Source organism: Microcoleus sp. D3_18_C2 (assembly GCF_036702395.1).
Lineage (GTDB): Bacteria > Cyanobacteriota > Cyanobacteriia > Cyanobacteriales > Microcoleaceae > Microcoleus.
The window spans coordinates 1-48,001 of the sequence record NZ_JAUBTG010000012.1 but is presented as its reverse complement, the minus strand read 5'-3'; the positions used below and the strand labels follow the sequence as shown (position 1 = coordinate 48,001).

Genomic DNA, 48,001 nt, shown 5'->3' with positions numbered 1-48,001 from the left:
AGATCCGCCGTTGCAGGTGTGCCACCAAAGATGCCTGTTGCGGGGTCAAATGTTAACCAAGTCGGTAAAGCGGTTCCGTCTTCCTTTGTTGCTGTGTAAGTTAACGGATCTTTTTCAGCATCGGTAAATGTACCCGCTGGTACTGTATAACTAAATGCTGTGTTCACCGTAACTGATCGATCGGTAATTGCACTAGCTACGACAGGAGCAGTATTTTTAGTGAAGGTAACTTGGTTATCTGTACTGGTACTGGCTGCTATGTTAGGATTCCCAGCTATATCCGTAACCGCATTGGCATTAATACTAGCAATCACAGTACCCGCTTGGGTCATACCACTAATTGCCACATTGTAAGTTGTACCACCTCCTGTCACCTCGGTGGTAGTGGCTCCGGCTGTACCACTGAGAGTAACTTTCGTCTTATCAAACCCCGTCACCGGTTCACTAAATTGAACGGTGTAGTTAATCAGGGTATTTTCCGTCGGGTCGGCTTGACTACTTCCTTGGTTAATCGTGACAGTGGGGGCGATACCATCAATAACTAAGGCTTTACTCCCTCCCAGGGATAGGGCTGAACCCAAGGTGGGGAGGGTTAATATAGCATTAAGTCCCCCAATATCTTGAATCGTGCCGCCATTGAGGGTGAGGGCATTTATGGTCAGAGATTCTAGGTCAAGGGACTCGTCTCCCCCTTGGACAATATAGTTAAAAGTGAGGGTTTTACCGCCGGTACCACTGCTGTAGGTAGCATATTGGTCGGTAGTTCCGGTTTCCAGTTGCAGTTGAGGTTTGCCCACGACAGTAACAGGGACATCAAATTCCGCGGTAATGCTAATGGTTTGGCCAATACCATAGAGACCATCTAGGGTAGTGGAGGTGACACGGGTGATGGTTGGAGAGCGATCGCGCAGGAAAATGTCACGAGAGCTGTTAGTGTCCCCTGTCACCAGGTTGGAGGCATCAGACTCAAACACCACATAACGCCCATCGGCTGAGATACTGGGATTAAAGGAGTTGCTATTTCCCTCAGCAGCAGCGGAGTCAAGGGAGAGGCGGGTGGTGATGTTCGTCTGTGTATCTCGCAGGAAAATGTCAGCCCTGCTGTTAGTGTCCCCTGTCACCAGGTTGGAGGCAAAAGAGTAAAACACCACATAACGCCCATCGGGTGAGATACTGGGCTGATCGGAGCCGCCATTTCCCTCAGCAGCAGCGGAGTCAAGGGAGAGGCGGGTGGTGATGTTCGTCTGTGTATCTCGCAGGAAAATGTCATTCGTAAAGTTAGTGTCCCCTGCCACCAGGTTGGAGGCAAAAGACTGAAACACCACATAACGCCCATCGGGTGAGATACTGGGATTAGTGGAGTCGCCATTTCCCTGAGCAGCAGCGGAGTCAAGGGAGAGGCGGGTGGTGGTGTTCGTCTGTGTATCTCGCAGGAAAATGTCATTCCTAGAGTTAGTGTCCCCTGTCACCAGGTTGGAGGCATTAGACCCAAACACCACATAACGCCCATCGGCTGAGATACTGGGATTACCGGAGCCGTTATTTCCCTGAGCAGCAGCGGAGTCAAGGGAGAGGCGGGTGGTGATGTTCGTCTGTGTATCTCGCAGGAAAATGTCACCATTATTGTTAGTGTCCCCTGTCACCAGGTTGGAGGCAAAAGACCGAAACACCACATAACGCCCATCGGGTGAGATACTGGGATTAGTGGAGTCGCTATTTCCCTGAGCAGCAGCGGAGTCAAGGGAGAGGCGGGTGGTGATGTTCGTCAGTGTATCTCGCAGAAAAATGTCATTCCTAGAGTTAGTGTCCCCTGTCACCAGGTTGGAGGCATTAGACTCAAACACCACATAACGCCCATCGGCTGAGATTCTGGGATTAAGGGAGGAGCTATTTCCCTCAGCAGCAGCGGAGTCAAGGGAGAGGCGGGTGGTAATACCAAGGGTGTGGGCGTAGGAAGCCAGAACCTTTGCTGTGAAAGGGAGCTGTGGTGCTTCTGGGGAGGGGGGAATTTGGTGAGAGAGTTCCCAGGTCCCCCCCTTGGTGGCACTTCCGGTGGGGTTGGGGTTGGCCGCGATGTTTGCGCCTGTGAGTTGGTGTAATTTTTCGATAAATTCAGCCCCCGCGTCTCCCGCCGCAACGGAACACCCATAGAGGAGAATCTGGCTTGCTGTTAGTCCCCATTGTTGCAGTTGGTTCGCGTATAGGCTCAGAGTATCGAGACTCAGTTGGGTATTACCGAGATAGAGGATACCCGGAGCCCCGTGTGAAAGGATATGTATCGCTTCAATATCTTTTTGATTGGCTAAGGCGTTTGTAATTTGTGCGATGCCGCTCGAATTTTCATTTAAAATGAAAATTCGAGCGGCATCGATACCTTGGATCAGGCTTTGATAATTCTGTACAGAAGAGTCTACGAAAATAATTTGCTTGTTCATGTTTGGTACGTTCATAATTGCTGAAATCCTTTATATCTATCGTTTACATCCAAGTCGGGCCGGGCTTGAAACCCCCGCCTCAAAGCTCAAGTCCTCTTGCATAGGACTGAAGAATTTATTAGTCTTATTGCTCAAATCAATCGAGCTGTAAAATTGTTAGCCCGTTCCCCTTTTTCACGGGAAATAAACGTGGAAAACTGATTGTCTTCGCTCATGGCGCACAACATTCTCTCCACTAATCCCCCGACTGGGCTAGTCATAGCAGCGTGAAAGCGGGGATTTTGTCGTAGTAATGCAGCCAGTAAAGTAGAGCCTGAGCGGGGTAGTCCTGATATGAAGTGGGCTTTCACTGGCCTCGTGGGGGAATGGATTTCTATAACATTAGATGCAACCTAAATGTATCATACCACAGACATATCTTTTATAGCCTATCTTTATTTAACATTTCGCAACACAACATCCAGGTTTACGATATCTTTACAATCTAGACATCGTGGGTTGGCTTTCCCTATCTCTATCATTGCTTAGGGCCCCTGCCTCTGTCAGTCGGAAAAGTCGGATCATAAAGTCGGAAAAGTCGGATCTTTTCCATGTGGACATAATTTAGACCTCCCTCAGAGGCTGTGGGTATGAGGGTTTATTTGTTTTAGCGGAATTTTATTGGCTATTTTGCCAGACAGCATTAAGGTTGACGATATCTTGAGAATCTAGACATCGCCCTTGTTAATTACTTTGGAATTTTTGACCGCAGATGGTGGCGGATATACGGATGGACGCAGATGAATTTAGTTTAGTCTTGGACGCACGGGTGGTCAGAAACCGGGTTTTTGCGAAAATACTGCGTTACAGTCGGCAGATGCGGTAAAAAACCCGGTTTCTTTGGTTTTTGATGCGTACTGGGTGGATATACGCGGATGGACGCAGATTAGGATACAGTTTGTTTAGTTACTTCTACATAAATATGTTCTAACCGCACCGGATAACGAGCGATTGAATCAATAGAAATCCCGTCGAACAGCAAAATAATTTCTTTTAATTCTAAACGTTCCGGCAGCCAAAAAGCCAAATCGCTACCGTAGCGGCGGGGAATGAAACTGTATTGTTTAGCGCGGGCGATAACTTCAGCTTCTTCGTCGGTTTTTACCACGATAATTTCTTGAGCCGGAATCAGTTTTTGCAACTCTTCCAAACTGCCCTCAGCTACAATACTGCCATTCTTTAAAATTCCAATTCTCTGACACAGCCGCTCAGCTTCATCCAACAAGTGAGTTGTCAGCAAAATTGTAATTCCTTCCGACTGCAAGCGCTGAATTAATTCCCAAATTTCATAGCGAGCCTCAATATCTAAACCCGTTGTCGGTTCATCTAAAATTACTAATTTAGGCTGGTGTACCAAAGCCACCGCAATATTCAAGCGGCGCTGCATTCCTCCGCTCAAAGTTTCCACAGGGCTTGTAGCTCTATCTGTCAAATTAACTGCTTTCAAACAGTGTCTTACTTGATAGCGCCGCTGTTTGCGCTCTAAGCCGTAAATTTGAGCAAAAAAATTGAGGTTTTCTTCGCAGCTAAGGCTTTTGTAAAGCAAATTTTCTTGGGGCGCTACACCGATTAAGGATTTTGTAGCTTCGTAAACAGGCTCGCCATTGATGGAAACTTTGCCGCTGTCGGCATTTAGCAAATTGCATAAAATATTGATAGTTGTAGTTTTGCCCGCCCCGTTTGGCCCCAGCAAACCGTAAATTTCTCCTGCTTGAATGTGCAGTGTTAAATCTTTAAGCACTGAGCGCTCGCCGTAAGACTTATTTAGCTTTTCTATTTGCAGCACTGCTTTAATTCTCCGTATTATTTTATATATTTACGATTTTTTCGGAATTATTTAACCGCAGAGAGCGCAGAGGGCGCAGAGGAAGAGAAGAGAGAGATGAATAATTACGACATAATAATGAGATAGTTTTAAAGTCTTCTTTCTACTCTCAGCATCCTGCGGTAAGAAAGCCATCCACCTGCAATCATGGCAATAGAAAATATGAATAAATACCAAAAGTGTTCTGCAATATCAGCCAAATCTTTGCCGTCAGCCCACACGCCCATCAGCGCTTCGTTCATGTGATAAATTGGATTATACTGGGCGAGATCCAGCAGACTTTTGGGAAAGAGCGAAGTCGGTAAGAATGCGCCTCCTAAAATCAATAAAGGAACGCCGAAAGCGGCTACTAGGGAGTTGACATCTTCAGTGCGCCTCGCAAACTGGGTGCCGAGAATAAAGCCTACACCTACATAAGATACAATACTGAGCAGAATAATCGCACATCCTAACAGAATAGAGCCTTGAAATTGTGCTCCTAAAAAAGAGGCGATCGTATATACTAAAATTACCTGACCGATGCCGATGCAACTGTGAGCCAGGAAAATCCCTAAAAAGTAGGAAGTGCCGCTCAGCGGGGAAATAAACAAGCGTTTGAGGGTATGCTGTTCTCGCTCTGCTACTACTGTTGCTACGCTACCGCCGAGACAGCTAAAAAATAAAGCCGCTCCTACTAAGCTTGCAGGTGCAGCAGTTTCAAAGGCTTTTGCTGTGGTGAGATTAGCGCGTTCTTTTAAAATTAAAGCGTTAATTAGCAAGATAGAAACTGGAAATATACTCCACAAGACTAAGCTGCGCCGCCGCCTACCCAATTCAATTAAAATCCGCTGTGCTACTGCGAGGGTTTCGTACCAGTATTTCATTTTAAATTTGTTAGCATTGTCATGGTTTGTAATCAAAAATTAAAGTTAATAGTTTATGATACAGTCATTACATAAGCTTGTCAAATAACTGTTCAAAATGTACACCATTGAATTAACATCAGGCAAGGTCGGAGATGGCAATGCCCAAGGCGTGTCAACTTAAACTTTTCCTCCGCAAGTCCTCCCGCTCACCCGGCAGTCCGCCAGGGAATGAATTCCCTGTCTAATAGCTAAAGTCCTCTGAAAGAGGACTGAAGAACTCATTAGTCCTATGCAAGAGGACTTTAGTTTTGAGGCAGGGGTTTCAACAATAGCCGGACTATTTGTTGTACGTTAAGTTGACGCCAATGGGCAATGCCGTTTCCCTAGCCCCAAAATAATCGTCCTGGTGACGATGTAAGCATCGCCCGATTAATTGTAGGGAAACGGCACTGCCGTGTCCTGATTTCGGCTAAGGGGTAAAATCAACCGCATTAGATGATGAAATTACCCTTGCGAGTGGTCTGTTGATACAACCCATCGACAACATGGCTATTGAGGAGACGGCAGTGCCGTTTCCCTACCCCAAAATAATCAATAATTATTACTTAATCGTAAAGTTCTTACCTCTGTAGCATCCTTGAAAAGAAGTTAAACTGGTGCTGTTTCTCTGTTCCAATTTAGTCACGAGGGAAGAAGTATTGCTACTTTCAGCGGTAGCGCCCCACTTGTAGATAAAGTCGCCGAGATTGTTTCCGGTTTCTTCGTAGCTGTGCTCTTCAATTGGAATTCCCGAAACTCCTGAAACAGTTTGGTTGTGGTATCCGTTAAGGATGATTTTTTCGATAACTGCGCCCGGTTCTGCGGTAATGTTCCACTGCACGGGTTCGTAGGCTGAAAGTGCGAGAATTATGGGCTTGTTTCGGCGTTCTACTTTGACTTCGATCGCCCTTTTAGACAAATCTCGGTTCTTGTGATCCGCATTGGCTTCGTAAACGCCTATTAAATGAAGTTCTTTGTTTCCGCTTGACGAACCGATATAAGCTGAAAAATCGTCGGAACCTCCAAGCCCGCAGTTGGCGCCAGAACTAATTGGGGAAACAAAAGCTGTTTTTTCGGCTAGTTTCTGCTGCACTGCCGGTACTACCCACAATCCGGTTCCGATGCCTAAAGCACCTATCAAAGCGGCGGCGATACCGAAAGGAAGGGCATTTGTCAGGTTGCGAACAACTGGTTTGGCTGTTAGTTGAGATAGCGTTTGCTGCCAAGTTTCACCAGTTTGTCGATCGGCATTCCCGCCATCGAGACAAGCCAATAAACCTAAACTTTCCGGCTGTTCGAGCAGACTTTGAACTGTTTTCCCTTCACCGACGTAGAGATTTCTAGTTTCGGTGTCTAAAAGCAGCCAGTAGCGATCGCCCTCGCTGAGGTTGTACTCTTGTAGGGCAGGATCGACTAAATCGTGCTGCAAAAACACCAGCCAAGCCATATTATTGCCAGTGCCGACTGTTTTGCCGTCGCTGGATATAAGTTGGTCGATGTCGGGCTCCCAGCGCCAAGCTACCCAGCGACTATCTCCTCGATAGCCCAGGGATTTTTCTAGTTGCGGATGAGCGGTTATTTCTAAGCGTTGAACTAAGTTTGACACTAGATTTCCTCCTCAAGTGCGTTAGCGAATCCCGCCCCTACGGGGGCTACGCCAACGCAGAGGATCGGGTCTAGAGCAATTTTGTTCCAATTTATTAAAACAAATATTTTGCTCATGAAGAGCCTCCGAATAATCGGGTTAATTTTGTCTTGCTAATGTTATCAGCCGGCACTTTCCCAACCACACAGGCTTAACAAAAATATGCCTGTTGAATGGTTTAGCTTGAGAACTTGGAGCTGGGGAGCACCCGCCTGGTAATAATTTTAACCTGTGCTGATAACTAATCCTGTTACGGATTAAAGCTAGCTATCTATCACTGCTTCTACCTGGTTGTCCAGTTTTAAAAGAGTGCTTAGCCGATAGCGTCTACAAGTTCTTAGCTTAACTTTTATTTGGCTACTCTGCTACAAAATATGCCGATCGCACCTAACATCAATATTATGCAGGCAAATAAATATTCCGGCTTTCTCGTGGCTGAAATATCCCTGAAAAAGAGAACGTTTCCGAGAAACCCGGTTTCTGTGATGAAAGTTCTGACCGAAAGCATTCAGGATACCCGCCACGTGATTCATCCGTCCAGAAATAAAAAACCTGTATCCGATGAAACTTGCCGAACGTATTTATCTCGCGCAAGTCAATCAAAAATCAAAAATCAAAAATCAAAAATCGATTGACACTTCGCCTATTACTAGCGGGGGCCATCAATCGCATCTCTAGTCGGCGCAACACCTCCAGGGCCAAAGGAACTCGGCGGCACTCTCGGAAGATTGAGATTGCGATTGGGAACTAAATCGCTGTTGCTGTCGCCAGCATTTCCACCCGTGGGAGACGCACTATTATTGGGGCTGGTACTCGGTGAACTTCCCGGATTGAGATTATTGGGATTGGTATTCGGCGAAGTTCCCAGATTGGGATTATTGGGAGTGGTACTCGGTGAACTTCCCGGATTGAGATTATTGGGATTGGTGGTTGGCGAAGTTCCCGGAGTCAGATTATTGGGAGTACCTGCGGGCGAAGTTCCCGGATTGACATTGTTGGGATTGTTGGGATTTGCCGTGCCAGTAGGAGTAGTTATCGGGGTGCCGACAGCATCTCTGGTGATGGCGTTGGGGTTCGGGGGAGGAGGCGGAGTGCTTGCATTGGGGTTATTTGCAGGAGCATTGCCCGCAACCGGATTCGTGTTTTGGGGAGCAGCGTTACTGCCACACAAACTGACTAAATCAAAAGTTGTGCCGCCTGGAGTTTCGATGAAGCAAACCGGCACATTTACTTGGGGGTTTGAGGCTCTGGGAAAATCGGCTGTTCCCGGCATGGGACGGCTAAAGGCAGCTTCAGCCATCAGTGGGGTCAAGGCAGCCGATAGAGCGGCGATTGTTCGCAATAATCTCATCAGCGTTTCCTCAAATGTATAATTTTATTTTCTCCAGTATTGCCCATAAATCGCCAAGTGTCGTCACTCTAAAAGCCGATCGATCTTTTTGACAACTGCTTCTTATGGGCCACCCCTGGCTGCAACATCTCGCGCCGACAGAAAGTACAGGTAGAAAAAGCCGATAAGCTAATCCGCCTTTAAATTGCCCGGTAAAATAAATTTTCACTCTTGTGGGGTGGGCATCCTGCCCGCCCTCAAAATACAATTTAAATGCACAACAGCTTAGTGCAACTGTCGCGCATCCGTTGCCCTTCTTCCTTGATATTTTTAGTAGCGAATTCGCGGGTCAACGTAAGCATTCAAAATATCAATTACAATGCTGGCAATTACAACTATTGCCGCAAAAAACACCACAATACCTTGAACAGTTGGATAATCCCGCAAGCTAATCGCTTCGTAAAGGCGATTTGCCAACCCCGGCCAAGAAAAAGTAACCTCTGTTAAAATAGCACCGCCCAACAGTGCAGCAAAAGTCAATCCTAAGACAGTAATCACCGGAATTAGTGCATTTTTCAGAGCGTGCGCCCATAAAATCTGGAATTCGGGAATGCCTCTAGCTCTAGCTGCTTCGACATAATCTGCTTGCAAAGTTTGCTTGAGATTCACTCTGACAATCCGCTCGAAAATGCCGCTCAAAAGAATCCCCAAGGTCAAACTCGGAAGTGCCAAATAATGCAAAGATGTGAGAAACTGACCAGGGTTAGCGCTCAGCAGACTGTCAATAGTGTATAGTCCTGTGTAGCCTTCGGGGGCGGGGAATGTGACAGGAAAGCGAGTTCCCAAGGGAAACCATCCCAACTGCACTGCGAAAATCAATTGCAAAACCATACCAGCCCAAAAAGCCGGCAGCGAGTAAGTGATAATGCCAAACAAACGGCCGAGAGCATCGAAAATAGTGTTAGGGCGGGATGCTGCTAAGGAACCGATACTGATGCCGACAATTAAAGCTATGGCCATGCTACAAACTGCTAATTCGACTGTAGCGGGGAAATAGTCTCCGATAATTTGCCACACGGTTTGTCCGCGAGTGGTGATGGATGTTCCCAAGTTCAGACTGAATAAGTCTTTCATGTAGTTGAGATATTGCTGCCACAGGGGTGCGTCGAGACCGAGTTGAGCTCGCATTGCTTCTTTGGCGGCTGCGGGAGCTCGTGAGCCGAGAATGGCATCTATGGGGTCGCCCGGAGTAGCCCGCAAGAGCAAAAATACTGCTGTGGTGATTGTCCACAACATTAGCGGTGCCAGAAGCAAGCGGAGAAAAATATAAGATTGTAGGGCTTTGGAACGAGACATAATATTTGGGAATTGCCAATTGGAAATTGGAAAGAGACAGTTGAGTGGATGTTACTTACATCTTGCACTATTCTCAAGAACAGGCAAGATGCCTGTTCCACAACAGATAAATTTTATTGTGGGCCGTTGCTCAGAGCAACGGCCTGAAAGGATGATTGAGAATGGTGCAATATCTCAGTTTTAGCGAAAAAGTCGATCGACTTTTTCGCAATTGGCGATTTTCCTATTCGCCCAGCAGTGATTCAAATGCAGCTTGCAAAGACTTGATATCGCCTACTCTGGCTACTAACAAGTTTTCGCTGCCGGCATCCTGCAGCCTGTGTCTCCAATACTGGATGCTATCAGAGTTGTTCATCCAGAAACTAATCACGGTGTCTACAACTCGATCGACATCCCAGCCTTGCTGAGGAGAAACTGTCTCTACGGATGCCACAAACGCATCGAGAGTGCACTTTCGGTTTGCCAAGTATTCTACACCGGACGGCTGCTGTTGTTGCAGCAATTCCTGCTGCTGGTTAAAAAATGTTAAAGTTGGAGATACGCCCAGGATTTCAAATGTATAGTTCATGTCATCCTCCAGAAGTATTATTTTGCCCAAATGTCGATCGTCCAAAAAAGCTAAAAACGCTTTACTTTGCTGGCGTTGATGAAATGCAGATGCTTCAATTATCCTCTTTGTAGTCGATCTGGATTTTGGCGGCTTATCTTATTAATAGCAAATTTTTTAACACCAGATTGTCACAGAATTTACATTTGTCCTGGGACTGTAGAAAAAATGAAAATAAAATTTTTATTAACCGGGCGTAAGGAAGAGAATTCCCACCCGCAAAAAGTGAGCTTATTTTAGATTAAAAAGTTTAGATTAAAAAATTGAATAATTGGCAATGACTGATGACAAGCAGGATGGGGAACACGGGCCTAAAGTTGCATTTTTTACGGCGTGTGACTTTTTTATCGGGAGTCTGCAGAGCGATCGCCACATTCAGACAAGTAGTGGCATGATTAATATTACAAGTTTTTAGAGTAGCGGTGGAAACCTCAGCCCCGTTTTGAGCAGTCGGCCACTGCACTTCACTATGTGTGTACAACGTTGTAACTTATATCGAGGGTGATTTTAACTGAGATATTGTACCATTCTCGCTTAACAAACCGAAAAGCCTGTTCCACAATAAAATTCCCTCTTTGAGAGAATAGGCCGAAAAGCCTGTTCATAAAAAGCTTATTGAGAATGGTGCAACATTTCAGTTTAAGCGACAAACGATACACAAACCCGGTAGGTGTCAGAATATTGATGTTATTGAAAAATCTGAGCAGTTGTGTGATGAAAAGCTCGCCCAAGATGTCACTAAGCCTAGTCTTGTTGATACCGCTGGTGGTACAAATCTCCGTAGCAGTCGGCGTGACTGGATGGCTTTCGTTTCGCAACGGCCAGAAAGCCGTCAATGACCTTGCTACTAGGTTAAGCTTGGAAGTCGCAGCCAGAACCAAAGAAAATTTCCGCAGTTTTGGGGATGTATCTCATTTATTTCTACAAATGAATACTGCTGCGATCGCCTCTGGCAACTTAGACCCGGAAGACTTGCCCAACTTAGAGCGCTATTTGTGGAACCAGACCAAGCTGAGCGATCGAAATACAACCATTTACTATGGCGACGAACAGGGCAGATTCGTCTTGCTCAAGCGAGAAGCAGAACACTTAGTATACATCAGAGACGAATCAACCGCTCCAAACCGCGAAATTTATCGCCTCGATAGCCAAGGAAATCGCACTGAGCTAATCCAAATCGTCCCCTATGACCCCCGTACTAGACCGTGGTACAAAGCTGCCAAACAGTCAGGAAAAGCCACTTGGTCTCCCATCTACCCCTTCGCAGCCTCGCCAGTTCTGGGGATTACGCCGGTGATGCCTATTTACAATGAAACAGGAAACCTGCAGGGGGTATTGGCTATTGACTTGACTCTTTCTCAAATCAGCGATTTTCTCAAAAGCATCAAAATTAGCCCGTCAGGACAAGTTTTTGCGATCGAACGCAGCGGGAAAATAGTCGCCAGTTCCACAGACGAATTGCCTTTTGTCACCGGCCAAGACGGACAGGAACGGCTGTTGGCGACTAGGAGCAAAAATTTGCTAATTCGATCGGCTTCCACATACTTACAACAACGATTTGGTAGTTTTGAACAAATTGACAGCAAAGGACAGTTTACCTTCGATATAGACGGCAAACGTCAATTCATTACCGTTGCTCCCCTGCAAGACGGCCGCGGCCTCGATTGGCTGATTGTAGTCGCAATCCCGGAAGCAGACTTTATGGAGCAAATTAACGCCAACACTCGCACAACTATCTTATTGTGCTTTTTTGCCTTGGTACTGGCGATCGTTCTCGGAATATTTACCTCTCGCTGGGTTGTCAAACCGATTACCCGATTGTTGCAAGCTTCCAAAGCTTTAACAAAAATGTCTGAGTCATCCGACTTCACTTCCGCAGAATTAAATGGCGAAGTCGAAGTTCAAGGAATCAAAGAAATCGATCTCCTAGCTCAGTCTTTCAATCAAATGGCTAGACAATTGCGATCGTCTTTTGTTGCCCTAGAACAAACCAACTCTAGTTTAGAACAGCGAGTAGCAGAGCGGACGGCAGAACTCGAAGCCGCCGAAGCAGAATTGCGGGCTTTGTTTGCAGCCATGAGCGAATTAATTATAGTTCTCGACGCCAGCGGTCGCTATTTAAAAATCGCCCCCACAAATCTTTCTCTGCTCTACAAACCCATCGAAGAATTAGTAGGCAAAACACTCACAGAGGTGTTTCCGCAAGCTACAGCCAACAATTTTATCAACCACATCCGAACAGCTTTAGATACTCAACAAACTGTCAGTATCGAGTACAATTTAACCATTGACGACCGCGAAGTTTGTTTTGCCGCCAGCATTTCACCCCTTTCCGAAGAATCCGTCATTGTGGTAGCTCGCGACATTACCGAACAGAAGCGAGCCGAATCGGCGCGACGCCACAGGCAAAAACAATTGCTCAAACAAAATACGGTTTTGGTAGAATTGGCAAGAAATAAAGCGCTGTATCGAGGCGATTTGCAAGTAGCTTTTAGGCAAATTACCGAAGCAGCTACTCATACCCTAGATGCAGAACGAGCCGGAGCTTGGTTGTACGATGAAAGCCGCTCGAAACTGCACTGTCTCGACCAATTTAGCCGCAGCAACCCGCAGCATTCCCAAGGTGCCGAACTCGCAGCAGCAGACTATCCAGCTTATTTTAAAGCTTTGGAAGAACACCGGACGATCGCAGCCGATGACGCTCTCTCAGATGTGAGAACCAGAGAATTTGTGGAATCTTACTTTTCACAAGTGGGTACTACATCAACCTTAGATGCGCCCGTGCGGCTGGGAGGACAAACAGTCGGAGTCATCTGTATCGAACAAGTGGGAACTCCTCGCAACTGGACAGTAGAAGAACAAAATTTTGCTGCTTCCCTCGCAGATTTGGTATCATTGGCGATCGAAGCCAGCGAGCGCGATCGTACACAAAGCGCTTTGCGTCAAGCAGAACAAAAATATCGTAGCATCTTTGAAAATGCCGTCGAAGGCATTTTTCAAAGAACCCCCGAAGGCCATTTCTTGAGCGTAAATCCAGCTTTAGCCCGCATCTATGGCTACGCCACTCCCGAAGAATTGACATCAAATCTCACCAACATCAAACAGCAAGCTTACGTCAATCCTCAGCAGGGCGACAAGTTTATGCGCGTGATGGAAGAATTCGGAGAAGTTTCGGGGTTTGAGTCACAAGTTTACCGCGTTGACGGCAAGGTAATTTGGATTTCCGAAAGCGCGCGTGCAGTGTGTGACGCCAACGGCCAGGTACTCTACTATGAAGGCAGCGTCGAGGATATTAGCGATCGAAAAGTCTTTGAATCCGCCTTGCAACTCGCCCTAGAAGCAGCCGAAGCAGCTTCCACCGCAAAAAGCGCATTTTTAGCAAACATGAGCCACGAACTGCGAACACCTCTGAATGCCATCATCGGCTACAGCGAAATGCTCCAAGAAGAAACCGCAGAATTGGGCTACGATGAACTCACCCCAGATTTAGACAAAATTCGCACTTCCGGCCGACACTTGCTATCGCTCATTAACGACATTCTCGACATTTCTAAAATCGAAGCCGGCCGCATGGATCTTTACTTAGAAACCTTCAACATCGCCGCCTTGATTGAAGAAGTAGCATCCACCGCCGCGCCGCTAATTGAAAAGAACGGCAACACTCTCAACTTGCACAAAATTACTAATATCGGCACGATGCACGGTGACATTACCAAAGTGCAGCAGATTTTATTAAATTTGCTGAGCAATGCCGCCAAATTCACTCAAAACGGTACAATTACCCTCACCGCCAGCCGAGAAAAAATCGCGGGCGACAGCAGCGAAGCAAAACAAGAAAACACTGCGGAACCTGCCACAATTTCTCAATCTTCAATTGCTAGTAAAGAATTTTTAGTTATTAATTGTACAGATACAGGAATTGGGATGACTCCAGAGCAGTTGCAGCACATTTTCCAACCCTTTACCCAAGCAGACGCTTCCACCACGCGCAAGTACGGCGGCACCGGTTTGGGACTAGCCATCAGCCAACGTTTTTGTCTAATGATGGGCGGCAATATTTCCGTAAAAAGTCAGGAGGGTGTTGGTTCTACTTTTACGATCTGGTTGCCAGTTAATCTGCAAAATTAGGATGGATGGCACACGCAGCATTCAATTTCAGAAAAAAAGAATGCTGGCGCACCTTACAAAAGAAGTTTCCCTAAAAAAAGGGGAATACAAACCAAGTAGGGAAACTAAAAGTAAACATAACCTTGTGTTTAGGTTTGATTTTTTACTTTTATCTTACTCATTACGGCTGTGTACTTGGGTTAGATTCTCCATTCACCACCCCCGTAGTATCTATCTGATCGGCGAAATCTTGTTTTCCAGTTTCAATAAACCATTTATACTGCTCAAGCGTTTCGGGACGAGCACTCTCCAAACACATTTTTCTCCAGCGGGATGCCTCTTTTGTATCTTTTTTTTCTTCCAGAACATCTTCTAGCAAGCAATAAGCCATCCCTCCACCGAGCTGTTTTCCTTCAATTGCTTGGTCAATAGCAACTGCTTGTCTGATTTCTTTTTCAGCCGCTTGATACTGTTTTTGTTTGAGCAGTATCCAGCCCAAGTTTAGATGTAGTTCATAATTGAGTTGAGCATCTTCTTTCCTCACCCGTTGTACTCCCATCCGCAGTAAAGTTTCAGCGGTAACTCTATCGTTTTTACTAATATAAACGCGACCTAAATTATTAAAGGCGCGAGCCTCCCCTAGATTTAACACTTTTTCATATTCCTTCCTCGCTAAATCTATAGCTCCTAAAGATTCGTAGATTTGTCCCAAGGCAATTGGAATCTCCCAATTATTGGGGTTTATTTTGGCCGCTTGCTCGTATTTGCCTTTGGCTTTTTCCAGTAAACCTCTTTCGTAGAGTTTTTTTCCTTCTCGATAGTTCCAGTCACCAATCCGAGGTAAAGAGTTATAGACTCCCACAGAAGCCAACAATAACATTGCGGTAATTCCCAAGGTTGCTTGACTGTGAAACTGGGGAGAAATATTGAGTTTTTGGAGCAGATTTTTAATCTTTTCTTGTCCTGTGTCCTGCAAGGTGTGGATTACCGTCAGAAGTAACCCTCCTTGTCCCAGCAGGCCAAAGGTCTCAGCGAAGCTGATTCCTCCCGTGGAAAAGAGTTGAACGAAGGTTGTCATATAGGCCCCTACCGCCGTCAATCCCGCGATTGTCAGCCCGTTGAACAACCAATCTAAGCGATTTGAGGGGGAAACTTCCTCCTCGGAAGTCGGTTCGAGGAACCACCACCAAGCTTCTGGGGAGGGGTGAAATGTAGCTCGCCATTCTGCTAATTTTGCTCCTCGGGCGATCGCATTGGCTTGTTGTTTCAGGAAGTTGTCTAATTCGAGTAGTTTAGCCAAACTTTCCACAGAAAGCTGGGTTTTCTCGCTGAGTGCTTCTTTGATGGCATCGCGAGTAACTAAAATATGGAGAATGGCTATTTCTGAGGGTTCAGACTTGGCCAATTTTAGGTGAGCGAGAGCATCCGTATATTGAGCTAAGGCAAATTCTAATTTCACGATCGGACTTGAATAATTAGTAGATTCCTGAAAAAAGTTTACCGCAAATTGCAGGTATATACTTTAAGAAAATTGTACCCCACAGTTGCAGCACATTTTCCAACCCTTTACCCAACCAGACGCTTCTACCACGCGCAAGTACGGCAGCACCGGTTTGGGACTAGCAATCAGCCAGCGTTTTTGCCTAATGATGGGTGGCAATATTTCCGTAAAAAGTCAGGAGGGTGTGGGTTCTACTTTTACCATCCGCTTACCTGTTAATCATTAACTAATATGGGTATTTTTGAGCTATACTTCTATTACCAAATCTCGTAGGGGCGGGTTCACCAACAATCTTTGGTTCACATCCAAAATATTCATAAACCCGCCCCCACCAAACCAATTAACCCTGATTGCAGAACAATTTTTTGAGTATCTGCGATGGGTGGGGGCGGGTTTTTTAGTTCTGGGAATTGATGATATAAATTTGGGTGAACCCGCCCCCACCAAACCAATTAACCCTGATTGCGGAACAATTTTTTGAGTATCTGCGATGGGTGAAGGCGGGTTTTTTAGTTCTGGCAATTGATGATATAAATTTGGGTGAACCGCTCCGACAAATCTTTGAATTTCCAATTACCAATTACCTAGTCCCCATTACCTTTGAATGCTTCTCGGATCGAGAGCATCCCGCAACCCATCCCCCAATAAATTAAACGCCAAAACAGTCAAAATAATCAGTATCGCCGGAGGCCAAACCAACCAAGGCTGCAATACTAAAATTGAAGCATTAGTAGAGAGGGATAGTAAATTTCCCCAAGAAGGATCTGGCTGTTGAATTCCCAAGCCAATTAAACTCAAAACCGACTCCGCCACAATAAAACCCGGAACCGCCAAAGTAGCAGAAATAATTACATAAGTAGCAGTTTGTGGCAACACGTGGCGAACAATAATATAAATTGGATTGGCGCCCATTGCCCGCGCCGCTTGCACAAATTCTCGTTGTTTAATTGACAGTACCTGACCGCGAATTACCCGCGCCAAACCCGCCCAATTGATAAATGAAGTAATCAGCACAATCAATATAAATCGCTGAGCACTTGTCAATCCCGGCGGCAACACTGCTGCTAGCGCTACTAATAAATAAAGACCAGGAATAGTCATTAATACTTCGGCAAAGCGCATTAAGATACTGTCAATCCAACTGCCGAAATAACCCGATATTCCTCCGATTAACAATCCCAATGGAAAAGAAATTGCTATGCCAACTAAACCGATGCTGAGGCTAATTCTGCTGCCGTGTACTAAGCGGCTGAATTGATCGCGCGCTTGTTCATCCGTGCCTAAAATGTTAATTTGACCTTCTCCTGTAGTGCCAAAAAGATGCCTATCTAATGGCAAAACTCCTAAAAAATTATAGGGAGAACCTTTGACAAACAAACCGACAGCCGATGGTTTTTGCCAGTCTACAATTACCTCGCGAGCGCCGGTATTCGCATCCACTGGGCCCTGAGTTGTCGGATAAACGTGGGGCCCGATAAATCGCCCGTCTTGGGTGGTTAAATAAATCTGAGTCGGCGGCAATAATGAACCGTCTAATTGAGAGTCGTAGGGGTCGTAAGGTGCCACAAATTCGGCAAAAAGTGCGACTGTGTAAAAAATTAACAGTAGCACGGCTCCTAACCGAGCTAGAGGATTTTTTCTAAGATTTTGCCACCAGTTCATAAGTTTTTAGGTTTGAGATTTTAAGTTGGTTAGTAATCAAGACTAAAGTGCTTAAAGTTATTTGTAGAGACTTTAGTTTTTTATTGATGAACTCAGCAGCCAAAAATTAATTACTGAATAATAAAAAAATTCATAACTGAATTACTTACTACAAGAATTAGACTACTTTTGTTCATCTGCGACCAAGATTATTCTAGTTTCATCTTCGGGTATTTTCCCCAATTCCTCGCCGCTAAAAGGATTGTAGAAAAACGAGCCTGTTTGGGGTGGCAATTTGGGATTGAGTACAATTTCTACTATACTTTTTACAACCCCAGTGAGCGGAATTGCCAGGATAACTCCCAACAATCCTCCCACTCTACCTCCTAACAGCAAAGCTGTGAAAATAATTACCGGGCTCAATCCGGTGAGATTGCCCATGATTCGGGGAGCTACTAAATTATCCTTGATTTGCTGGAGACCGATCGCGACTACCAACACTTGCAGCGCCAGCCACCAATCAATAAAGGCTACAATTATACTAACAGTGCCAATTCCCAAAGTTGCTCCAATAAACGGAATTATTTCCGTCAATCCTATAAACACGGCAAACAACAGAAAAAACGGAACTTGCAGCCACCAAAAAGCCAGAGTCAACGAGATGGCCATCAATAGTCCCAGCAATAACTGTCCCGATACAAATCGCTGGAGGTTTCGCTGCAAAGTCTCTGTTAAAACATAGCGAATGTCTGGGGAAAAAATACTGGTCAAACCCTGCCAAACTCTTTGCCCGTCTAGGAGCATATAAAAGGAAATCACCACAATAAAAATCAAGTCCAAAAACCAGTTAACAGTACCGACAACTAAGCCTAAACTCGTACCTGCGAGCGCCTGCACTTGTTCCTGCACTTTCGCTGATAACTGCTGCTCCAATATTTGCACGTTAAACGGCAAATTGCGCTCGGCACTCCAGGCTTGAAATTCAGCTAGCTGCAGTCGCCCCGACTCCAGCAAATCCGGGAACCTCACCCCCAACTGTCTCGCTTGGCTGAACACGGGCGGCACAATAGTTAAACCGATTACTATTACTACCACACCTGCTGTTAAATAAACCAGCCCCGCCGCTACTCCCCGAGGCAAAAATACTTGCAGTCTTTTTACTGCATAATTTAATAAAAATGCAATGAGTCCCGCTGTTACTAAAATGCTGACCAGTTCCCCAACATAACTGACAGCAGTCAGGGTAAACCATCCCGTCACTAGCATTAGTAGCCAAGTAATTAGAAACTGTTGGACGGGAGAAAAGACGCTATTCATTGTGATTTTTGTCAATTAAACTGGTACAATTTCCTGACCCGATTTGTCGGGTTCTACGAGAAACACATTAGAGTATAGATTAGCAATAATCAGTTCAAGATTAGACTAAATGCTCTCAGTATTGATAAGCTGGTGACGGCAAAACCGCTTCGGGACAGACAATGCCAGCCCGATCGACCCCACGATCGGGAATCACGCTAATATTCAGTATGCCCCAGAGACCGATCAAATTAAATGTCGATCGCACAAACTTTGAGCAAATTTAATTAAAATCGCCATTGTAGGGTGAAAGTGCGCCAGACTCACCCAAAAGGAGGAAGCGTTAATCCAGAGGCCCTCCGCTAAAATAAAGTAAATATTATCGTAATCTTTCTTTACAATATCAAAAGCACAGGCTCATACTGGCGAGAGGAACTACCGTGACTAATCAAGTTTTTTCAGAAGCCGAAGAAAAGCAACCCCTTTCCCCCGTGGAGAGCGGGCGCGAAAGGAACTCAGCAGTGGATGTAGCTGAAAGTGAAGTCTCAGACAAATCTCCCTGGCAATTCTCCGGTGAGGATGATGAACGAGAAGTGGCGCTGGAAGTTCCAGAAATTGAGGCGGAACAAGTTTGGGAACCAGAAGTAACTGAATTTGGGCCCAGCAAAGAAATCAGGTGGCCTGCCTTGTTGGCGGGCGCAGGGATTGGCGTGGCTGCAACGTTGCTAGCAGTAAAATTGACTGGGGGCAATCAGAGTTCGCCGCCTGCAGCTCCAATTCCCTCGGCAACTCAGCAGGCGATTGCTCCGACGGTGACAGTCGCGCCTGTGGAATCTGCCCAGGTGGGTGAAACTCTGCAAGCGACGGGCACCGTGGCAGCCTATGACTTGCTACCGGTGCTACCACAAGCCAACGGTTTGCAAATTAAGCAGGTGTTGGTGAATGAAGGGGATGTGGTAGAAAAAGGTCAGACGATGGCGGTTTTGGACGATTCGGTGCTACGATCGCAAATTGCCGAAGCGCTGGCGGGAGTACAATCGGCCAATTCTACGGTAGAACAAGCCCAAGCTCAGGTACAGCAAGCCGAGTCAGCCCAACAAGAAGCCCAAGCAGGCGTGGCTCAAGCCCAAGCAGGCGTTGAAAAAGCCATCGCTGACGCAGCGCAAGCCAAAACAGGCGTGGGGCAGGCAAGGGCTGGTGTGGAACAAGCTAAAGCCGGTGTCACTCAAGCTAAAGCTGGCATTGCCTCCGCTCAGGCTAAATTAGATCAGGCTCAAAGAGAAGTAAATCGCACCCAAGATTTGGCGGCTCAGGGAGTAATTAGTCAGCAAGATTTGGAAAGACGCAAGACAGAGCGACAGACTGCTGTTCAAGATTTGAACAAAGCTAAAGCTGACTTGAATACAGCTTTGCAAGAACAGAATAAAGCAGCGGAAGAAGTGCAATCTTCTATTGCTAGAGTAGCTACTGCGGAAGCTAATATCAGTACGGCTAGAGCGGCCCTCGCCAGCGCTCGTGCTAAAGTGAATACGGCCGGAGCGAGTGTCAGTAGTGCCAGAGCAAATGTGGGAAATAACGCAGCAACTGTCCGCAGTAATGATGCACAAGTCAAACAGTTACAAACTCAACTAGAACAAACAATTGTTCGAGCGCCGGATAGTGGCACTGTGGCTGAAAGAATTGGTCGAGTTGGCGATGTTTCTTCGGGAAATCAAAAACTATTTTCGATTATTCGCGACAACAAGCTGGAACTACAATTGAAAGTACCGGAAAGTCAGGTTTCGCAAGTGCGGCCGGGAACAGCAGTGCAAATTACTTCGGATTCTGACAAGCGGATTAAGTTGTCAGGAACTGTGCGAGAAATTTCGCCGGTAGTTGACCCGCAAAATCGGCAAGCTACGGTGAAGATTGATTTGCCGACAAGCGAGTTTTTGCGATCGGGAATGTTTTTGCGCGCATCCATTTCGACGACAACGGCTCAAGGTTTGAAAGTGCCTGCTAAAGCTATTGTACCGCAATCTGACGGCAGTTCTATGGTTTACAAACTTGTGGGCGAAAACAAGGTGCAGGCTCAACCGGTGGAACTTGGGGAAATTTCCGGGGGTGCGGTGGGCGATTTGACTGCTGCTAAGGTGGTGGTTAAAAAAGGTTTGAAGGCGGGCGATCGGGTGGTTGTTACTGGGACTGGTTTTCTGAAGGATGGCGCTGAGGTTAAGGTTGGTAAATAGTTATGGGTTAGGGTTATTTAGAGTTAGGGTTATTTAGAGATTATTGCCTTTTTTGACCGCAGATGAAGGCAGATAAACGCTGATGAACCCCGATAACCACTGCCAATATTTCGATTACGCACGTCTACGGGGATTGCATAATATAAAGCACAGTCAACAGTCAACAATCACGGACGGTGTAACCGGAATTCATATCAATTATGTCTTTGGCAAATATTAGCGTCTAACTGTCAGGGCATATCTGCTCGTAGCGGCAACCTCACGGTAAACGTTGCCCCTTGTCCCTCACCCGGACTTGTGGCGGTAACAGTACCGCCGTGGAGTTCTACTAAATGACGGACGATCGACAATCCTAGCCCTAATCCTGAGTCTCTGCGAGAGAAGCTACTATCCGCCTGACGGAAGCGATCGAACACATAGGGGAGAAAATCAGGGTCAATGCCTTTACCAGTATCGGTAACTTGGATTTGAGCCATGACATCAATGTAGTCTAATGCGATGTCAATTCTGCCTTCGGCTGGGGTGAATTTAATCGCGTTTGAAAGTAGATTCCACACCACTTGTTGTAAGCGAGTTGGATCGCCCAAAATCTTTGGTTGTAAAGGACTTAGCCTGGATTCAAGTTGAATATTTTTGGCTTCTGCTGCGAAACGAATTACCGCGATCGCATTTTCAACCAGTGGATTGAGCTCAATTTCAGAAGCATTAAGCCGAAATTGGCCGGTGGTAATCCGGGAAACGTCTAAGATGTCATCGATGAGTTGGTTTTGTGCTTTGGCGGCGCGCTCGATCGTTTTTAGCGCCTCCTGGGTTTTAGCCTCGTCAAATTTTTTCACGCGCAGCAATTGTGCCCAGCCAATCATCGCATTGAGCGGTGTCCGCAGTTCGTGAGAGAGGACGGACAAAAACTCATCTTTGACGCGGTTGGCCTCCTCAGCCGCCGCACGAGCCGATTGTTCTTGTATCCGAAGGCTGCGTTCAGTCTCTAACTGTTTTTGCTGCGTGATATCCTCGATCGCCAACAGGATCATCTGTGTATCGCCGATGGGAGGCATTTTGCGGCCATTGAGCAGCATTATCTTATGCCCGATCTGCTCAAAGTCATGCTCGACTTCAAAATCTTGAAACTGGGGATTTCCTGCCAGAATTGCTGTGAGGAGCGATCGCAACTGGGGAATATTCCACTGTCCATTACCCAGATCGAACAATGAGCGCTGCTCAGTTTGGCTCGGCATCACCTGAAACGTATCGTAGAAAGAACGATTGGCAGTTATTGCCCGCAGGTCGAGATCTAACACTAGCAATGGTTCCCGCACGGTTTCTACGATCGTTTCGGCGTAATTTTTCGCTTCCCTCAACTGCTGGGCGCTGAGTTTGAGCTCGTTGATATCCACCAACATCACCACAGCCCCATCAATCTTGTGGTCGATCGTCCGATAAGGTCGAATATGCAGATCGTACCAACGACCGTCTCGATCTTGAACCTCCTGAACTTTCAAATTCAGCGTGCGGATCACGTCTAAAATCCATTGCTCTAAGTCCGGTACTATCAACTTGTGAGTGATGTCGCTCAAAGACCTCCCAACATCGGTAGAAATCAAGTTGAAGATGCGTTCGATTGCGGGAGTAAACCGGCGGATTCGCAGGTCGCCTCCCAGCATCAGGATCGGAATATTGATGCTGGTCAAGAGATTTTCTAAATCGTTGCTTACCTGAGTTGATTCAACATTGCGCCGCTGCAATTCGTCATTAATTGTGTTGAGTTCTTCATTGGTTGCCTGAATTTCTTCTTTCGCCGTTTCGAGTTCCTCATTCATGCTTTGCAACTCTTCGTTGCTTGACAAAATCTCTTCGTTGGCGGCTCTCAAATCTTGATTAGCTGCTTGATGTTCTTGGACGATCGCTCCAAGATGTTCTTTTGTGGTTTTCAGTTCCTGTAGCAGCCTTGCAATCTCCTGACTTTCACAGGGTGAAGGATCGGAGTTGACTCTACTATCGTCAGTATCAGCAGCAGGCATTACAGATATCGGGGACTCCTCTTGAAATAACACTAAAAAATAGTCTTTTACCACAGCGCCGGCTTGGAATGGAATCACATTAATTCTGATCTGCCGAATGATCTGGCCCTCTTTAACTTGCAAGCCTGCCCGTGCGATCGGCTGCTTCTGCTGTGAGGCTTGTTGAATTGCAGTTCGCAGTTCCACACGCAATCCTTCTTTTGCCATTCTCAGCAGGCTAAAGCTCGCCCTACCGGGGGCCGGTTCTAGGTAGGCATTCGTCTGTCCTCGAAATTGCACAATCTCGCTGGCTGTGTTAATCACGACCCCGACAGGGGCATAGTGATTCAAAACAATGCGATCGGCCTGTTTCTCCATTTCGATTTCGTCCAGCTTTTCTGTCTGCAGCGGTGGAGGGTTGAGGGGTGTCAGAGGATAGTTGTTAGCATTTAAATCCATGCTGAGCCAATGCGACAACTGTTTTTTAGTATAAATTTTGTTCTTTTTGTCGAATAGCGCAAAGAATTCTGAAAAGTCTCCCACCGTTTCCGAAGTGCCTAACAGCAAAAAGCCTGCGGGCCGAAGCCCATAGTGGAACATTGGCAGCAGTTTTTTCTGCAACGGGGGTCCCAGATAGATCAGCACGTTCCGACAGGTAATCAAATCCATCCGGGAAAAGGGCGGATCGGCGATCAGGTTTTGTCTAGCAAAGACGCAGATTTCCCGCACGGGCTTAGCGATTTGGTATCCGCCCTCGACTTGGACAAAGAAGCGATTTAGGCGTTCAGGTGAAATATCCGCGACTTGGGCCTGGGTATAAAAGCCACTGCGGGCGATCGCGATCGCACTTTCGCTGATGTCTGTGGCATAAATCTGAATCGGCAGGTTAGTAGAGCGAGCTGCTAAAAACTCTAGCAAGCAAATGGCGATCGAGTAAGCTTCTTCACCCGTGGAACAGCCGGCAATCCAAATTCGGATCGGTGTTTTCGGCGATTTATCTTGGACAATTGCGGGAAAAACATTGCTGCTTAAGGCATCAAAGGTTTCGGGATCGCGGAAAAAGCTGGTGACATGAATTAAGACATCGTGATACAGCGCGGTTACTTCTGTCGGGGTGTTTTGGAGATATTCGGCATAATTTTCAATGCGTTCGAGCTTGTAGAGTAACATCCGCCGATGTATCCGCCGCTTCAAGGTGGTTTGCTTGTAGTTAGTAAAGTCAACTCCTGTAGCCGCCCGCAGCAAACTGTAGATCGTGGCGATCGCATCTTTATTTGCGATCGCATCTTCGCTGATAGTCGATTCTGTCGCAGGCCACTCTGCAATGTAGGGATGACGGCCGATCTCTGATATTTTCTGGGCAATTTTTTCCGGTGTCAAGATAAAGTCTACCTGACCCGTAGCCACCGCAGTATTCGGCATACTGCTGACTTGTGCCGATTCTTCACATTGGGCAAAAGTAATACCGCCGGCGGCCTTAATCGCTTTTAACCCTTGGGCACCATCGCTGTCGCCCCCGGACAAAATGACGCCGATGGCTTTGTTCCCCCGTTCTTCGGCCAGGGAAAACAGAAAAGTATCGACGGACATAAATACCCCGCGTCCTCTGCCGCGAGGCGTTAGCTTCAGCACCCCTCGATCGATGGTCATGCTGGAATTCGGGGGGATGACGTACACCTGATTCGGTGCTATCAGCATCCCATCTGTCACCTCATGCACAGGCATCAGGGTCGATCGAGCCAGAATCACACTCAACACACTTTCCTGACTCGGCAACATATGCTGAATTATTACAAACGCCATGCCGGTATCGATCGGCAAATGGCTCAGTAATTCCATAAAGGCTTCCAATCCACCTGCTGAGGCTCCTATTGCGACTACAGGAAATAAGTCGTTTTGATTGTTTTGCTGCTTGCGAGCTTTAATACCAGCTTTAGGTGGAGATTTCTTGGAATTCTTTTTTTCAGTCATTTTTTATACCCAATTTATGCTTTTTTAAGTAAGTATTATGGTAGATTTTTATTTTTATTATATATTATAAGAAATCATAAAAGTAAGAATTAGCTATCTACCTGCGGATATATTAAAGCGCACTCGGCGTGTGCGATCGAGCGATTTTCAAATTATTATTATTATTATTATTTAGAGCCATAATATCTCCATCAATGGGGACAATCGTGAGGGTTGAAATCCCTCAGAGATTGTATTAATTGTACTCTTGAAAGTTGAGCGGGAGTAAATTTACCACATTCTGCGATCGTAGCAATTCTCTGAATGTTTGCCAGAGAGTTTATTTCCCCTAAATCCGCCAACTCATCAATCAATTTTAAAGCAGAATCTTGTCCACCTTGATGAAGCAGTGGGGCTAGGGAGAATCTTCGGGGAAATGAAATAGTACAATTAAGTATAAAAAAATCTCCTACAAAGTCCAAATTAATCTCGTTTTTATACTAACTAATTCTCAAAAATCATGCAACAGTAGCGCTCCGGGCGCATCGCCCTAGAAAAGTTATCAAAAAAAGCGACTATCTCACAGATCCGCATCGGTGCATACAGTGTTTCAGGAAACAAACCAAAAACTCATAACTGTTGCAAGATTTTGGATAATTGGTATTAGGCAGGCTGTGGCAATTAATAGCGGGATAGCTTCGCTTCACGCAAATTCGCTAGCGCCCCGTCGATACTATCTCTGGATTATTTTTGTCACTACTTCCTCACTTCTTGCTGGGGCATTTTTAGCTTGTGAGTAATTTCCAGATTATAGTCGATTAGCGCTTGCCAATATTAATCAAATTCAGCAATTAATTTCTGAACTTCTTCTGGTGTTTTCTTCTGGTGTTGAAGTTGGAGGCTGTTAATTTGCAGACACACTCTAATAACTTAATTTTTTTAATTTTCCCAAAATCCGGCACTTTTTGCTAAAATCTTAAATAAAAGTAACAAAAATATATGGGAATTGGCTGAGGGAAATTAGGGAAATCCCAGCAGCGCTGCAAAATTGGGATTCTCAAGACAGGCTGCGGGCGGGTAAGGGCTTGTGAGAAAGGGCGATTCTGCGGTGGCGCTACGGATGTTGCTGAGAAAAGTGAAGGATGGGGAGTTTATGCTGCGATCGATCGTGGCGATGGGATTGCGGCAGAGTCAAACTGCGGAAGCTTGGGCGGCGCTGTTAAAAATGATGCAGTTCGATCGCGCGATCGGAATGTGCGATCCGAAGCCGCTAACTCTTTGTCAATGTTCGGAAGCGAGGCGATGACATTTTGCACCGCCACAGTATAATAGCTCGGTTGTGCGATCGCTGCCACTGTTTCATCAATAAATACGTGGTTTTTGATGTGTATAGTATCTAGCCAACGCTTTCATTCATAGCGCAATTTTTGTACAATTTCTGTAGCGAGGCTGAGTCGCTACTAAAGTTTTTTTTACGCCTTAATTTTAAGAGGTTAAAAGTGCGGGACAAACTTGATACAGCGGATTCCAGGTTTATAAAGTACACCCCAGAAACCGGGTTTCTTCTGGATTTCTCGCCAGAAACCGGTTTTATTCAAGAAACCCGGTTTCTCTGTACTTCACTTACCTGGAAAGTGCTGTATACTTAAGATCGCGAATTAAATAACTTACAATTTTAATTGTTATTGTGGGATGGGCCTAAGAGCCCGTCCTTTTTGGACGGGCTCTTAGGCCCATCCCACAAACTTGTGGAAGTTATTTAATTCTCATTCCTTACCTCCCTTGTTATTCCCAGCCTGTCTTTCACACCGACTCTTACCCCATCCTAATTCAGCATATAAGTACAAATCGTAATCCTACTATGGTCATTTTTAATTTGCTCCGAGGCGCGTTTTTGGTCATAGCAATTCAAGGCATGAATCGCATAGCTCAGCAAATTCATAAATACCTGATTCAACTTACCGACATAACATTCTATTTTTGGCAAATCTCTTGGGGACGAGGCGCACTCTACAGATAGAGTTTGTGCGTGCAGGAGTGTTCCCTCTTTCTTCTTCCTTCTCAATAAAAAATCCCGGTTTCTTTAAAAAACCGGGATTTTTCCTACCAACTAAGAGAGGAGTCAAAACTTCACAGGTAGCGGTTGCCGGAATTCTGCATTTCTCGCACAACCCTCTAAACCAAACTACGGCAAATTCTAGTTCCAGCTTCTTTAAAGCTGTCTCATTTCCTCTTCAAGCACCCGAACCAAATCTTGATTGCCACTGGATCTCGCTACTTCTATGCGGTGCATCAGTTGCTTGTGAATGTTAGCGCGGTGGGTTTCTGCTACTTTTTTTACGTTTTGACGATTTGTGTTCATGGTGGACGTTCCTTATATTAAATTTGGTGTACCTGCTACTTCTCTAATATAGCGCTAAATTCCAAAAAGTATCTAAATTTACAAAAAATTTACAGTTGTTGACCGATCGACCAAACTCCTGTATAAGATTGGTCATAAGTCAATAGCGATATCTTGACAATCAGAAGTCATTAGTCATTAGTCAGTAGTCATTAGTCATTAGGCTGATGCCCGATGCTTTTAGGCCCGATGCTTTTAGGCCCAACATTTACATTTAGTCAAGCGGTGCGCGGTACGCACTCAACATTTAGTCAAAACTCAAAACTTGCTTCAGCGCCTCTACCAACTGCTGAAGGTGTGCGAGCTCGTGAGTTGCCATCAGCGAAATCCGAATTCGACTCACGCTGACAGTCGGAGGCCGAATCGCTGGAGCAAAAATACCCATTTCCTTGAGTTTGCTGCCGACTGTTAAAGCGGAGGCTGCATCTTTTAACGGAAGAGTGAAAATTGGGGAGAGGGAATTACTAATTGGTAATTGGTAATTGGTAATCGCGCAATATTTGAAAGTTTCGATATTTTGTCGCAACCGAACTCGGCGTTCTGGTTCTTGCTGTACAATCCTCACAGCTTCTAAAGCAGCAGCCGCGTCAGCAGGCGTCAATGCTGTAGTATAAATCCAACTCGCAGCTCGATTACGCAGAAAATCAATTAAAGCAGCAGATCCCGCAACGTAACCACCTAAACTTCCCAAAGCTTTGCTGAGTGTCCCCACTTGAATCAGTGGTGTTCCCGTACACCCGAAATGTTCTGCACAACCGGCACCGCTAGCACCGAAAACTCCCGTAGCATGAGCTTCATCTACTAATACCATGCAGTTAAAGGTTTCGGCCACAGCCAACAACTGTGGTAGCGGACACAAGTCCCCATCCATGCTAAAGACGCTATCGGTAATAATTAAACACTTGCGATACCTTGCGCGATTTTGCTCTAGCTTGGCTTTTAAATCCTCAAGATTGCAGTGACTGTACTCTAGGGCAGTTGCACCGCTGAGTGTGGCTCCGTTTTTCAGGCTCGAATGGTTGTACTTGTCAGATAATATCAAATCGCGCTTGCCGACAACGGATGCGATCGCCCCTAGATTCGCCAAATATCCCGAACTGAATACTAAAGCATCTTCAGTTTGTTTTAAATTAGCAATAGCTTGTTCTAACTGTCGGTGCAAATCGCGGTGTCCGCTGACCAACCTCGAACCCGTCGCACCCGTACCAAATTCCTTAGTTGCAGCTATAGCAGCTTCAATTAACCTGTCATCGCCCGCAAGTCCCAGATAATCGTTGCTGGCAAAGTTAATCAGGCTGTGGCCTGCTAACTTTACCACAGGCCCAGGGGAACTTTCGATCGATTCTGGCGATCTATACCAATTGGCACGGCGAACTGTGTCCAGGGCCTTCTCTATCCAAGCGTAAGGGTCTGTGTTCATATTGGAAAGCGATCGGGTAATACGTTATATTAGCTGGTGATCAGTTCCTCCCTATCACAGAAGCATATGCCACTCACTAAAAAATACAGATTAGTCACCCGCAGCGATTTTGACGGTCTAGTCTGTGCAGTTTTGCTCAAAGAACTCGATATGATCGACGAGATTAAATTCGTGCATCCTAAAGATATGCAGGATGGGAAAATCGAAATAACAAATAACGATATTAGCACCAATTTACCCTATGTTGAGGGAGTTCATCTAGCTTTCGATCACCATTTCAGCGAAACTCTTAGACACGAGAAAATCAAAATCAACCACATCATCGATCCCTATGCAGCTTCTGCAGCTAGGGTACTGTACAAATATTATGGAGGCCAAGCAAAGTTTCCTGATATTTCTGAGGCGATGATGGTGGCAGTTGACAAATCAGATTCCGCTCAATTTGCCAAAGAAGAGGTTCTGCACCCGCAAGAATGGGTGCTGTTAAACTTCATAATGGACGCCCGAACGGGGTTGGGAAGGTTTAAAGAATTTACCGTTTCCAATTATCAGTTAATGATGCAGTTAATCGATTACTGCAAATATCATACCATCGACCAAATATTGCAGCTTCCTGATGTAAAAGAAAGAGTAGACCTCTACTTCGAGCAAGAAGAAAAATTTAAAGAGCAAATACAGCGATGCGCCCAAGTTTATAATAATTTAGTTGTTTTGGATTTGCGTAACGAAGATGTGATTTATGCGGGAAATCGTTTTGTAATTTATGCTTTGTTCCCTCAGTGCAATATATCGATTCACGTACTTTGGGGACTGAAACAACAAAATACTGTTTTCGCAGTTGGCAAGTCAATCTTTAACAAAACTTCTAAAACTAATATTGGGGAGTTAATGTTGAGGTATGGCGGCGGTGGACACCAGAATGCCGGAACTTGTCAGATTGAGAACGATAAAGCTAGTCAAGTTTTGAAACAGTTAATTGCCCAGATAGAGCAAAATGGTTAATTTGGCTTTATCTTTTTTGCAGTCAGGACTTGAGTCTTTGATTATTTATTTTAATTTTCAGCACTAAAGTCCTTACTACCAACAGGGATTTTTAGGACTGAAGTCCTTACTGCCAACGAGAGTTTATTCCTCAAGGTTTTGATCTGGCGGGTTCTGAACATTGAGATTTTCTGAACTTTTGCCTTTGACTGGTGGCAAATGGTCTACCAAACCCATATCAAAAGCGATATCCGGCAACTCATCAGCGTTATATTTTCCTGGCTCAAACAATCGGCCGGGAGTAAAACAAGGCTGTTTTAATCGTACCACTTCTCCGGGTGAAAACATTCCCCTAAACATTTTGCGTTCGAGTCCCATAATTTCTGCTCTTAAAACAACTTTCGCATTAATCTTAGCAATTTTTGAGCAGCAGCTTCCCAATTAAATAAATCTGCCGTCTCTTTAGCTTTTTGAGCTACCTGAAAACGCATCGGGTCTTCAACAATTTTTCGCAACTGTTCGCGAACCGACTGAACATTTGGCTCGGCCCAATGAGGAGCATTTCTGATTTTTAGATACTCAGTATCGTAACACTTTCCCACGGGAACTAGATCGTAAGCAATGGGATAGCAGTTATCAGCATTGGCGTACTCAGTCGGGCCGCCGTACATAGTCATAGCAACGGGCAAACCTGCTGCAAAGGCATCCAAAATTTTAATCGCAAAACCCTCGCCGCGAAAGGGTGCTAAAAAAGCATCTGCTGACAAGTATAAATCAGCTAGTTCTGCTTTAGTACAAAATTTAGGCTTTACCTGAACTTTTGACTTGAACTTGCCGAATTGTTTTTCGATATTTACGAGGTGTTCCACTATAACATCAGGATTTTTGCCACCATCTTTGATAATTAACTCTACGTTAGAATCATCTTTAAACTCTTCACAAAAAGCTTGAATTGCCAGATCCGTGCCAAATCTATACAAATCAAAAGAATTGGTCATGTGCAGAATATACTTTACATCTTTTTGGGTTTTTTGCGGTCTGGGCAAATAGAGTTGCGAGATTAAAGGATTGAAACCTAGAGGCATGACTGATACGTTAGCCGGCGGACATCCAGCTTTTATTAAAACGTTTTTAGAATATTGGCTGACGGCTAGTTTGTGGGATGAAGTGTTAACAGCATCGTAAATCCAGTAATCATAATCATCATGGTTTTTGGCGAATTCGTAATTGATAGCAAAAAGTTCTAAGTTGAGATGTCCGTTGAGTTCTTTTAAAAAATAAGGTTTCCAATAATGAGACCATTTGATCTGAAATAAATCTGAGGGTGTGGTGTTCATCCACTTCTCTAGCAGGTCGTTTTCTTCTGCTGTGGAATGGCGGCTGAGATGAGAGGCTATTGTTGAAGGTTCGACCGAAATAGGAATTCCCATTTGGTCTAAAGTTTTGGCCAGGGATAGGGTAATGTCGGTGAAGGAGTTAAAGTGTTGAAAGGCAACGTTAAAGTGAACCATATTTATGGGTTATTAGTGCAGGGCGATCGCATCTAATTTGGTATAAATTGTACTTGACAAATGACATAAAATGCACCTGCCAGAGGCAGGGCTGCGGTGGAGACGGGATGGGCCACCAACAAGTAGTTAAACTGGGAATGGACTCCCGGCAGGTATCTCTCACTGAGGCAGATGGAAAAAGGCTGCCGTGAAATCTATCGGCAACGGAACATTGTTGAACGTGCTATCAAGCGACTCAAGCAATGGAGTCGGAGCGCTATTCGATATGAGAAGCTGCCTGCCAATTATACAGCCACGATCGCGATCGCCTGCATTCTGTTGTGGTTATAGTTTGAAAACACGCCCTAGGCAAGAGCACGTGATGGAGATAAATCAACTAGGTGGAACCCCAGCGAGCGTGCTTAGCTGGCTATCAGCATCACACTCAATTTTTCTTCCTTAGTTTACGAGCTGCGCTTGAATGATGCTGTCAAATGTTTTAAAAATTTCCCTCACCATTATACCTTAATTAAGATGCGATTACGCTGTAATATCTCTGAGTAACTTTTTTTATTCTTTCTATTCTGGGGTAGTTCAAATTGGCAAAATATTCTAAAAACCTGCCATTTAATATAATATTCACCGAAGGCAATGAATCTGTTTGTTTTGGTTGGTGAGTTAAAGTTTGAGTAAAACCTTTTGCCATTGATAGCATCCATCAACGACAATAACTACATTTAAATTTATTCGGATTTAACTGTAGCATATTTGGGGTTCCAATTAAGATGCGTTTACCCTGGAGCGTAAAGCCAGGATTAGGCAGCAGTTAAATCGGTCTACCTATCCTACTTGACTTTTGTGACATTTTCGTAATTTGTCACCAATGGGAAGACCCTGGTAATGAAGATTTGGAGGCAGAGCCTCCAAATTGTTTTCTCCTTTTAATAGAGGATGTGCCTCCTCCAAAAGTCTGCCCAGGCAGAGCCTGGGAAAGATTGAAATAGTCATTGGTCAGGCGTTAATTGTTACTAACTAATAACTAATAACTAATTAGCACTTTTTTACAGCTTCTGGAAGACTGCGAACATCGGCAGATACATCGACAGCAAAATTGAACCTACGATACCACCGACGACCACAATCATCAGAGGTTCTAGCATACTGGTAAGTCCTTTTACTGCTTCTTCCACTTCCGTTTCGTAGAAAGCGCCAACTTTCATCAGCATCTTGTCAAGTTCCCCTGTCTCCTCGCCAATTGCCATCATTTGGATGGCCAAAGACGGAAAAACAGCTTGTTCTTGCAAAGCAATACTGATCATGCCGCCGCCTTGAATTTCCTGTCTCGCATATTCGATCGCATTAGATATCGCCTGATTTCCCGCCACATCTCGCACAATTTCCAAAGAATTGAGAATCGGCACGCCCGATCGCGTCAGCGACCCAAATATCACGCAAAACCTAGCCACCGCAGATTTTTCGATCAAATCGCCAAACACCGGCAATTTCATCGCAATTCTATCAATTTGTAGGCGACCTATGGGAGTTTTGTAGTACATATCGAAGGCAATTTTTAGCGCTATAATTACCCCAATAACTGTCACCTGTTGAATCGGAGGCCAAGCGGTACAAAATGAACTAATTGCCAACATCATCACCGTAAAAGCCGGCAAATCTGCACCAATATCCTTAAAGATTTTAGCGAAAGTTGGTAGCAAGAATATGGTCATTGCGAAAAAAATCACGATCGCGATGGAAAGCACCGTCTTCGGATAAGACATAGCCGAATTAATTTCGGATTCCGTCTTGTGATTTTTTTCCATCATCACCGCCAGACGGTCTAGGGTTTCATCTAGTACCCCCCCGACTTCTCCCGCCGCCACCATACTGATAAACAGTTGGTCAAACACATCAGGAAACTTAGCCATCGCCTCTGCCAAGTTTATCCCCTCCTGAACGTCAGCATTCATGCTTCTGAGCGCTCGCTTCAGCTTAGCATTAGAACACTGCTCGTGCAGCACGGAAAGGCATCGAACGATCGCCACCCCTGCATTAAACATAGCCGCAAACTGACGAGCAAAAATAGCCATATCCTTAACAGTAAGGCTGGTAAGGTTATATTCAATTTGCTCCTGAATCTTACTGAAATCAAAGCCACCTTTCGGTTTTTGGCGGATAACGTTGGTAGCCACAGCTCACCTCTGAAAATTTATTAAAAGTTATGACTCATCAGTCATCAGTCATTAATTCAGCCTGCGAACTCCTGACTAATGACTGCTGACGGAACTAATGAGCTTTTACCGGGGCGCTACCAACCGGTGCCGGGCCGATCAAGCGTTCGAGTTCGTCAGCCTTAGAAGCCTTGGCCATTGCCGATTCCCAAGTGACTTTACCGCTCTTGTAAAGTTCAGCGAGGGCCATTTCCATCGTCCTCATACCCAATTTTGCCCCCATTTGGATTTGGGAGTAAATCATCGGAGTTTTTCCCTCCCGGATCAAGTTAGCCATAGCTGGAGTATTTACCATGATTTCCATAGCGCAGCAGCGGCCGCCCCCAACTTTTATTACCAAATTTTGGCTGGCTATTCCCACCAAAGAGTTAGACACCTGGGCGCGAACCTGGGGTTGTTGAATGGGCGGGAACACGTCCAAAATCCGATCGATAGTTGCAGCCGCCGAATTAGTGTGCAGCGTTCCCATCACCATGTGACCCGTTTCTGCCGCCGAAATTGCCAGACCGATCGTTTCCAAGTCCCGCATTTCCCCCACGAGAATTACATCAGGATCTTCGCGCAAAGCAGCTTTCAGCGCATTAGCAAAGCTCTTAGTATCTTCGCCCTTTTGGCGCTGGTGAAACAAACTCTTGACATTGGGAAACACGTATTCGATCGGGTCTTCAACGGTTAGAATGTGTTCCGCCCGCGTCCGGTTGACCAGATCCAACAAAGCCGCCATCGTAGTAGTTTTCCCGGAACCCGTTTGTCCCGTCACCAACAGCATACCCCTGGGTCTTTCCGTCATATCCCGCAAAACCTGTGGCACGCCTAAAGCATCTGCGTTAGGAATCTTAGAAGCCAGAGCCCGCATACAAGCAGCCCAAGCACCCCGTTCCCGGTAGACATTTACCCGGAACCGAGCCAATCCCCGAACGCCGTAAGCGCAGTCGAGTTCCCACTCCATTTCCAACTGCTTGCGCTGCATATTGTTGAGCATTTGGAAAATTAGGATCTGCACTTCCTCAGCAGACAGAATGTCTCCGTATTGCGTCTGAGGAGTTAGTTTACCGCTGACTCGGAAGAATATAGGCGCGCCCGCTTGGATGTGTATGTCCGAACCCCCTTGCTCTACCAGGGACTCCAGTACGTCTTCAATCATCAGACCCATAGATACCTCTCCTCGATCGAATTGATATGATAGTTATTGACCAATCTAGCTCAGTTAAGAGTCAACAGTTAATAGTCAACAGTTAACTGCTGAATCAATCCAAAAAGCGCGGAGTCAAACAGTACGGACAATCAAGCATCTCCGGCTTCAATTCCGCCTGACAAGTCTTGCAGGTAAGTCCCTGCTTGCGTTTGGCTTTCATTTCAGCCTCCAGCCCAGAGTCTGTAAACGTCACCCGCTCGACTTCTTCAAAGGTAGTCGCGCCTTCCCGCACCAACTGCAAGCTGTAAGCAAGCAGCGTTTTCATCCCTTCTTCTACTGCTGCTTCCTTAATTTGCTCTGTGGGAGCTCCTTGAGTGATCAGAGTTTGAAGCCGCTCAGTATTTTTCAGGAACTCGTAAACCCCTACCCGTCCTTTGTAGCCTAGGCCGCCGCACTTCCGACAAAGTTGCTCGTTGTCTGCGAGTTCCTTCCTTTCCTCCACGGGTATAGTGTTGGCTCTGTAAACAGTTAGATCAATTTCTTGAGAAGCCGACAGACCGTACTTGCCGAGTTCTGCTGCAGTAGGCTGGTAAGGAATGCAGCATTTGTCGCAAACGCGCCGCATCAGACGTTGAGCCAACACGCCCAACAGAGCGGCCGAAACCATGAACGGTTCTACGCCCATTTCGGCCAAACGCGCCACTGCCCCGGCCGCGTCGTTCGTGTGCAGCGTCGTCAGCACCAAGTGTCCCGTCAAAGCAGCTTCCAGAGCAGTTTTTGCCGTTTCCTTGTCCCGCGTTTCCCCCACCAGCATCACGTCAGGGTCTTGCCGCAAAAAAGCCCGCAGAATGTTGGAAAAAGTCAAGTCTTTTTCCCGAATTACTTGACATTGGGTAATTCCTGGCAAAGCATATTCGATCGGGTCTTCCGCCGTACTGATATTAACCCCCGGATCGTTCCGTTCCGCCAGAATCGAGTACAGAGTAGTTGACTTGCCCGAACCCGTCGGCCCCGTCACCAAAATCAGTCCGAACGGACGGCTAGCACTCTCTCGCACTAAAGCCAGAGTTTCTTCGTCGGAGATTAACAAACCCAAACCCAACTGAGTGCTGGAACTGTCCAAAATCCGCAGCACGATTTTTTCACCGTACCGGGAAGGCAAGCTGTTGACCCGGAAATCCACCGTGCGTCCCTCAAACACCCGGCGGATGCGCCCGTCTTGAGCTTGTCGGCGTTCGGCAATATCCAGGTTGGCAATAATCTTGAAACGAGCGGTAATCGATTGGACTACCTGCTTGGGAAACCGGAAATACTCTTGCAGCACTCCGTCTTTCCGCATCCGAATCCGCATGAACTCTTCTTGAGGTTCTACGTGGATGTCAGACACCTTTTCCGACAAAGCTTTCGCCAAAATGATATTGACGGCCTTAATTACGGGAGCAGCCTCTGCATCGTCCAAGGTGTTAGCGAGGTCTTCTTGGTCGGTGCTCTCCTCTACTAGCGAGAGCTCGCCAAAATCTCCCTCCCCTAAATCCATCTTTCTCTGCTTTTCGATTTCAGCTTTTTTAGCTTCCCTCTTAACTTGTTCGTCTTGATAAGCAGAAGTAATGTCCTGGTAGTCGTCCGGCGTAATCACTCGCCGCTGCAAAGCCAAGCCGTGAGGCTGTAAAATCCGCCGCAAATCTTCTATGGCGTTGAGGTTGTCGGGATCTACCATTGCCACTAAAACCGCCGCAGGCTCAGTTTCAGTCTTCGCTACGGGTAAAAACCGACCTTGGTGACAAATGTCGATCGAAATCTTCAACGCATCGAGCATAACTCCGAGTTGCTCGTTAGACATTTCGCTCATCTCCGGGTCAAATGCTTCAACGCCGTAGACTATCTTCCGTTCAAACATCTGCTGCTTCTTGTAAAGTCGCAGCAATTCTGGAGGCAACGGCTGCCCGGTAAGTGCTTCTAATACCTCCGTCAACCGCTTGCCGGAGTTCCGGCTATCAACTAGAGCTTGTTTTACTTGCTCGCCGTTGACGTAACCCGACTGAATCATCTTGGTGATAGCCGGAGTAAATTGACTCACAGAAACTAGGGATGTGGAGCGAAGCGGGGATGTGCTAGTCATAAAAAACACTCAATAGGTGGGAAACTCAGTCACAAAAAGTGCTGAGAGGAAAACCAACGTGGGGTTTTAACCCCCGTATTCTTTGCTTATGGATCAGCTATCATTTTCTGGCTCAATCCCTATCTCTCAAGTTTAAGCTCGCAGTCCCCTCTAAGCTGCGTCCACAAATTGACGAGACCTGGGAGGGATTTGCGGGTGCTTGCAATCAAATCTTGTTCGTTGAGTGCTAAGTTGCTTATTTACCTGATTAACTTGCGGGATACTCTCGTTATAGCGTCAGGGCACATCACTTGGGGGTTCCCCGTACCGGGAGAGAAAAGCGGGGCGGGGTGTGTCCCCCTCCCAGACTAATTCTATTTTCCCAAATTGTTTGCTCAAATTACAGCGCCCGTGGTGGCGCGGTTAGCTTTACTAAATTAAATATGAGCTATGTTCTGTGATGATAGCTTTTACGAAAGCCTCGATCGCCCTTTTGAAATATATTTTGATTAATTATCTGCGATCTGTCACTCCCCGATCGTCGGCTGCATGAGCCCCCAGGGCAAATTTTGAGCAACTCTAGTTTTGGGTCAGTAAATATTACTTTGATTATACCCTGGTTTCCGAACCTTTGCGATCTAAGTTTTACGGTTCAGAAATGTTGGAAAGATGCCCATTAGATATCCATATTATCTAAAGATGAGTATCGTCGCCATACCCGCTAATATCTATCATTTGAATGGCAAAAATTCCACACTTCAATAAACTTCGGCGTTATTGACTCTGAAAAACCACGCCCCCAATTCGCATCAAGATTAAAAACCTAGTGTCTGAGTTATAGTCATTTCAAATAAGTATGAGAATTTTAAAAAATGATGTAAAATGAAAAAAATTGTTAACCAGTTAGGAAAATGTCTTACAGCATAGATTTGAGAAAAAGAGTAGTGAACTATGTAGAAAATGGCGGTCGTATCGCCCAAGCTGCTGTCCTATTTAAGGTAGGAAGAGCAACGATATATCGGTGGCTGCGTCGGTCAGACCTTCAAGCTACAAAGGTAAAAAGACGTAAGAGAAAACTAGATTGGCAGGCATTGGAAAAGGATGTTAAAGAGAATCCAGATGCCAGATTAATCGACAGAGCCCATAAGTTTTGCACCAGACCCAGTGCCATATCTTATGCTCTTAAAGAAATGAAAATTACCCGAAAAAAAAACAACTTCGTTACCAGGAGAGAAACCGAGAAGAAAGAATGAAATACTACTCTCATCTCAGAGAATTGATTAAAGTATCGGGAAGTCAAAGTCTGGTTTTTGTTGATTAATCAGGATTTGAGCCGTTTCTAGATTGTGCTTATGGCTGGTCTAAAAAAGGCAAAAAAATCTGGGGTGAAAAGTCCGGCAAACGGGGAACAAGAGAAAATCTAGTAGCTGGAAGGAGGAAAGGAAAAAAGGACTTAATTGCCCCAATGGTTTTTACGGGAAGCCTCAATGCAGAAGGCTTTGAAGGGTGGTTATCTTTATATTTATTACCCTCTCTAACAAAGCCATCTATATTAATCATGGATAATGCACCGATTCATCGAAAAACAGCCATTCGAGAACTGGTAGAGGAAACGGGTCATCAAGTTATTTTTCTCCCGAAATATTCTCCCGACCTGAACGATATTGAACACGATTTTAGTGCCTTAAAGCGAGCCAGAATGTATGCTCCTCCTGGCACATCTTTAGATGAACTTATCTGTGCCTACTGCGCTCAATAGTGTCTCTTTTTTATTTGAAATGACTATACACAAGCACACAGATAACTATTTAGTTCCTCAATACAAATTTCTTTTTCTCCCCACTTGGCAAACTCAGCAAATGGTAAAAAATGGCAGTGTCAGGTTGCGAATAAAACAGCGTGACCGATGATAACTTTAATTCCCTATCGTTTTAAGTAAACCTTGAAACATCAAGCCTCCTAAATGGGAAATATTGTAGTAGACTTAACCGCAAAATATACTTATAAAAGTTGTAAATGCGATCGCGTTAATTAAAAATGAGGAACCAACAAACATTGGATTGGCCCTATTAATGCCATAATATTATACCTAAATATTTAAACGGGGCTTTGAATATTTTAGGGAAAGCTTTGAGCAATGTCTCCAGGTCGGGCGAGACTTCCTCTTTTCACATTGTGCCATACACAGTAAATTCGAGTCCTCTAGATTTACCGGGTTAACTGTATCTGCTAGAATTGATAGGGTTCTGTCGCGCAGCTTTTATGATTGACGAGGAAAAACAGCAAGATCAAGATCCTAACTCAACTGGGGAAACCACCCCAGAGGGTTCGCCAATGGCAAGCGAAAATCCGGCGGCATCAGGAAACTCGAACGAATCGGCGGATTGGGAGCTCGAACTTGCTCGAGCTTATCAAAGTTCTCAAGGCGATCGCCCGCCAGCAAACGCATCCGGGGATACCATCACCGGCAGTTCCACCAACAGCCCGACTGCAGACGGGGCGGAGCCTTGGAAGAAGGAACTGGCCCAGGCCAACGATGAAAAAGAGGCTTTAAAAACTCAGTTGCAAGCCACATCGGCTCAACTAGAAGAACTGAAAAATCAAAATCTCCGCCTAGCAGCAGATTTTGAGAACTTCCGCAGGCGTACCCAAAAGGAAAAAGAAGAGCTAGATTTACAGGCAAGGTGTCTCACGATTAAACCCCTGTTGCCGGTAATTGACAATTTCGAGCGCGCTCGATCGCACATCAAGCCGCAAACCGACGGCGAAATGAACATTCACAAAAGCTACCAAAGTGTTTACAAGCAAATGGTAGATAGCCTCAAGCAAATCGGGGTTTCTCCGATGCGGCCCGAAGGCGAACAGTTTGACCCCAACATCCACGAAGCTCTACTCAGCGAGCCAACTGACGAACACGAGGAAGGCACAATTATCCAAGAACTAGAACGCGGCTACATTCTGGGCGATCGCGTCTTGCGGCACGCCAAAGTGAAAGTTGCAGCGGCTGGGCTATCTGTGGTAGCCTCAGATGAAAATCCCGATAGTTCGGAAAGTTAATCGGGATACAAGGTACTGCATTCCTCAAAGTCACTGACCCCCGAATTCTATTCGGGGGTTCCAAGGTGGCAGACTCACCAACTTCTGAATTAAAGATGACTAAAAGCAGGTCAGCGCTTTCTCCAAAAATTCTGAAAAATGTTTTTACCGGTCTTTGATATTGCTTGAGGACATCAAGTTTATTTCCTACAAATCTAGTCTGGTAATGCTTGTTTGAACAAGCTGAGTCGTTTTTCCTCCCCCAACCTGTAGTTGGAGGTTTCCAAACATCCCACAAAGTTTTATGAGGCGCTATGGGAAAAATTATTGGAATTGACTTAGGCACAACTAACAGTTGCGTAGCTGTGTTAGAGGGCGGTAAACCCGTCGTGATCGCCAATTCCGAGGGCGGGCGCACAACTCCGAGTATAGTAGGATTCGGCAAGGCGGGCGATCGCTTAGTAGGTCAACTAGCCAAGCGGCAAGCTGTAACTAATGCTTTAAATACTGTCTACAGTATCAAACGATTTATCGGACGGCGGTGGGACGACACGGAAGAAGAACGAGCGCGGACTCCCTATACCTGCATAAAAGGGAAAGACGATACCGTTAACGTCCAAATTCGGAACAAGGTTCACACTCCCCAAGAAATCTCGGCAATGGTACTCCAAAAGCTCAAGCAAGATGCTGAAGCTTATTTGGGACAAACTGTTACCCAAGCCGTGATTACAGTACCAGCCTACTTCACAGACGCCCAACGGCAAGCTACTAAAGACGCCGGTACGATCGCCGGTCTAGAAGTCCTGCGGATCGTCAACGAACCGACAGCGGCAGCCCTTTCCTACGGGCTGGACAAGCAAAATATAGAACAGAAAATCTTGGTCTTTGACCTAGGCGGCGGTACTTTCGACGTTTCGATCCTGCAACTGGGAGACGGAATTTTTGAAGTCAACGCTACCTCCGGTAACAACCATCTCGGAGGAGATGACTTTGACGACTGCATAGTGCAGTGGCTGGTAGAAGCTTTCCGCACTCAAGAAGGCACTGACCTTTCACAAGACAAAATGGCCTTGCAGCGCCTCCGAGAAGCTGCCGAAAAAGCAAAAATCGAACTCTCCAACCGGGAATCCACCTCAATCAATTTGCCCTTCATCTCTTCTGACGAAAAAGGGCCGAAGCATTTGGAAATGGAACTCTCCAAAGCTCAGTTTGAAAAACTGGTGGCTCATTTGGTGCAAGCGACGATCGATCCGGTGACTCAAGCCCTCAAAGACGCAAGTTTGACCCCCAAAGACATAGACAGAATTATTTTAGTGGGAGGCTCAACCCGGATTCCGGCAGTTCAACAGGCAATTAGCAAGTATTTTGGGGGCGTTTCTCCCGATAAATCCGTCAATCCCGACGAAGCTGTAGCGGTAGGCGCGGCAATTCAAGCCGGAGTGTTGGGTGGTGAAGTCAAAGACTTGCTGCTGCTCGATGTGACGCCGCTCTCCCTGGGACTCGAAACCTTGGGCGGGGTGTTTACCAAAGTAATCGATCGCAATACAACTATTCCCACGAGCCGATCGCAAATGTACAGCACGGCGACAGACGGGCAAACCTCGGTAGAAATTCACGTCCTCCAAGGCGAGCGGGCATTGGTTAAAGACAATAAAAGTCTCGGCAAGTTCCTGCTCAAAGGCATTCCCCCAGCCCCCCGCGGCGTACCTCAAATCGAAGTTACCTTTGAAATCGATGCCAACGGGATTCTCAAAGTTGCCGCTGAAGACAAGGGAACCGGAAAAGAACAAAGCATCCAAATTTCCAATACAGGGGGATTGAGCGAAACCGAAGTCGAGCGGATGCGACAAGAAGCCGAACTTTACGCCGACGAGGACATCAAGCGCGCTCTACTCGTCGAACTCAAAAATCAAGCTGACTCCCTCGTCTATAATTGTGGTGTAACTTTAAAAACCAACGCGCAACTGCTGAGTGACGAGCTCAAGGCCGAAGCGGAAACAGCCGCAGCAGCCTTGCGGGCAGCGATGAGTAACCCCGACATCACAATCGAGGAACTCACCCCCGCAATCGAATCTTTCAAGCAACTGCTATACTCGCTGGGGACAGCAGTCTACGACCAAGCCCGCAGCGGGGTAGCCCCGTCAGGAGCTGTTGTTGAAAGCGAGATGATGTCAGAAGTAGAATCATCAGAACCAGAAGAGGTTAAAGCGGACGACGACAGCATTTTGCTGAAAGAAGAGCTGCTGGTGGCGCCCCAAGCTCCGCCGGCACCAAAGCCGGAACCAAAGCCGGCACCAAAGCCGGAACCAAAGCCGGAGCGACAGTCAAAACGACAGCCAAGTCCACAGTCAAATCCACAGTCAAGTCCACAGTCAAATCCACAGTCAAGTCCACAGTCAAAACAAAAACAGAAGGTTCCCGAACCAGAAGTTGATGATATGAATCCTTTCCTTTAAAACAGAAAAGCTAAAAATTAAAAGTTAAAAATTAACAATGAGAATTTTTGATTTTTAATCTGTAATTTCAGGAAAGGTAGCCCGTTTCTTTTTCGTACACTTTTTGTTATTTACCTCCAGGCAAGCAGCTCTATGGCCGGTGATTACTATGAAATATTAGGCGTTTCTCGCAGCGCAGACAAAGAAGAAATTAAGCGTGCTTACCGCCGCCTAGCTCGCAAGTACCATCCAGATGTCAACAAAGAATCCGGTGCCGAGGAGCGGTTTAAAGAAATTAACCGCGCCTACGAGGTACTCTCAGAACCAGAAACCCGCGCCCGTTTCGACCGTTTCGGCGAAGCAGGCGTCAGCGGTGCAGGCGCGCCTGGGTTCCAAGACTTTGGTGACAGCTTTGCCGATATTTTTGAAAGCTTCTTTCAGGGCTTTCAGGGAGGCGTCGGTGGGCCACAACAGCAAGGTCGCAGGCGCAGCGGGCCGGTGCGCGGAGACGATTTGCGCCTCGATTTGCGGCTGGATTTTCGAGAAGCAGTGTTTGGTGGGGAAAAAGAACTCCGCATCAAGCATCTAGAAACCTGCGAAACTTGCACCGGGACTGGCGCGAAACCGGGAACCAGACCACAAACCTGCTCGACTTGTACCGGCAGTGGTCAAGTCCGACGCGCTACCCGCACTCCTTTCGGCAGCTTTACTCAAGTTTCAGTTTGCCCCACTTGCAACGGCACCGGGCAAGTGATTGAGGACAAGTGCGAAACTTGCGGCGGCCGAGGCCAGAAAGAAGTGATGAAAAAGCTGAAAATCACAATTCCGGCTGGGGTTGACAACGGTACTCGCTTGCGCGTTTCTAATGAAGGGGATGCCGGCAAACTGGGCGGGCCGCCTGGGGATCTTTACGTGTTCTTGGCGGTGAATGAAGACCCGCTATTTAAGCGCGACGGCACTAACGTTAGCTCGGAAGTTAAGATTAGTTATTTGCAAGCAATTTTAGGGTGCCGGTTGGAAGTGGAAACCGTAGACGGGCCGACGGAATTGTTGATTCCTAGCGGAACTCAGGCGAATACTGTTTTGACTCTTGAGAAAAAAGGGGTGCCTCGGTTGGGAAATCCAGTCAGTCGCGGCGATCATTTGATTACGGTGTCTATTGACATTCCGACTAAGGTGACGGCTGAGGAACGGGAATTGCTGATGCAGCTTGCTAAGCTGAAGGGCGATCGTACTGGTAAAGGCGGTTTGGAAGGATTTCTGGGCAATTTGTTTCAGAAATAAGCAATTTTTGACACCAATTGGTGTCAAATTTTCCTGTTTCAGGATTCCCCAGCCATTGGTTTTAGTATTTGTCAAAAAATTGTGTGGAATTGCTCACAAAAATCTCAGGTGGGACGCTTCCTGGGCATTGCGTTTCAGCAGCGCTCAAAAAAGTGAGCGCAATTGCGCTCACTTTTTTCAGAAAGAATAACAGTCTGTGTCCAATTGGACACAAAATTTTAGATTCTCCAGTTTCCAGGCAACTTGTTTAAAAAACTACGGCTTTCAGGATTTGAGATTGCAAAAAGTATTATGAATTCAACATCGAAAATTGAAAATCCCAAATCCCCAGATGCCAAAATCGATCTGCGGGGTACTCCGTGTCCTCTGAATTTTGTCCGCACTAAACTGCGCTTGGAGCAAATGGCACCGGGAGCAGTTTTGGAAGTGTGGCTGGATGCTGGGGAGCCGATCGAACAAGTGCCCGATAGTCTGAAAATGGAAGGGTACCAGATTCTGGAAACGCAATTTGTCGCGGATGGGCCGGAGTCGGGCTATTTTTCCATGAAAGTGCAGCGCCCCGAACACCAGGAAGCAGGATGAGCCTGAATTCACCCTCGATCGTGGGTACTGTAATTGCTGTTCAGGCTAACTTCTACCAAGTGAGGTTAGATCCCGAAGTCTCCATTGACGGGGAAAAGGCCCCCCTTGCAGATTCTCCGATTCTCTTGTGCACTCGTCGCACTCGACTCAAAAAAATTGGCCAACAGGTGATGGTGGGCGATCGGGTGGTGGTAGACGAACCGGACTGGACTGACCGCCGGGGAGCAATTTCTGAAGTCTTCCCCCGCCAAACAGAACTCAACCGCCCGCCTGTAGCTAATGCCGATCGCATTCTCCTGGTTTTTGCCCTCGCCGAACCAGACTTAGATCCCGCATCATTAACTCGGTTTTTAGTCAAGGCAGAATCTACAGGTTTAGAGGTGAGTTTGTGCCTGAACAAATGCGATTTGGTCACGCCCGATGAGTTGGAACAGTGGCGCGATCGGCTTTCAGGCTGGGGCTACGAACCAATGTTTATTAGCGTCCGCAGCGGTTTAGGAGTTCATGAAGCCCCCGCTAAGGGTCAAAATGAAATTTTTGCCTCGAAACCGCATTTCAATGACTTAGCGGAGAAAATAGAGCCATCTCTGCTGATTTCTGAGGATAACCCCCACCTTCCAAATTCGGTCAAGCCGTTACATCCGTTAAATCCCGTACATATGCCGTTGCCGAACTTGCTTCTAGACCACCTGCAAGGAAGAATAACGGTAATTTGTGGCCCTTCTGGGGTTGGCAAGTCCAGCTTGATCAACCAACTGATCCCGGCCCTGAATCTGCGAGTGAACGCTGTTTCCGGCAAACTCGGCCGCGGGCGCCACACGACTCGCCACGTCGAACTATTTGAACTCCCCGGCGGCGGACTTTTGGCCGATACTCCGGGCTTTAATCAACCGGCTCTCGAATGCGATCCGTCCGAGTTAGCGGAATATTTCCCAGAAGCGCGCCAGAGGCTGGCTTTGGGTAGCTGCCAGTTTAGCGACTGTTCGCACCGAGACGAGCCTAACTGTGTCGTGCGGGGGGGTTGGGAGCGCTATGAGTATTACTTGCAGTTTCTCGAAGAGGCGATCGTCCGCGAACAAGCTCTGCAAAACTCCAGCAGCGCCGAATCGAGTTTGAAGCAGCAAACCAAGTCGGATGGTACGCAGCATTACGAACCGAAGCTGCAAACTAAAAAATATCGCCGCTCTTCCCGCCGCCTTCAACACCAGTCACTCCAAGATATGTGTCAAGACTTAGAGGAATTGTGAGGAAGTCGCCGCCCATCGGCCGTAGGTACTAGAAAACCGTACCAAGACTTACCCAGAAACCGGGTTTCCTTGACGAAAATACTTAGTTGCACCCCAAGGGGCTGTTCGCAAAACCGGCTTTCTTTAGTGGCGAGTGCGTAAGTCCTGAGTACATTAATAGCTAAAATTAAATGGCCTTAGATTTGTTAAAAAAAGTAGAACAGAAGCAAAAGTTAGCGGGTACTGCAGGAGCAAAAATATTGTGAATATTCAAGAACTGTTTCAAAAAGGCGGCCCCGCCATGTGGCCCCTGTTGGTGTTATCGATTTTATCTTTGAGTACAATTATCGAGCGTTTGTGGTTTTGGGCAAGCCTCCTGAGCAAAGAAAAGCAGATAGTTAACCGCATTCTGGAAGCCGCTCGCAGCGATTGGGGGGTGGCTAACGAGATGGCCAGACAAGCTAACAGACAGCCGATCGGGCGATTTCTTTCTGCACCCCTGCGGCTCTACAATCCCGAACCAGATTTATTTCGACTCGCACTCGAAGCAGCAGCCGATGAAGAGTTGGCTTCGATGCGCCGCGGCGACAAAATCTTAGAAGCTACGATCGCTCTGGCGCCTTTGCTGGGCTTGCTGGGAACAGTCCTGGGCTTGATTAACTCGCTCAGTTCCATCCGTCTGGGCGACATCGGCACGGCGGCCACGAGTGGCGTGACATCGGGCATTGGCGAATCGCTGATTACGACTGCTACTGGGATGGTAGTAGCAATTTTTACCTTGGTGTTTTATCGGATATTTCAAGCTTTTTTGTTCAACCAGGCAAAAATATTTCGCAAAGCTGGAAATGAACTCGAATTGCTTTACAGACAATACTGGCCTGCTGCTAATGCTAAGGGTCGAGCGCCCGGTGCCGAATACAGCAATTCTTCCTTTGGTGCAGATGCTTTGAACAGGCGTTCTCTCAATTCTCAAGAACCGGGAGAACGGAATCGGGAGCCGAAATTGAAAGGTTCCGATCCGGCTGAAGATTCACCTTCTAATAATTAGAACCAAGGAGAACTGATGAAGATTAATCTAGATACTCCTGCTGAAGAGGCTCGGATTGAACTGGTGCCTTTAATTGACGTGATATTTTGCATTCTGACGTTTTTTCTCCTGGCGGCTTTGCAACTGACTCGCCAGCAAGCCATTAATGTCGATTTGCCTAAAGCGAAGACTGGACAAACGCAGATGCGAGAGATGCTGATTGTCAGCATTGACGATTTCGGGCAAACTTATATCGACCAATTGCCTGTTAATTACCAACAGCTCGATCGAGTTTTAAAGAGTTTCCAAAGCCAAAATCCTACGGGGTTGATGGTGCTGTACGCTCCTCAAAATGCTAGATATGCCAAGGTTGTCGAGGTTTTAGACAAATTGAGAGAGGTAGGGGGCGATCGAGTTGCCCTGGCAACTCTTCCTAGTTCGGCTTCCTCCCCATTGCCCAATCCCTCGCTTCCCAATTCTGGCATTCCCGCGACACCTGCGATCGGCAATTCAGGTCAACCTCTGCCGTCTCCTGTGCCTCCGGGGCAGCAACAGTTCAACCCCAATCAGTTTCAATCCCCTCTCCCCGCTCCCGGGCAGCAGCAGTTCAATCCGAATCAGTTTCAATCCCCTCTCCCGGCTCCTGGGCAGCCTAGCAACTTTGGGGCAAATCAGGGCATTCCTCCTGTTTCGCCTGCACCCGCTGCTCCCAATTTCAGTCCTGGAGTCGCCACTCCACCGCAAGATGGCGGGCCCTCCAATTAGTTAGGAAGAAGGTTCGGCAACGGATTGTGTAAGGGATGTAACGGATGTCAGTCCGATGTCCGTCGGAAGAAGGGAGAAGGAAGAAGGGAGAACAGAGCTAGTCCCTAGGTAGCGAATAAATAGACAAAATGATACACTTATAGACAAATATGCGGTGTACCATTTTGTTTAAGCTCGCGCGTTTTCGCAAAAAAGCTGGGATTGTCAGTAAAAACACTCCAACGTTGGGACGTTTCAGGGAAGTTGCAAGCCTTGCGCACCCTGTCAGGTCATCGGTTCTACACCGAAGATGATCTCTTGATAGCCAACGGATTGAAGCCCATAGAAGCCAACCGAAAAACGGTCGTCTACCGCCCTTGTTTCGTCCAGTGGACAGAAACCGGAACTCAAAAATCAGATGCTGGCAATGGAAGCTTTCTGCCCTTGTCGAGGATTAACAGTCGATGATTGGGTGTCAGAAATTGGGGGCGGACTAAATTTTAAAAGGAAAAAGTTTCTAGCAATCATGCTGTCAATGCTCAAAGGTGAAATATCAATAATTGTAATTGCACACAAAGACAGAATGTGTCGCTTTGCTTTTGAATTCATCCAAGAGCTTGCCACGTCGGTTGGATGCGAAATTGTAGTCGCCAATCAATTATCGTTGTCCCCCCAGCATGAATTAGTAGAAGATTTGATGGCGATAATCCACTGCTTCTCTTGCCGTCTATACGGTCTACGAAATTACTCCAAAGAGCTCAAAGAAAACCTAAAAAATGCTATTGACAAGCCCGTACAAGAACTGGCAAAATTGAGCAATCAAGAAATACAGTGTTGAGGTCGAACAATGCTTCTGTCCATCAAAACAAAGCTAAAGCTAAGCAAAAGTCAAGCCACAATAATGAGCAAGCACGCTGGAATAGCAAGGTTTACTTATAATTGGGGCTTGGCTACTTGGAGTAATCTTTATCAAGATGGACTGAAGCCAAATAAATAGGGAGCATGTCACTTTTGCAATAAGTATTTATACTTGTGCAGTTTTTGGCGGTCTACCAATTAAGCCATTTAAGTAA

36 protein-coding genes and 3 pseudogenes are annotated in these 48,001 nt (G+C 46.3%); 19 read left to right on the top strand and 20 right to left on the bottom strand.

Annotated features, from left to right (window positions below):
• From QUA88_RS10485 to QUA88_RS10465, 5 genes are all read right to left on the bottom strand, one after another.
• Positions 1-2,450 (bottom strand): DUF4347 domain-containing protein (locus QUA88_RS10485; RefSeq protein WP_333271599.1); only part of this gene is annotated, 2,450 nt, incomplete at its 3' end.
• Between the two features lie 116 nt (positions 2,451-2,566).
• Positions 2,567-2,785, bottom strand: coding sequence for a sulfotransferase (locus QUA88_RS10480; protein WP_333231626.1), 219 nt, complete (start codon positions 2,783-2,785; stop codon positions 2,567-2,569).
• A 575-nt stretch (positions 2,786-3,360) separates the two neighbouring features.
• Entirely contained in the window at positions 3,361-4,260 is a 900-nt protein-coding gene (locus tag QUA88_RS10475) for an ABC transporter ATP-binding protein (RefSeq protein WP_333271596.1), read from the bottom strand.
• Positions 4,261-4,388: 128 nt separating this feature from the next.
• The gene (locus tag QUA88_RS10470; RefSeq protein ID WP_333055667.1) at positions 4,389-5,162 is read right to left on the bottom strand and encodes an ABC transporter permease; all 774 of its coding nucleotides are present in this window, start codon (positions 5,160-5,162) and stop codon (positions 4,389-4,391) included.
• 583 nt (positions 5,163-5,745) lie between these two features.
• Positions 5,746-6,789 (bottom strand): hypothetical protein, encoded by a 1,044-nt coding sequence (locus QUA88_RS10465; protein WP_333207893.1) that lies wholly within the window; start codon positions 6,787-6,789, stop codon positions 5,746-5,748.
• Between the two features lie 440 nt (positions 6,790-7,229).
• Between QUA88_RS10465 and QUA88_RS10460 the strand changes: the two genes are divergently transcribed.
• Positions 7,230-7,463 (top strand): hypothetical protein, encoded by a 234-nt coding sequence (locus QUA88_RS10460; RefSeq protein ID WP_333271592.1) that lies wholly within the window; start codon positions 7,230-7,232, stop codon positions 7,461-7,463.
• A 14-nt stretch (positions 7,464-7,477) separates the two neighbouring features.
• Here QUA88_RS10460 and QUA88_RS10455 read toward each other — a convergent pair whose 3' ends face one another.
• From QUA88_RS10455 to QUA88_RS10445, 3 genes are all read right to left on the bottom strand, one after another.
• A complete protein-coding gene (locus tag QUA88_RS10455; RefSeq protein ID WP_333055665.1) occupies positions 7,478-8,179 on the bottom strand; it encodes a hypothetical protein in 702 nt (233 codons plus the stop codon).
• A gap of 309 nt (positions 8,180-8,488) precedes the next feature.
• Positions 8,489-9,514: an ABC transporter permease gene (locus tag QUA88_RS10450; RefSeq protein WP_333055664.1), complete on the bottom strand. Its 1,026-nt coding sequence runs from the start codon at positions 9,512-9,514 to the stop codon at positions 8,489-8,491.
• Positions 9,515-9,737: 223 nt separating this feature from the next.
• Positions 9,738-10,082, bottom strand: coding sequence for a hypothetical protein (locus QUA88_RS10445; protein ID WP_333055663.1), 345 nt, complete (start codon positions 10,080-10,082; stop codon positions 9,738-9,740).
• Between the two features lie 316 nt (positions 10,083-10,398).
• On the opposite strand from QUA88_RS10445, the gene QUA88_RS10440 reads away from it, so the two are divergent.
• Positions 10,399-10,536, top strand: coding sequence for a hypothetical protein (locus QUA88_RS10440; protein ID WP_333207888.1), 138 nt, complete (start codon positions 10,399-10,401; stop codon positions 10,534-10,536).
• Between the two features lie 299 nt (positions 10,537-10,835).
• On the top strand, positions 10,836-14,249 hold the full coding sequence (locus tag QUA88_RS10435) for a PAS domain S-box protein (protein WP_333207886.1): 3,414 nt from the start codon (positions 10,836-10,838) through the stop codon (positions 14,247-14,249).
• Positions 14,250-14,409: 160 nt separating this feature from the next.
• On the opposite strand, the gene QUA88_RS10430 is transcribed toward QUA88_RS10435, so the two are convergent.
• Complete coding sequence (locus QUA88_RS10430; protein WP_333055661.1) at positions 14,410-15,687, bottom strand: tetratricopeptide repeat protein; 1,278 nt, start codon at positions 15,685-15,687, stop codon at positions 14,410-14,412.
• An 82-nt stretch (positions 15,688-15,769) separates the two neighbouring features.
• On the opposite strand from QUA88_RS10430, the pseudogene QUA88_RS10425 reads away from it, so the two are divergent.
• Positions 15,770-15,955, top strand: a pseudogene (locus QUA88_RS10425) (ATP-binding protein); the annotation flags it as partial.
• A 368-nt stretch (positions 15,956-16,323) separates the two neighbouring features.
• Here the strand turns inward: QUA88_RS10425 and QUA88_RS10420 are convergent.
• The 3 genes from QUA88_RS10420 to QUA88_RS10410 form a co-directional block, all read right to left on the bottom strand.
• The gene (locus tag QUA88_RS10420) at positions 16,324-17,391 is read right to left on the bottom strand and encodes an ABC transporter permease (RefSeq protein WP_333055659.1); all 1,068 of its coding nucleotides are present in this window, start codon (positions 17,389-17,391) and stop codon (positions 16,324-16,326) included.
• Positions 17,392-17,553: 162 nt separating this feature from the next.
• A complete protein-coding gene (locus QUA88_RS10415) occupies positions 17,554-18,687 on the bottom strand; it encodes an AI-2E family transporter (RefSeq protein WP_333055658.1) in 1,134 nt (377 codons plus the stop codon).
• Positions 18,688-18,802: 115 nt separating this feature from the next.
• Positions 18,803-18,934, bottom strand: a complete 132-nt coding sequence (locus QUA88_RS10410) for a hypothetical protein (RefSeq protein WP_333260757.1) — start codon at positions 18,932-18,934, stop codon at positions 18,803-18,805.
• A gap of 172 nt (positions 18,935-19,106) precedes the next feature.
• On the opposite strand from QUA88_RS10410, the gene QUA88_RS10405 reads away from it, so the two are divergent.
• On the top strand, positions 19,107-20,894 hold the full coding sequence (locus QUA88_RS10405; protein ID WP_333271586.1) for an efflux RND transporter periplasmic adaptor subunit: 1,788 nt from the start codon (positions 19,107-19,109) through the stop codon (positions 20,892-20,894).
• Between the two features lie 230 nt (positions 20,895-21,124).
• Here the strand turns inward: QUA88_RS10405 and QUA88_RS10400 are convergent, their stop codons facing one another.
• Entirely contained in the window at positions 21,125-24,862 is a 3,738-nt protein-coding gene (locus tag QUA88_RS10400) for a chemotaxis protein CheB (RefSeq protein ID WP_333271583.1), read from the bottom strand.
• A 1,066-nt stretch (positions 24,863-25,928) separates the two neighbouring features.
• Here QUA88_RS10400 and QUA88_RS10395 point away from each other — a divergent pair.
• Entirely contained in the window at positions 25,929-26,147 is a 219-nt protein-coding gene (locus QUA88_RS10395) for a hypothetical protein (protein ID WP_333231637.1), read from the top strand.
• Positions 26,148-26,702: 555 nt separating this feature from the next.
• A complete protein-coding gene (locus tag QUA88_RS10390) occupies positions 26,703-26,861 on the top strand; it encodes a hypothetical protein (RefSeq protein ID WP_333212558.1) in 159 nt (52 codons plus the stop codon).
• Between the two features lie 192 nt (positions 26,862-27,053).
• On the opposite strand, the gene pirA is transcribed toward QUA88_RS10390, so the two are convergent.
• Together pirA and bioF are read right to left on the bottom strand one after the other, a co-directional pair.
• Positions 27,054-27,203: an arginine synthesis PII-interacting regulator PirA gene (gene pirA, locus QUA88_RS10385; RefSeq protein WP_172185012.1), complete on the bottom strand. Its 150-nt coding sequence runs from the start codon at positions 27,201-27,203 to the stop codon at positions 27,054-27,056.
• A gap of 286 nt (positions 27,204-27,489) precedes the next feature.
• Positions 27,490-28,662, bottom strand: coding sequence for an 8-amino-7-oxononanoate synthase (gene bioF, locus QUA88_RS10380; RefSeq protein ID WP_333056034.1), 1,173 nt, complete (start codon positions 28,660-28,662; stop codon positions 27,490-27,492).
• 66 nt (positions 28,663-28,728) lie between these two features.
• Between bioF and QUA88_RS10375 the strand changes: the two genes are divergently transcribed.
• On the top strand, positions 28,729-29,664 hold the full coding sequence (locus QUA88_RS10375; protein ID WP_333056035.1) for an exopolyphosphatase: 936 nt from the start codon (positions 28,729-28,731) through the stop codon (positions 29,662-29,664).
• Between the two features lie 123 nt (positions 29,665-29,787).
• Here the strand turns inward: QUA88_RS10375 and QUA88_RS10370 are convergent, their stop codons facing one another.
• A complete protein-coding gene (locus QUA88_RS10370; RefSeq protein ID WP_333056036.1) occupies positions 29,788-30,021 on the bottom strand; it encodes a hypothetical protein in 234 nt (77 codons plus the stop codon).
• 11 nt (positions 30,022-30,032) lie between these two features.
• Positions 30,033-31,154, bottom strand: a complete 1,122-nt coding sequence (locus QUA88_RS10365) for a glycosyltransferase family 4 protein (protein ID WP_333056037.1) — start codon at positions 31,152-31,154, stop codon at positions 30,033-30,035.
• A 171-nt stretch (positions 31,155-31,325) separates the two neighbouring features.
• Here QUA88_RS10365 and QUA88_RS29490 point away from each other — a divergent pair, with 171 nt between their 5' ends.
• Positions 31,326-31,484 carry a transposase gene (locus tag QUA88_RS29490; RefSeq protein WP_445243020.1) on the top strand — a complete coding sequence of 53 codons (159 nt, stop codon included), beginning with the start codon at positions 31,326-31,328 and terminating at the stop codon, positions 31,482-31,484.
• 710 nt (positions 31,485-32,194) lie between these two features.
• Here QUA88_RS29490 and QUA88_RS10360 read toward each other — a convergent pair.
• The 3 genes from QUA88_RS10360 to QUA88_RS10350 form a co-directional block, all read right to left on the bottom strand.
• The gene (locus QUA88_RS10360) at positions 32,195-33,322 is read right to left on the bottom strand and encodes a type II secretion system F family protein (protein WP_333056038.1); all 1,128 of its coding nucleotides are present in this window, start codon (positions 33,320-33,322) and stop codon (positions 32,195-32,197) included.
• Between the two features lie 94 nt (positions 33,323-33,416).
• Entirely contained in the window at positions 33,417-34,514 is a 1,098-nt protein-coding gene (locus tag QUA88_RS10355; RefSeq protein ID WP_333056039.1) for a type IV pilus twitching motility protein PilT, read from the bottom strand.
• Positions 34,515-34,608: 94 nt separating this feature from the next.
• Positions 34,609-36,615: a GspE/PulE family protein gene (locus QUA88_RS10350; RefSeq protein WP_333212562.1), complete on the bottom strand. Its 2,007-nt coding sequence runs from the start codon at positions 36,613-36,615 to the stop codon at positions 34,609-34,611.
• A gap of 890 nt (positions 36,616-37,505) precedes the next feature.
• Between QUA88_RS10350 and QUA88_RS10345 the strand changes: the two are divergent.
• The 10 genes and pseudogenes from QUA88_RS10345 (at position 37,506) to QUA88_RS10300 (ending at position 47,925) form a co-directional block, all read left to right on the top strand.
• Positions 37,506-38,353 (top strand): annotated as a pseudogene (locus QUA88_RS10345) (IS630 family transposase).
• Between the two features lie 503 nt (positions 38,354-38,856).
• Entirely contained in the window at positions 38,857-39,651 is a 795-nt protein-coding gene (grpE, locus tag QUA88_RS10340) for a nucleotide exchange factor GrpE (protein ID WP_333056043.1), read from the top strand.
• A 293-nt stretch (positions 39,652-39,944) separates the two neighbouring features.
• Entirely contained in the window at positions 39,945-42,086 is a 2,142-nt protein-coding gene (dnaK, locus tag QUA88_RS10335; protein WP_333271575.1) for a molecular chaperone DnaK, read from the top strand.
• A 132-nt stretch (positions 42,087-42,218) separates the two neighbouring features.
• Positions 42,219-43,349 carry a molecular chaperone DnaJ gene (gene dnaJ, locus QUA88_RS10330; RefSeq protein ID WP_333056045.1) on the top strand — a complete coding sequence of 377 codons (1,131 nt, stop codon included), beginning with the start codon at positions 42,219-42,221 and terminating at the stop codon, positions 43,347-43,349.
• Between the two features lie 291 nt (positions 43,350-43,640).
• On the top strand, positions 43,641-43,931 hold the full coding sequence (locus tag QUA88_RS10325) for a sulfurtransferase TusA family protein (RefSeq protein WP_333056046.1): 291 nt from the start codon (positions 43,641-43,643) through the stop codon (positions 43,929-43,931).
• Entirely contained in the window at positions 43,928-45,178 is a 1,251-nt protein-coding gene (rsgA, locus tag QUA88_RS10320) for a ribosome small subunit-dependent GTPase A (protein ID WP_333271572.1), read from the top strand. The genes QUA88_RS10325 and rsgA overlap by 4 nt, the downstream gene beginning before the upstream one ends.
• A 241-nt stretch (positions 45,179-45,419) precedes the next feature.
• Positions 45,420-46,205, top strand: a complete 786-nt coding sequence (locus QUA88_RS10315) for a MotA/TolQ/ExbB proton channel family protein (protein WP_333271568.1) — start codon at positions 45,420-45,422, stop codon at positions 46,203-46,205.
• A gap of 15 nt (positions 46,206-46,220) precedes the next feature.
• The gene (locus tag QUA88_RS10310; protein ID WP_333056049.1) at positions 46,221-46,949 is read left to right on the top strand and encodes a biopolymer transporter ExbD; all 729 of its coding nucleotides are present in this window, start codon (positions 46,221-46,223) and stop codon (positions 46,947-46,949) included.
• Between the two features lie 147 nt (positions 46,950-47,096).
• A pseudogene (locus QUA88_RS10305) lies at positions 47,097-47,766 on the top strand (IS607 family transposase).
• A 9-nt stretch (positions 47,767-47,775) separates the two neighbouring features.
• Positions 47,776-47,925, top strand: a complete 150-nt coding sequence (locus QUA88_RS10300) for a helix-turn-helix domain-containing protein (protein ID WP_333056050.1) — start codon at positions 47,776-47,778, stop codon at positions 47,923-47,925.
• Positions 47,926-48,001: the final 76 nt, after the last annotated feature.

What these genes read in the sequence shown, in the direction of transcription:
- QUA88_RS10440 (WP_333207888.1), top strand. Translation starts at nt 10,399, where the DNA reads ATGACTGATGACAAGCAGGATGGGGAACACGGGCCTAAAGTTGCATTT.
- QUA88_RS10435 (WP_333207886.1), top strand. Translation starts at nt 10,836, where the DNA reads ATGAAAAGCTCGCCCAAGATGTCACTAAGCCTAGTCTTGTTGATACCG.
- QUA88_RS10450 (WP_333055664.1), bottom strand. Translation starts at nt 9,514, where the DNA reads ATGTCTCGTTCCAAAGCCCTACAATCTTATATTTTTCTCCGCTTGCTT.
- QUA88_RS10350 (WP_333212562.1), bottom strand. Translation starts at nt 36,615, where the DNA reads ATGACTAGCACATCCCCGCTTCGCTCCACATCCCTAGTTTCTGTGAGT.
- QUA88_RS10420 (WP_333055659.1), bottom strand. Translation starts at nt 17,391, where the DNA reads ATGAACTGGTGGCAAAATCTTAGAAAAAATCCTCTAGCTCGGTTAGGA.
- QUA88_RS10310 (WP_333056049.1), top strand. Translation starts at nt 46,221, where the DNA reads ATGAAGATTAATCTAGATACTCCTGCTGAAGAGGCTCGGATTGAACTG.
- dnaJ (WP_333056045.1), top strand. Translation starts at nt 42,219, where the DNA reads ATGGCCGGTGATTACTATGAAATATTAGGCGTTTCTCGCAGCGCAGAC.
- QUA88_RS10300 (WP_333056050.1), top strand. Translation starts at nt 47,776, where the DNA reads ATGCTTCTGTCCATCAAAACAAAGCTAAAGCTAAGCAAAAGTCAAGCC.
- QUA88_RS10460 (WP_333271592.1), top strand. Translation starts at nt 7,230, where the DNA reads ATGCAGGCAAATAAATATTCCGGCTTTCTCGTGGCTGAAATATCCCTG.
- QUA88_RS29490 (WP_445243020.1), top strand. Translation starts at nt 31,326, where the DNA reads ATGGAAAAAGGCTGCCGTGAAATCTATCGGCAACGGAACATTGTTGAA.
- dnaK (WP_333271575.1), top strand. Translation starts at nt 39,945, where the DNA reads ATGGGAAAAATTATTGGAATTGACTTAGGCACAACTAACAGTTGCGTA.
- QUA88_RS10445 (WP_333055663.1), bottom strand. Translation starts at nt 10,082, where the DNA reads ATGAACTATACATTTGAAATCCTGGGCGTATCTCCAACTTTAACATTT.
- QUA88_RS10390 (WP_333212558.1), top strand. Translation starts at nt 26,703, where the DNA reads ATGGTCATTTTTAATTTGCTCCGAGGCGCGTTTTTGGTCATAGCAATT.
- QUA88_RS10370 (WP_333056036.1), bottom strand. Translation starts at nt 30,021, where the DNA reads ATGGGACTCGAACGCAAAATGTTTAGGGGAATGTTTTCACCCGGAGAA.
- QUA88_RS10455 (WP_333055665.1), bottom strand. Translation starts at nt 8,179, where the DNA reads ATGAGATTATTGCGAACAATCGCCGCTCTATCGGCTGCCTTGACCCCA.
- QUA88_RS10325 (WP_333056046.1), top strand. Translation starts at nt 43,641, where the DNA reads ATGAATTCAACATCGAAAATTGAAAATCCCAAATCCCCAGATGCCAAA.
- rsgA (WP_333271572.1), top strand. Translation starts at nt 43,928, where the DNA reads ATGAGCCTGAATTCACCCTCGATCGTGGGTACTGTAATTGCTGTTCAG.
- QUA88_RS10355 (WP_333056039.1), bottom strand. Translation starts at nt 34,514, where the DNA reads ATGGGTCTGATGATTGAAGACGTACTGGAGTCCCTGGTAGAGCAAGGG.
- pirA (WP_172185012.1), bottom strand. Translation starts at nt 27,203, where the DNA reads ATGAACACAAATCGTCAAAACGTAAAAAAAGTAGCAGAAACCCACCGC.
- QUA88_RS10400 (WP_333271583.1), bottom strand. Translation starts at nt 24,862, where the DNA reads ATGACTGAAAAAAAGAATTCCAAGAAATCTCCACCTAAAGCTGGTATT.
- QUA88_RS10375 (WP_333056035.1), top strand. Translation starts at nt 28,729, where the DNA reads ATGCCACTCACTAAAAAATACAGATTAGTCACCCGCAGCGATTTTGAC.
- QUA88_RS10365 (WP_333056037.1), bottom strand. Translation starts at nt 31,154, where the DNA reads ATGGTTCACTTTAACGTTGCCTTTCAACACTTTAACTCCTTCACCGAC.
- QUA88_RS10470 (WP_333055667.1), bottom strand. Translation starts at nt 5,162, where the DNA reads ATGAAATACTGGTACGAAACCCTCGCAGTAGCACAGCGGATTTTAATT.
- grpE (WP_333056043.1), top strand. Translation starts at nt 38,857, where the DNA reads ATGATTGACGAGGAAAAACAGCAAGATCAAGATCCTAACTCAACTGGG.
- bioF (WP_333056034.1), bottom strand. Translation starts at nt 28,662, where the DNA reads ATGAACACAGACCCTTACGCTTGGATAGAGAAGGCCCTGGACACAGTT.
- QUA88_RS10415 (WP_333055658.1), bottom strand. Translation starts at nt 18,687, where the DNA reads ATGAATAGCGTCTTTTCTCCCGTCCAACAGTTTCTAATTACTTGGCTA.